The organism is Paraburkholderia sp. J76 (genome assembly GCF_905220295.1).
Taxonomy (GTDB): domain Bacteria; phylum Pseudomonadota; class Gammaproteobacteria; order Burkholderiales; family Burkholderiaceae; genus Paraburkholderia.
Window position 1 is genome coordinate 1 of record NZ_CAJMZJ010000019.1, and the last position, 55,230, is coordinate 55,230.

The 55,230-nt window shown below is 66.5% G+C and carries 56 protein-coding genes and 2 tRNA genes (1 of these 58 only partly in view); 24 read left to right on the top strand and 34 right to left on the bottom strand.

Annotated elements, in window-relative coordinates:
• A partial coding sequence (locus U5768_RS28345; RefSeq protein WP_322033641.1) for an electron transfer flavoprotein subunit alpha/FixB family protein occupies positions 1-613 on the top strand: 613 nt, incomplete at its 5' end.
• A gap of 115 nt (positions 614-728) precedes the next feature.
• Complete coding sequence (locus U5768_RS28350) at positions 729-2,516, top strand: acyl-CoA dehydrogenase (RefSeq protein WP_322033642.1); 1,788 nt, start codon at positions 729-731, stop codon at positions 2,514-2,516.
• A gap of 84 nt (positions 2,517-2,600) precedes the next feature.
• On the opposite strand, the gene U5768_RS28355 is transcribed toward U5768_RS28350, so the two are convergent.
• On the bottom strand, positions 2,601-3,887 hold the full coding sequence (locus U5768_RS28355) for a D-amino acid dehydrogenase (RefSeq protein ID WP_322033643.1): 1,287 nt from the start codon (positions 3,885-3,887) through the stop codon (positions 2,601-2,603).
• Positions 3,888-4,064: 177 nt separating this feature from the next.
• On the opposite strand from U5768_RS28355, the gene U5768_RS28360 reads away from it, so the two are divergent.
• Both U5768_RS28360 and U5768_RS28365 read left to right on the top strand, forming a co-directional pair.
• Complete coding sequence (locus U5768_RS28360; protein ID WP_042261052.1) at positions 4,065-4,553, top strand: Lrp/AsnC ligand binding domain-containing protein; 489 nt, start codon at positions 4,065-4,067, stop codon at positions 4,551-4,553.
• A gap of 103 nt (positions 4,554-4,656) precedes the next feature.
• Positions 4,657-5,808: a PA0069 family radical SAM protein gene (locus U5768_RS28365; RefSeq protein WP_322033644.1), complete on the top strand. Its 1,152-nt coding sequence runs from the start codon at positions 4,657-4,659 to the stop codon at positions 5,806-5,808.
• A gap of 4 nt (positions 5,809-5,812) precedes the next feature.
• On the opposite strand, the gene U5768_RS28370 is transcribed toward U5768_RS28365, so the two are convergent.
• The gene (locus tag U5768_RS28370) at positions 5,813-6,286 is read right to left on the bottom strand and encodes a TM2 domain-containing protein (RefSeq protein WP_322033645.1); all 474 of its coding nucleotides are present in this window, start codon (positions 6,284-6,286) and stop codon (positions 5,813-5,815) included.
• Positions 6,287-6,425: 139 nt separating this feature from the next.
• On the bottom strand, positions 6,426-7,523 hold the full coding sequence (locus U5768_RS28375) for a PQQ-dependent sugar dehydrogenase (RefSeq protein ID WP_322033742.1): 1,098 nt from the start codon (positions 7,521-7,523) through the stop codon (positions 6,426-6,428).
• A 297-nt stretch (positions 7,524-7,820) separates the two neighbouring features.
• Between U5768_RS28375 and rpsP the strand changes: the two genes are divergently transcribed.
• The 6 genes from rpsP to U5768_RS28405 all read left to right on the top strand — a co-directional run bounded on the left by rpsP (position 7,821) and on the right by U5768_RS28405 (position 12,186).
• Positions 7,821-8,084 carry a 30S ribosomal protein S16 gene (gene rpsP, locus U5768_RS28380; RefSeq protein ID WP_028206744.1) on the top strand — a complete coding sequence of 88 codons (264 nt, stop codon included), beginning with the start codon at positions 7,821-7,823 and terminating at the stop codon, positions 8,082-8,084.
• A 96-nt stretch (positions 8,085-8,180) separates the two neighbouring features.
• Positions 8,181-8,933, top strand: coding sequence for a ribosome maturation factor RimM (gene rimM, locus U5768_RS28385; RefSeq protein ID WP_322033646.1), 753 nt, complete (start codon positions 8,181-8,183; stop codon positions 8,931-8,933).
• 40 nt (positions 8,934-8,973) lie between these two features.
• Positions 8,974-9,741 carry a tRNA (guanosine(37)-N1)-methyltransferase TrmD gene (trmD, locus tag U5768_RS28390; RefSeq protein ID WP_322033647.1) on the top strand — a complete coding sequence of 256 codons (768 nt, stop codon included), beginning with the start codon at positions 8,974-8,976 and terminating at the stop codon, positions 9,739-9,741.
• Positions 9,742-9,894: 153 nt separating this feature from the next.
• Positions 9,895-10,290, top strand: coding sequence for a 50S ribosomal protein L19 (gene rplS, locus U5768_RS28395; RefSeq protein WP_028206741.1), 396 nt, complete (start codon positions 9,895-9,897; stop codon positions 10,288-10,290).
• Positions 10,291-10,376: 86 nt separating this feature from the next.
• Positions 10,377-11,099 carry a CoA pyrophosphatase gene (locus U5768_RS28400; RefSeq protein WP_322033648.1) on the top strand — a complete coding sequence of 241 codons (723 nt, stop codon included), beginning with the start codon at positions 10,377-10,379 and terminating at the stop codon, positions 11,097-11,099.
• A gap of 148 nt (positions 11,100-11,247) precedes the next feature.
• Positions 11,248-12,186, top strand: coding sequence for a CobD/CbiB family protein (locus tag U5768_RS28405; protein ID WP_322033649.1), 939 nt, complete (start codon positions 11,248-11,250; stop codon positions 12,184-12,186).
• An 85-nt stretch (positions 12,187-12,271) separates the two neighbouring features.
• Here the strand turns inward: U5768_RS28405 and U5768_RS28410 are convergent, their stop codons facing one another.
• Genes U5768_RS28410 through U5768_RS28420 form a run of 3 tightly spaced genes read right to left on the bottom strand, consistent with a single transcriptional unit; the run spans position 12,272 to position 14,844 of the window.
• Positions 12,272-12,595, bottom strand: coding sequence for a DUF2007 domain-containing protein (locus tag U5768_RS28410; protein ID WP_322033650.1), 324 nt, complete (start codon positions 12,593-12,595; stop codon positions 12,272-12,274).
• A gap of 24 nt (positions 12,596-12,619) precedes the next feature.
• A complete protein-coding gene (gene rsgA, locus U5768_RS28415; protein ID WP_322033651.1) occupies positions 12,620-13,570 on the bottom strand; it encodes a ribosome small subunit-dependent GTPase A in 951 nt (316 codons plus the stop codon).
• Entirely contained in the window at positions 13,567-14,844 is a 1,278-nt protein-coding gene (locus U5768_RS28420) for a M48 family metallopeptidase (RefSeq protein WP_322033652.1), read from the bottom strand. Before U5768_RS28420 ends, rsgA begins: the two co-directional genes overlap by 4 nt.
• 112 nt (positions 14,845-14,956) lie before the next feature.
• Between U5768_RS28420 and orn the strand changes: the two genes are divergently transcribed.
• On the top strand, positions 14,957-15,586 hold the full coding sequence (gene orn, locus U5768_RS28425; RefSeq protein ID WP_322033653.1) for an oligoribonuclease: 630 nt from the start codon (positions 14,957-14,959) through the stop codon (positions 15,584-15,586).
• A 56-nt stretch (positions 15,587-15,642) separates the two neighbouring features.
• On the opposite strand, the gene mog is transcribed toward orn, so the two are convergent.
• Positions 15,643-16,278 (bottom strand): molybdopterin adenylyltransferase, encoded by a 636-nt coding sequence (gene mog / locus U5768_RS28430; protein WP_322033654.1) that lies wholly within the window; start codon positions 16,276-16,278, stop codon positions 15,643-15,645.
• Complete coding sequence (yjgA, locus tag U5768_RS28435; protein ID WP_322033655.1) at positions 16,265-16,885, bottom strand: ribosome biogenesis factor YjgA; 621 nt, start codon at positions 16,883-16,885, stop codon at positions 16,265-16,267. Before yjgA ends, mog begins: the two co-directional genes overlap by 14 nt.
• Before the next feature lie 283 nt (positions 16,886-17,168).
• On the opposite strand from yjgA, the gene pmbA reads away from it, so the two are divergent.
• The gene (gene pmbA, locus U5768_RS28440; RefSeq protein WP_322033656.1) at positions 17,169-18,539 is read left to right on the top strand and encodes a metalloprotease PmbA; all 1,371 of its coding nucleotides are present in this window, start codon (positions 17,169-17,171) and stop codon (positions 18,537-18,539) included.
• 79 nt (positions 18,540-18,618) lie between these two features.
• On the opposite strand, the gene U5768_RS28445 is transcribed toward pmbA, so the two are convergent.
• The 9 genes from U5768_RS28445 to U5768_RS28485 all read right to left on the bottom strand — a co-directional run bounded on the left by U5768_RS28445 (position 18,619) and on the right by U5768_RS28485 (position 27,617).
• Positions 18,619-19,116 (bottom strand): dihydrofolate reductase, encoded by a 498-nt coding sequence (locus U5768_RS28445; protein ID WP_322033657.1) that lies wholly within the window; start codon positions 19,114-19,116, stop codon positions 18,619-18,621.
• A 109-nt stretch (positions 19,117-19,225) separates the two neighbouring features.
• The gene (locus tag U5768_RS28450; RefSeq protein WP_415913990.1) at positions 19,226-20,605 is read right to left on the bottom strand and encodes a sigma 54-interacting transcriptional regulator; all 1,380 of its coding nucleotides are present in this window, start codon (positions 20,603-20,605) and stop codon (positions 19,226-19,228) included.
• A gap of 166 nt (positions 20,606-20,771) precedes the next feature.
• Complete coding sequence (locus tag U5768_RS28455) at positions 20,772-22,271, bottom strand: hypothetical protein (RefSeq protein WP_322033659.1); 1,500 nt, start codon at positions 22,269-22,271, stop codon at positions 20,772-20,774.
• Positions 22,272-22,424: 153 nt separating this feature from the next.
• Positions 22,425-23,267: a peptidase C39 gene (locus U5768_RS28460; RefSeq protein ID WP_322033660.1), complete on the bottom strand. Its 843-nt coding sequence runs from the start codon at positions 23,265-23,267 to the stop codon at positions 22,425-22,427.
• A 13-nt stretch (positions 23,268-23,280) separates the two neighbouring features.
• Positions 23,281-23,967 (bottom strand): C39 family peptidase, encoded by a 687-nt coding sequence (locus tag U5768_RS28465; RefSeq protein WP_322033743.1) that lies wholly within the window; start codon positions 23,965-23,967, stop codon positions 23,281-23,283.
• 158 nt (positions 23,968-24,125) lie between these two features.
• Positions 24,126-25,709: a cell wall anchor protein gene (locus U5768_RS28470; protein ID WP_322033661.1), complete on the bottom strand. Its 1,584-nt coding sequence runs from the start codon at positions 25,707-25,709 to the stop codon at positions 24,126-24,128.
• A 27-nt stretch (positions 25,710-25,736) separates the two neighbouring features.
• Entirely contained in the window at positions 25,737-26,411 is a 675-nt protein-coding gene (locus tag U5768_RS28475; protein ID WP_322033662.1) for a hypothetical protein, read from the bottom strand.
• Entirely contained in the window at positions 26,408-26,908 is a 501-nt protein-coding gene (locus U5768_RS28480; RefSeq protein ID WP_322033663.1) for a hypothetical protein, read from the bottom strand. The genes U5768_RS28475 and U5768_RS28480 overlap by 4 nt, the downstream gene beginning before the upstream one ends.
• Positions 26,909-27,029: 121 nt before the next feature.
• Positions 27,030-27,617: a hypothetical protein gene (locus U5768_RS28485; RefSeq protein ID WP_322033664.1), complete on the bottom strand. Its 588-nt coding sequence runs from the start codon at positions 27,615-27,617 to the stop codon at positions 27,030-27,032.
• Positions 27,618-28,162: 545 nt separating this feature from the next.
• Here U5768_RS28485 and U5768_RS28490 point away from each other — a divergent pair.
• Both U5768_RS28490 and U5768_RS28495 read left to right on the top strand, forming a co-directional pair.
• On the top strand, positions 28,163-29,548 hold the full coding sequence (locus U5768_RS28490) for a sigma-54 dependent transcriptional regulator (protein WP_322033665.1): 1,386 nt from the start codon (positions 28,163-28,165) through the stop codon (positions 29,546-29,548).
• Positions 29,549-29,770: 222 nt separating this feature from the next.
• Positions 29,771-30,742 carry a thymidylate synthase gene (locus U5768_RS28495; RefSeq protein WP_322033666.1) on the top strand — a complete coding sequence of 324 codons (972 nt, stop codon included), beginning with the start codon at positions 29,771-29,773 and terminating at the stop codon, positions 30,740-30,742.
• 94 nt (positions 30,743-30,836) lie between these two features.
• Here U5768_RS28495 and U5768_RS28500 read toward each other — a convergent pair whose 3' ends face one another.
• Positions 30,837-33,305 (bottom strand): DUF6600 domain-containing protein, encoded by a 2,469-nt coding sequence (locus U5768_RS28500; RefSeq protein WP_322033667.1) that lies wholly within the window; start codon positions 33,303-33,305, stop codon positions 30,837-30,839.
• 164 nt (positions 33,306-33,469) lie between these two features.
• Positions 33,470-34,192 carry a helix-turn-helix transcriptional regulator gene (locus tag U5768_RS28505; protein ID WP_322033668.1) on the bottom strand — a complete coding sequence of 241 codons (723 nt, stop codon included), beginning with the start codon at positions 34,190-34,192 and terminating at the stop codon, positions 33,470-33,472.
• A 177-nt stretch (positions 34,193-34,369) separates the two neighbouring features.
• Here U5768_RS28505 and U5768_RS28510 point away from each other — a divergent pair, with 177 nt between their 5' ends.
• The 3 genes from U5768_RS28510 (at position 34,370) to U5768_RS28520 (ending at position 36,272) form a co-directional block, all read left to right on the top strand.
• On the top strand, positions 34,370-34,516 hold the full coding sequence (locus U5768_RS28510) for a hypothetical protein (RefSeq protein ID WP_322033669.1): 147 nt from the start codon (positions 34,370-34,372) through the stop codon (positions 34,514-34,516).
• A 101-nt stretch (positions 34,517-34,617) separates the two neighbouring features.
• A complete protein-coding gene (locus U5768_RS28515; protein ID WP_322033670.1) occupies positions 34,618-35,643 on the top strand; it encodes a GlxA family transcriptional regulator in 1,026 nt (341 codons plus the stop codon).
• Positions 35,644-35,753: 110 nt separating this feature from the next.
• Complete coding sequence (locus U5768_RS28520; protein WP_415913987.1) at positions 35,754-36,272, top strand: acyl-CoA thioesterase; 519 nt, start codon at positions 35,754-35,756, stop codon at positions 36,270-36,272.
• 93 nt (positions 36,273-36,365) lie between these two features.
• Here U5768_RS28520 and fumC read toward each other — a convergent pair whose 3' ends face one another.
• Together fumC and U5768_RS28530 are read right to left on the bottom strand one after the other, a co-directional pair.
• Positions 36,366-37,754: a class II fumarate hydratase gene (fumC, locus tag U5768_RS28525; RefSeq protein ID WP_322033745.1), complete on the bottom strand. Its 1,389-nt coding sequence runs from the start codon at positions 37,752-37,754 to the stop codon at positions 36,366-36,368.
• Between the two features lie 68 nt (positions 37,755-37,822).
• Positions 37,823-39,505: a phospholipase D family protein gene (locus U5768_RS28530; RefSeq protein ID WP_415913988.1), complete on the bottom strand. Its 1,683-nt coding sequence runs from the start codon at positions 39,503-39,505 to the stop codon at positions 37,823-37,825.
• Between the two features lie 213 nt (positions 39,506-39,718).
• Between U5768_RS28530 and U5768_RS28535 the strand changes: the two genes are divergently transcribed.
• Positions 39,719-40,138: a DUF2917 domain-containing protein gene (locus U5768_RS28535; RefSeq protein ID WP_322033671.1), complete on the top strand. Its 420-nt coding sequence runs from the start codon at positions 39,719-39,721 to the stop codon at positions 40,136-40,138.
• A 58-nt stretch (positions 40,139-40,196) separates the two neighbouring features.
• Here the strand turns inward: U5768_RS28535 and panS are convergent, their stop codons facing one another.
• The 3 genes from panS to U5768_RS28550 form a co-directional block, all read right to left on the bottom strand.
• A complete protein-coding gene (gene panS, locus U5768_RS28540) occupies positions 40,197-41,159 on the bottom strand; it encodes a ketopantoate/pantoate/pantothenate transporter PanS (protein WP_322033672.1) in 963 nt (320 codons plus the stop codon).
• Positions 41,160-41,371: 212 nt separating this feature from the next.
• Positions 41,372-42,784, bottom strand: a complete 1,413-nt coding sequence (locus U5768_RS28545; RefSeq protein WP_322033673.1) for an MATE family efflux transporter — start codon at positions 42,782-42,784, stop codon at positions 41,372-41,374.
• A gap of 157 nt (positions 42,785-42,941) precedes the next feature.
• A complete protein-coding gene (locus U5768_RS28550; RefSeq protein ID WP_158758289.1) occupies positions 42,942-43,163 on the bottom strand; it encodes an RNA-binding S4 domain-containing protein in 222 nt (73 codons plus the stop codon).
• Between the two features lie 295 nt (positions 43,164-43,458).
• On the opposite strand from U5768_RS28550, the gene U5768_RS28555 reads away from it, so the two are divergent.
• Both U5768_RS28555 and U5768_RS28560 read left to right on the top strand, forming a co-directional pair.
• Positions 43,459-43,932, top strand: coding sequence for a hypothetical protein (locus U5768_RS28555; protein WP_322033674.1), 474 nt, complete (start codon positions 43,459-43,461; stop codon positions 43,930-43,932).
• A 132-nt stretch (positions 43,933-44,064) separates the two neighbouring features.
• On the top strand, positions 44,065-46,323 hold the full coding sequence (locus U5768_RS28560) for an ATP-dependent helicase (RefSeq protein ID WP_322033675.1): 2,259 nt from the start codon (positions 44,065-44,067) through the stop codon (positions 46,321-46,323).
• Positions 46,324-46,341: 18 nt separating this feature from the next.
• Here the strand turns inward: U5768_RS28560 and U5768_RS28565 are convergent, their stop codons facing one another.
• The 10 genes from U5768_RS28565 to fdxA form a co-directional block, all read right to left on the bottom strand.
• Positions 46,342-47,103 (bottom strand): DUF4088 family protein, encoded by a 762-nt coding sequence (locus U5768_RS28565; RefSeq protein ID WP_322033676.1) that lies wholly within the window; start codon positions 47,101-47,103, stop codon positions 46,342-46,344.
• A gap of 134 nt (positions 47,104-47,237) precedes the next feature.
• Positions 47,238-47,561 carry an AzlD domain-containing protein gene (locus U5768_RS28570; RefSeq protein ID WP_322033677.1) on the bottom strand — a complete coding sequence of 108 codons (324 nt, stop codon included), beginning with the start codon at positions 47,559-47,561 and terminating at the stop codon, positions 47,238-47,240.
• Positions 47,558-48,367 (bottom strand): AzlC family ABC transporter permease, encoded by an 810-nt coding sequence (locus tag U5768_RS28575; protein WP_415913989.1) that lies wholly within the window; start codon positions 48,365-48,367, stop codon positions 47,558-47,560. Before U5768_RS28575 ends, U5768_RS28570 begins: the two co-directional genes overlap by 4 nt.
• 68 nt (positions 48,368-48,435) lie before the next feature.
• Positions 48,436-49,365, bottom strand: a complete 930-nt coding sequence (locus tag U5768_RS28580) for an AraC family transcriptional regulator (RefSeq protein ID WP_322033678.1) — start codon at positions 49,363-49,365, stop codon at positions 48,436-48,438.
• Between the two features lie 28 nt (positions 49,366-49,393).
• On the bottom strand, positions 49,394-49,885 hold the full coding sequence (locus U5768_RS28585; RefSeq protein ID WP_322033679.1) for a CreA family protein: 492 nt from the start codon (positions 49,883-49,885) through the stop codon (positions 49,394-49,396).
• Positions 49,882-50,301 (bottom strand): type II toxin-antitoxin system RelE/ParE family toxin, encoded by a 420-nt coding sequence (locus U5768_RS28590; RefSeq protein WP_322033680.1) that lies wholly within the window; start codon positions 50,299-50,301, stop codon positions 49,882-49,884. Before U5768_RS28590 ends, U5768_RS28585 begins: the two co-directional genes overlap by 4 nt.
• Complete coding sequence (locus U5768_RS28595; RefSeq protein ID WP_322033681.1) at positions 50,298-50,600, bottom strand: type II toxin-antitoxin system ParD family antitoxin; 303 nt, start codon at positions 50,598-50,600, stop codon at positions 50,298-50,300. The genes U5768_RS28590 and U5768_RS28595 overlap by 4 nt, the downstream gene beginning before the upstream one ends.
• Before the next feature lie 131 nt (positions 50,601-50,731).
• A tRNA-Asn gene (locus U5768_RS28600) sits at positions 50,732-50,807 on the bottom strand.
• A 69-nt stretch (positions 50,808-50,876) separates the two neighbouring features.
• Positions 50,877-50,952, bottom strand: a tRNA-Asn gene (locus U5768_RS28605).
• Between the two features lie 107 nt (positions 50,953-51,059).
• The gene (fdxA, locus tag U5768_RS28610) at positions 51,060-51,383 is read right to left on the bottom strand and encodes a ferredoxin FdxA (RefSeq protein WP_028206706.1); all 324 of its coding nucleotides are present in this window, start codon (positions 51,381-51,383) and stop codon (positions 51,060-51,062) included.
• Positions 51,384-51,708: 325 nt separating this feature from the next.
• Between fdxA and pncB the strand changes: the two genes are divergently transcribed.
• From pncB to U5768_RS28630, 4 genes are all read left to right on the top strand, one after another.
• Entirely contained in the window at positions 51,709-52,911 is a 1,203-nt protein-coding gene (pncB, locus tag U5768_RS28615; protein ID WP_322033682.1) for a nicotinate phosphoribosyltransferase, read from the top strand.
• Between the two features lie 81 nt (positions 52,912-52,992).
• Positions 52,993-53,655, top strand: a complete 663-nt coding sequence (locus U5768_RS28620; RefSeq protein WP_322033683.1) for a lactate utilization protein C — start codon at positions 52,993-52,995, stop codon at positions 53,653-53,655.
• Positions 53,645-55,066, top strand: a complete 1,422-nt coding sequence (locus U5768_RS28625) for a sodium:proton antiporter (protein WP_322033684.1) — start codon at positions 53,645-53,647, stop codon at positions 55,064-55,066. The genes U5768_RS28620 and U5768_RS28625 overlap by 11 nt, the downstream gene beginning before the upstream one ends.
• Before the next feature lie 80 nt (positions 55,067-55,146).
• A protein-coding gene (locus U5768_RS28630; RefSeq protein ID WP_322033685.1) for a D-glycerate dehydrogenase crosses the window boundary here: on the top strand, positions 55,147-55,230 show its start. The gene runs 906 nt beyond the window's last position; the window shows 84 of its 990 coding nt (coding positions 1-84); it begins with the start codon at positions 55,147-55,149; its stop codon lies off the right edge, out of view.

Here is a 55,230-nt window from a genome sequence, read left to right on the forward strand (position 1 = left end):
GGCGCAGATCAGCGACATCACCGCCGTGGATTCGCCCGACACGTTCGAGCGTCCGATCTACGCGGGCAACGCCATCGCGACGGTGCAGTCGGTCGATCCGGTCAAGGTCATCACCGTGCGTACGACGGCATTCGATGCAGTCGCGGCAGAAGGCGGCAGCGCAGCGGTCGAAAAGCTCGACGCCGCAGCCGACAGCGGTCTTTCGCAATTCGTCGGCCGTGAAGTCACGAAGCTCGACCGTCCGGAACTCACGAGCGCGAAGATCATCGTCTCGGGTGGCCGGGGTCTGGGCAGCGGCGAGAACTACACGAAGGTTCTGGAGCCGCTGGCGGACAAGCTCAACGCCGCGCTCGGCGCCTCGCGCGCAGCGGTCGATGCGGGTTACGTGCCGAACGATTATCAGGTCGGCCAGACGGGCAAGATCGTCGCGCCGCAACTGTACGTTGCCGTGGGCATCTCGGGCGCGATCCAGCATCTGGCTGGCATGAAGGACTCGAAGGTCATCGTCGCGATCAACAAGGACGAAGAAGCACCGATCTTCAGCGTGGCCGATTACGGCCTCGTGGGCGACCTGTTCACGGTCGTGCCGGAACTCGTGAAGGAACTCGGCTGAAGCTGGCCGGTTTATCTCACGACAAGCGCCGCGATCATGATTGAAAGCGCGGCGTGAGACGAAGCAACAAAGGGGCGCTGTGGCGCCCCTTTGTCATTTTGGGGAGGAGACTGACATGTACCAGGCGCCAACGAGCGACATGCTGTTCGTCATGAAGGAACTGGCCGGCCTCGAAGATATCGCGAAGTTGCCGGGCGGCGAAGACGCCACGCCCGAAACCGTCGAAGCGGTGCTGCATGGGGCGGCGAAGCTATGCGGCGAAGTGCTCGAGCCGCTCAACGCGGAAGGCGACCGCAATCCGAGCCGCTGGGAAAGCGGCGACGTCCACGCCGCGCCCGGTTTCAAGACGGCATTCCGGCAGTACGTGGAAGGCGGCTGGCAAGGCGTGCAACATCCTCAGGAATACGAAGGACAAGGCTTGCCGAAGCTCGTCGGCACGCCGTGCGTGGAAATGCTCAACGCGGCGAATCTTTCGTTCGCGCTGTGCCCGCTGCTCACCGACGGCGCCATCGAAGCGCTCCTCACCGCGGGCAGCGAAGCGCAAAAGCAGCGCTTCGTGCCGAAGCTCATCTCGGGCGAATGGACCGGCACGATGAACCTCACCGAGCCGCAGGCGGGCTCGGACCTCGCGGCTGTGCGCACGCGCGCCGAGCCGCAAGGCGACGGCACGTACAAACTGTTCGGCACGAAGATCTTCATTACGTGGGGCGAGCACGACATGGCGGAGAACATCGTCCATCTCGTGCTGGCGCGCACGCCCACTGCGCCCGAAGGCGTGAAGGGCATCTCGCTCTTCATCGTGCCGAAGTTTCTCGTGGGCGAAGACGGGACGCTCGGCGCGCGCAACGACGTGCATTGCGTGTCGATCGAACACAAGCTCGGCATCAAGGCGAGTCCGACCGCCGTGCTGCAGTTCGGCGATCACGGCGGGGCAATCGGCCAGTTGATCGGCGAAGAAAATCGCGGCCTCGAATACATGTTCATCATGATGAACGCGGCGCGTTTCGCCGTGGGCATGCAGGGCGTGGCCGTCTCCGATCGCGCTTACCAGAAGGCGCTCGCCTACGCGAAGGAGCGCGTGCAGAGTCGTCCCGTGGACGGTTCAGCGAAAGCGGCGGTGAGCATCATCCATCACCCCGACGTGCGCCGCATGCTCGCGACAATGCGTGCGCTCACCGAAGCCGCGCGTGCGCTCGCCTATGTGGCGGCGGGCGAGAGCGACCGCGCCCATGGCGACCCGGACGAAGCGGCGCGTGCCCGGCATCAGGCGCGCTATGAATATCTCGTGCCGATCGTGAAGGGCTGGAGCACCGAACTTGCGCTGGAAGTGACGAGCCTCGGCGTGCAGGTGCATGGCGGCATGGGCTTCATCGAGGAGACGGGCGCGGCGCAGTTCTACCGCGACGCGCGCATTCTGCCGATCTACGAGGGGACGACCGCGATCCAGGCGAACGATCTCATCGGACGCAAGACGCTGCGCGACGGCGGCGCGGCGGCGAAGGCGCTGCTCGCCGAGATCGCGCAGACCATCGACGAACTCGGTGCGCAACAAGGCGCGGCGTTCGAGTCGATGCGCAAGCATCTCGCGCCCGGACGCGAGGCGCTGGCCTCGGTCGTGGACTTCGTGCTCGCGAAGGCGAAGAGCGATCCGAACGCGGTGTTCGCGGGCAGCGTGCCGTATCTGAAGCTGGCGGGCATCGTGCTGGGCGGCTGGCAAATGGCGCGCGCCATGCTCGCCTCGCAGCGCCTCATGCAGGACGATCCGAAGTTTCATGGCGCGAAGATCGCCACGGCGCAGTTCTTCGCGCAACACGTCTTGCCGCAGGCGGTGGCGCTCGAAGCGGCGATCGTCAGCGCGAACGGCAGCGAAGGCGTGCTGGCGCTGGCGGAGGATCAGTTCTGACGCCGCGCGCCTCGTGCCACGCGAGAAATGAAACACGGCGCCCTTGAGGCGCCGTGTTCGTTCAAGCCGTGAGGCGTGCGTTTATCACGCGTATGCCGGGCGATGCGAGCCTTGCGTGTCGCCGAGATAGCGGTGCACCGAAAGATCGTCGGCGCGAATGGCCGGTTGCTTGCCTGAGATCAGGTCGGCGAGCAGTTGCCCCGAACCGCACGACATCGTCCAGCCGAGCGTGCCGTGACCCGTGTTCAGGAACAGGTTCGGGATGGGCGTGCGGCCGACCACGGGCGTGCCGTCCGGCGTCATCGGGCGCAGGCCGGTCCAGAAGGTGGCCTTCGTCGTGTCGCCGCCGCCCGGGAACAGATCGTTCACGCACATCTCGAGCGTTTCGCGGCGCGCTTGCTTGAGCGTCTTGTCGAAGCCGACGATCTCGGCCATGCCGCCCACGCGGATGCGGTCGTCGAAACGCGTGATCGCGATCTTGTAGGTTTCGTCGAGCACGGTCGAAACCGGCGCGGCGCTCGCATTGACGATAGGCGCGGTGATCGAATAGCCCTTGAGCGGATAGACCGGAATCTTCACGATGCCGGCGAGCATCTTCGTCGAGAAGGAGCCGAGCGCGACCACGAACGAATCGGCGCGCACCAGTTCGCTGCCGCACTGCACACCCGCGATACGGTCGCCCTGCATGGCGAGGCCGTCGATCGGCGTGTTGTAGCGGAACTTCACGCCCAGTTGTTCGGCCATCGCGGCGAGGCGCGTGGTGAACATCTGGCAGTCGCCGGTTTCGTCGCCGGGCAGACGCAGGCCGCCCGTGAGCTTGCCCGACACCGCGGCGAGCGCCGGTTCGGCGCGGCCGAGTTCGGCGGCGGTGAGGAGTTCATACGGGACGTTCGCGTCTTTCAGCACGGCGATGTCCTTCGCCGCGCCCTCGAACTGCTGCTGCGTGCGGAACACCTGGAGCGTGCCGCCCGTGCGGCCTTCGTATTGAATGCCCGTATCGGCACGAAGCGCCTGCAGGCAGTCGCGGCTGTATTCGGCGAGGCGCACCATGCGGCCTTTGTTGAGCGCGTAGCGCTCGGGCGTGCAGTTCTGCAGCATTTGCCACATCCATTGCAACTGGAATCGGGTGCCGTCCAGACGAATGGCGAGCGGCGCGTGCTTCTCGAACATCCACTTGATCGCCTTGAGCGGCACGCCCGGCGCGGCCCACGGCGCGGCGTAGCCCGGCGAGATCTGGCCGGCGTTGGCGAAGCTGGTTTCGAGCGCGGGACCGGCCTCGCGGTCGATCACCGTGACTTCGTGGCCCGCGCGGGCAAGATACCAGGCGCTGGCCACACCGACCACACCACTGCCCAACACGACGACTCGCATAGCTGCTCCATATAGATTTGTTTGGGGCTACGCCGCGTTGCCAGGAGTGGGCGCCGATGTTATGGCACCGATAGGCGGGAAGGCATGAAAATTCGGGTGTAGCCAGTATTTGTAGCTATGCTATTGTTGTACGTCCAGGTTTTGTTATCGTATTTTTCAGATTTTCGGGAAGAAATCATGAGAACGCAGCGCCAACCGGTCCGCGCACTCGATCGGCTCGATCACCGCATCCTGAAACTGCTCCAGGAAGACGGCCGCATGGCCATGAAAGACCTCGCGGAGCAGGTCGGGCTTTCGGTTACGCCGTGCATCGAGCGGGTCAAGCGCATGGAGCGCGACGGCGTCATCACGGGCTATTTCGCGCGCGTGAATCCTTCGGTGCTGGGCGCGGCGCTGCTGGTGTTCGTGGAAATCACGCTCGACCACAAAAGCGGCAACATGTTCGACCAGTTCCGCCGCGAGGTGCAGAAGATTCCCGAAGTACTGGAGTGCCATCTCGTCTCGGGCGACTTCGACTATCTGATCAAGGCGCGCATCGGCGAAATGGCCGACTATCGCAAGCTGCTCGGCGACATCCTGCTGCAACTGCCGGGGGCGGTGCAGTCGAAGAGCTACGTGGTGATGGAGGAAATCAAGGAGACGCTGACCATCGCCGTGGGGGAGTGAGCGGCTGACAGCGCCCCGTTTTTAGGACTCGACAACGCGGCTGAGTACTGTATATTCGTACAGTATTGAGCCGCGTTTATTCTTGTCCATCTTGCCTTTAGCCGTGACCGATTCCCGTCATCCCGATCCCGACACCTGGTATCCCGTCGCGCCGCCTGCGGCGCGCAAGGGGCGCGGTGCGGTCACGAATCTGCAAGGGCGCTATGAAGTCGATCAGCGCGAAGCGTTCGACGACGGTTGGCAACAGCCGGGCGAAGGCGAAGCGGGGCACGGCGACGAAACCGGCGAGCCCAGCAGGCTGCGCACCGAAGTCTTCGAAGAGCGGGCGAAAAGCATCCTCACGCGCAACCAGTCGCCGGACATTCCGTTCAATGTTTCGCTCAATCCTTATCGCGGTTGCGAGCATGGCTGCATCTATTGCTTCGCGCGGCCCACGCACAGCTATCTCGGCCTCTCGCCGGGGCTCGATTTCGAAAGCCGTATCTACGCGAAAGTGAATGCGGCGGAGCTTCTAATGCGGGAAATCGCGAAGCCCTCATACGAGCCCGAGCCGATCGCGCTGGGCGTGAACACGGACGCGTGGCAGCCGGTCGAGCGCGAGATGCGCATCACGCGGCGTGTGGTCGAGGTGCTGGCCGAACGGCAGCATCCGTTCGCGGCCATCACGAAGTCCTCGCTGATCGAGCGCGATCTCGACCTGCTCGCGCCCATGGCCGCGCGCCAGCAGTTCATGGCGGCCGTCACGATCACCACGCTCGACGCCGATATCGCCCGCTCGCTCGAACCGCGCGCGGCGGCGCCGGCGCGGCGGCTGCGCACGATCCGCACGCTGGTCGAGGCGGGCGTACCGGTGGGCGTGAGCATCGCGCCGGTCATTCCGTTCGTGACCGAGCCCGACATGGAGCGCGTGCTGGAGGCCTGCGCCGAGGCCGGCGCGACGAGTGCGAGCTATATCGTGCTGCGCCTGCCGTGGGAGGTCGCGCCGCTCTTCCAGGATTGGCTCACCGCGCACTTCCCGCAGCGCACGGAGCGGGTCATGAGCCGCGTGCGCGACATGCGCGGCGGCAAGGACTACGAATCGGCGTTTTCGCAGCGTATGAAGGGCACGGGGCTTTGGGCCGACCTGCTCAAGCAGCGCTTTCACAATGCCGTGCGTCGCCTCGGGCTCAACGAGCGGCGGCACGGCATTCTGGACATGTCGGCGTTCGTCCAGTCGAAGACCGTGCGCGAGAAGCCGCAACTCGACTTGTTCTGAGCCGTTATTGCGAGAGCGCTTTGGCGGCCTCGACCTGCGACTCGAAATACGTCTGGAACGACAGCGCGAGTCCCGTCATCAGCAGGAACGCGCCAATCAGCAGCGAGAAGATCACGACGAAGATCACCGTCCAGCCCGAACGGCTCGTGCGGCCCTGCTCCACGAACGCGGCGTTGAACTGCGCGTCCCATTTGGCGTCGGGGCGCAGCCCGTAGACGATCGCCGCGAGAAACGCCGAGAGGACCGACACCGCGCCGATCACGGCGAGCACCCAGCCGGGTATCGAGGCGCGTTCGGTCGCGACGAGCAGCATCACGCCCGGGATGCCGATGAGCGTGCCGAACAGATGCGCCCAGCCCCACACGTCGCGCGGGCCGTACAGATAGAAGCGGTGTGCGCCCAGGCTGCCGAACAGGAAGGCGAGGGCGGCGGTGAGCGTCTTGGAGCGAAAGCGTGCGGGATTCTTGTCGTTGGGCATGGGCTCGGGCGAAACGGGGTCGTCGGCCGTCGTGGGCGCATCACGTCATCGCACACGGGCTGCGGGGCATTGTATGCCGCGCGCCGGGCTTGCAGCACAAGTGCACGCTTATGGCCGGGACCACACACTCGCGTCGTGCTTACTTGCCGTAAGTCACGCGATAAATCGCGCCCGCGTAGTCGTCGCTGATCAGGAGCGAGCCGTCGGGCAAGGGCAGCACGTCGGCGGGGCGGCCCCACTGGGTTTCGTCGGCGTTGAGCCAGCCCTGCGCGAACACGTCCTGGCGGACGTTCGTGCCGTCCGGGTTGGCGCTCACGCGCACCACGCGATAGCCGGCCTTCCTGCTGCGGTTCCACGAGCCATGCTCGGCGATGAAGATGCTGTTCCTGTACCCGGCCGGGAACATCGAGCCCGTGTAGAACCGCATGCCGAGCGCCGCCACGTGCGCGCCGAGTCCGGCGACCGGCGGCGTGAAGCCGCTGCACGGATGCCCCGCGCCGAACTCGGGGTCCGCCACATTGCCGCCGTGACAATACGGAAAGCCGAAATCCTCGCCCGCGTGCGCGAGGCGGTTGAGCTTGTCGTCGGGGATGTCGTCGCCGAGCATGTCGCGGCCGTTGTCAGTGAACCAGAGTTCGTGCGTTTGCGGATGCCACGCGAAGCCGACCGTGTTGCGCACGCCTCGCGCGATGGTTTCGTAGTGCGAGCCGTCGGGGTCCATGCGGCCGATCATCGCGAAATGCACGCGCTGCGGATCGCTTGCCGGAAGGCAGACGTTGCACGGCGCGCCTTGCGGCACGTAGAGCTTGCCGTCAGGGCCGAAGGCAATAAACTTCCAGCCGTGGTGCCGTTCGCCGGGCAGCGAATCGGTGACGACGACGGCTTTGGGCGGATCGTCGAGATGACGATCGATGTCGTCGAGCCGCACGATCGACGAAACCGCCGAAACGTACAGTGCGCCGCTGCGCCAGGCCACGCCCACCGGCATCGTTAGTCCGGAGGCCACAATGTGCCGCTTGATTGCCTGGCCGTCCCTGAGTTCGAGCGCGTAGACGTCGCCGCTCATGCTCCCCACATATAAGGTGCCGTTGTCCGAGAGCGTCATCTCACGCGCGCCCGGCACGTTGGCGGAAAGCACTTCGATGCGAAAGCCCGGCGGCAGCTTGATGCGCTCGATGGGAAGCGCCGCATGCGCGAACGGCGCTGCGAGCAGGGCGGCGAGGAGGGCGGCGGCCAGGGCGAGCCGCGCCGCCGCGATACGTCCGGCCGATGCGCGAGACGCCGGAAAACGTAAGCTGTCGCCGGCGTTGCCGCCCCAGCCGCGCCGCAGCCATTGCACGAGTCGTCTGAAAGTCGCCACAATTCGCTCCAGGGCCCGTCCACCGTGGGTACGAGCCGCAGTTTGAGCGCCGTCCCCCGTCGCTTTCCCGGCGCCAGTGCGCAATTTCCCGTTAAGTGTTTGTTATGCCTTTGGTTTCGGGCTATAATCGCATGTTTCAGTAGTCCCGAACCCCCGGTTTTCAAGGATTTTAGTATGGTCATCATCCGTCTGGCACGCGGCGGCTCGAAGAAGCGCCCGTTCTACAACATCGTCGCAACCGATTCGCGCAACCGTCGCGACGGCCGTTTCATCGAGCGCGTGGGCTTCTACAACCCGGTCGCCACCAAGGGTGAAACGCTGCGTATCGCTCAAGATCGCGTGACGTACTGGAAGGAAAACGGCGCGCAAATGTCGCCGGCCGTCGAGCGTCTCGTGAAGGAAGCGCAAAAGACCGCCGCCGCTGCGCCGGCTGCTTAAGTCTTTAAGCGTCTTTCAGTCTGTTGTCCGTGTTTTACCCGCGTACGCGCCGCATGAGCTGCGTGTGCGATATCAAGCTGGCCGCAAGGGGTGCCGATGTCCGCGCATGACGCTAAATCTGCCGTAAAGGCGAACAAGGCGTCGGAAAGCGGGGCGCCCGCAGTTGCAGCCGGCAAGGCTGCGGCCCGCGGCGCGCCGTCCGCGCCGTCGTTTGGTGCGTTCGTGCGCAAGCCTGCGCGCGAGAGCGCGGCGAAAGCCGCGAGCGTCAGCGAGGGCCTGCGCGCCGAAACCGAAGCGAGCTGGCCGGTTGACGCCGTCGAAGTCGGCGCCGTGATCGACGCCTATGGCCTCAAGGGCTGGCTGAAGATCGCGCCGCATGCGCAGGACGGCCGCGCGCTGCTTTCCGCCAAACGCTGGTGGCTCGTCAAGGGCCGCGAGGGTCAGGGGCATCGCGAGCGTCATTCCGCGGTGCGCGTGAGCGCCAAGGTTCATGGTGACAGCGTCGTAGGCCAGCTTTCGGGCCTGGACGACCGCGATGCCGCGCTGCTGTTGCGCGGCGCACGCGTGTACGTGAGCCGGGCCGAATTCCCGGCACCCGCAGCCGATGAATATTACTGGGTCGACCTGATCGGCCTCGACGTCGCCAACGAGGCCGGCGTCGAGCTAGGCAAGGTCGCCGACCTGATCGACAATGGCGCGCAATCGGTGTTGCGCGTCACGTACCCGTCCACGGACAAGGATGGCAAGCCGGCCACCGGCGAGCGCCTGATCCCGTTTGTGGGCGTGTTCGTGAAGACGGTGGACCTGGCGGCGAAGCGTATCGTCGTCGACTGGGAAGCCGATTATTAAGCGCTACGCCTTGATTCAATTTCGCTGAACGGAGAGAGCGATGCAGTTCGATGTCGTCACGCTCTTTCCCGAGATGTTCCGCGCGCTGACCGACTGGGGCATTACCAGCCGGGCGGCGAAGCAGCAGCGTTACACGTTGCGCACGTGGAATCCGCGTGATTTCACGACCGACAACTACCGCACCATCGACGACCGTCCCTACGGCGGCGGCCCCGGCATGGTCATGCTGGCGAGGCCGCTCGAAGCGGCGATCGGCGCGGCGAAGGCCGCGCAGGCGGAGCGAGGCGTGAGCGCCCCGCGCGTGCTGCTGATGTCGCCGCAAGGCAAGCCGCTCACGCACGAACGCGTCATGCAGTTCGCGCAGGAGCCGGGCCTCGTGATGTTGTGCGGCCGCTATGAAGCGATCGACCAGCGTCTCGTCGACCGCTATGTGGACGAAGAGGTGAGCCTCGGCGACTTCGTGCTCTCGGGAGGCGAATTGCCCGCGATGGCATTGATGGACGCCGTGGTGCGCAACCTGCCGGGCGTGCTCGGCGACGCGCTTTCGGCGGTGCAGGACAGCTTCGTCGACGGTTTGCTCGACTGTCCGCATTACACGCGCCCCGAGGAATACGACGGCGTGCGTGTGCCCGATGTGCTGCTTGGCGGCCATCACGCGGAAATCGAGTTGTGGCGGCGCCGCGAGGCGCTGCGCAACACGTGGAACAAGCGGCCCGATCTGATCGAGCGGGCCAGAAAGAACAAGATGCTAAGCCGCGCCGACGAGGCGTGGCTCGCTAGTCTCGCGAAGGGCGCGAACGAAGCGTAAGGCTTCGGGCGTGCGCGACAAGGGGCGCAAAAGGCGGTGCCGGCTCATGCGTGAACGGCGCCAGTTGTGAATCCATCCTCTATCGGGGCCGTAGTTGCAGAGGTCATCCTGCACAGGTACGAACGCCGACAAGATGGCATACGGAGTCAATCCATGAATCTGATTGAAAAACTCGAGCAGGAAGAAATCCAGCGCGTGCTGGGCGAGAAGACCATCCCCGAATTCGCCCCCGGCGATACGGTGATCGTCAACGTGAACGTGGTTGAAGGTAACCGCAAGCGCGTTCAGGCATACGAAGGCGTCGTGATCGCGAAGCGTAACCGCGGCCTGAACTCGTCGTTCATCGTGCGCAAGATCTCGTCGGGCGAAGGCGTCGAGCGTACGTTCCAGACGTACTCGCCGCTGCTGGCCAGCATCGTGGTGAAGCGCCGCGGCGACGTGCGTCGCGCGAAGCTCTACTACCTGCGGAACCTGTCGGGCAAGAAGGCGCGTATCAAGGAAAAGCTCGTGTCGAAAGACCGCGCGGCTGCTCCGGCCGACCAGGCGTAAAAGCTGTAAGAAAGAAGCACCCTCCGGGGTGCTTTTTTCTTTTTAGCCTCAAAATAATCTCGTGTACGTGTAATTCGAGACGCCCGTTGATCCGCCCAGTATTTGAACCCGAAAGCCTGCCGATCGAATCGACGGGCGCAAGCCTTCCGCAGGTCGCCGCGGAGCGCCTGACCGCCGCCGGCTTGCGCGCGCGCTTCGAGCAGCGCCTGCCGTGGGACCCCGAGCCGCAGGAAGCGCGACTCGCCGAGATGCGCGATCCGCGCGAAGCGGCAGTGCTCATGCCCATCGCCATGCGCCCGGGCGGCCTGACCGTGCTGCTCACGCAGCGCGCCGACAATCTCAGCAATCACGCGGGGCAGGTAAGCTTCCCCGGCGGCAGCCGCGAGCCTTCGGACCCCACGCCCATCGCCGCCGCGTTGCGCGAGGCGCACGAGGAAGTGAGTCTCGACCCGGCGCGCGTCGAGGTGCTCGGCGCGTTGCCCGAGTACCTCACCGGCACCGGCTTCAAGGTCACGCCGGTGGTCGGCCTCGTGCACGAGCCGTTCAGTCTTACCGCGGATTCGCTCGAAGTGGCGAGCATCTTCGAGGTGCCGCTCAGCTTTCTGATGAACCCCGTGCATCATCAGGTGCGCGTGTTTCGTTGGGAGGGCGGCGAGCGGCGCTTTTATGCGATGCCTTATCCTGATCGCCATTCGCCAGACCGCCATTCGCCAGAATCCGCGGCGGCTTCGGGCGTCGGCTCCTCGCACTTCATCTGGGGGGCGACGGCGGGCATGCTGCGCAACTTCTACCGCTTCCTGCTTGCGTAACACGTCTAGCGGCGCGTGCAAGCGCCGCCGCCCACTGTTGCGAGATTGCCGCCGAAATGCCTGCGATGGTCAGGCACATCTGGCCCTGTGATATCGTTGCAACACTTTCTAAAACCCCTTTCGCAACTCGATCTGCACGGCGCGTCGCATGACCTTCTTTTCCGTATTGCTGGCTCTCGTCATCGAACAGGTGCGGGCGCTGTCGCCCAATAATCCGGTCATGGCGCTCGTGCGCCTCAATGCGGAATGGGCCGCTCACGGCTTCGACGCCGGCAAGCAGAAGCATGGCCTCATCGCCTGGCTCGTGGTCGTGCTGCCGTGGACGCTCGCCACGGCGCTCGTCTACTACGTGCTGTACCACATCAGCTTCGTGCTGGCCTTCCTGTGGAATGTGGTGGTCGTGTACTTCACGCTCGGCTTTCGCCAGTTCAGCCACTATTTCACCGACATCCATCTCGCGCTGAACAACGACGACGTGCCGCGCGCGCGCGAAATCCTCCACGAATGGACCGGCATCGAGGCCGTGGACATGCCCGTGAGCGAGATCGTGCGCCACACGCTCATTCACGCGGTGATCGCCTCGCATCGGCATGTGTTCGGCGTGTTCTTCTGGTTTCTCGTGCCGATCGGGCCCGCGGGCGCGGTGCTGTACCGCATCGCCGAATATCTCGCGCGCGAATGGGCGCGCCCGGCGCAGGACCGCACCGAGGCGTTCTCGAACTTCGCGCAGCATGTGTTCTTCGTGATCGACTGGGTGCCGGCGCGGCTCACGTCGCTGGGCTTTGCGATCGTCGGCAATTTCGAGGACGCGATCTACGCCTGGCGCAACCACACGAACCAGTGGCCCGACACCAACGAAGGCGTGCTGCTCGCGACCGGCAGCGGCGCGCTGGGCGCTCGTCTTTCGGGCCCGCTGGCGGAGCAATCCAGCGTCGATGCGCTCGCGCAGCCGGGCGAGGGCGGCCCGTACACGGTGGGCGACGACTGCACGCCGCGCACGTTGCAATCGGCCGTGGGCCTCGTGTGGCGCGCCGTGATCCTGTGGATGATCCTGCTTCTCATGCTGACGATCGCCGTCTGGCTCTGAGCGCCGAACCGCCGGATCGCCAAAGCCGCAAAAAATGCAAATGGGCCGCGAAAAGCGGCCCATTTGCATTTGGCGAGCGCTTGCGTCACTCGTCGCGGATGTCGCGATCGCGTCCGCAATTCCAGCACACGGTGAACTGCGCTTCGAGCACCTCGCCGCAGCGCGCGCAGCGCCACGTGGGCGAGCCCGGTGGCGGCCCGTTCACAGCCTCGTCGATCAAACGCCGCGCGAGCTTTTCGTCGCGCTCGTCCACGAGCCATAGTTCGGGCGCGCATTGCTCGGCCGGAATCTCGCCCATCGCGCCGCTCAAGTAGCGGTTGTGCAGCTCGCAGGGCACGCCCGCCGTGGCGAGGATGTTCATCCAGTGCTGGGCAATCAGCAGATTCGGCGCGCGCACGAGCTTGAGCATAGGGCGAGTTGGGTACGTGGCGCCTCAGCGCACGACCTGGCTGATCTCGTGCATTAACTGCGCGTAGAGCGCCTGGCGCTCGGGCGCGATGCGGCCGTCGTCGACTGCTTCGAGAATCGCGCAGCCCGGCTCGTGCAGGTGGTGGCAGTTGTAGAAGCGGCAATGGGCGAGCAGCGGCCGGAACTCGGGGAACGCGCGCTCCAGCTTGCCTTCGGTGAGGTGATAAAGACCGAATTCCTGGAAGCCCGGCGAGTCGATCAGCGCGCCGCCCTCGGGCAGCGTGTAGAGCCGCGTGAACGTCGTCGTGTGGCGGCCGCTGTTGAGCGCTGTCGAGATCTCGCGCGTGGCCGCTTCGGCGTCGGGAATCAGCAGATTCACGAGCGTCGATTTGCCCATGCCCGACTGGCCGAGCAGGATCGTCTGATGGCCATGCAGGTGCTCGGCGAGCACCGCGTGCGCCTCCTCGGGCCGGCCCTTCACCGACACTTCCAGCACCGTATAGCCCAGCGCGCGATACCGTTCGAGCCGCTGGCGCGCGAGCGGCAGCGCGGCCTCCACGTCGATCTTGTTGAGCACGATGAGCGGCTTGAGGTCGTTGGCCTCGGCGGCCACGAGCGCGCGCCCGAGCAGGTCTTCGCTGAAGTGGGGCTCGGTGGCCAGCACGATCAGCAACTGGTCGAGGTTCGCCGCGAAGAGCTTTGACTTGAACTGGTCGGAGCGATAAAGCAGGTTGCGCCGCTCGCCGATCGCGACGATCACGCCCTGATCGGCCGATGTCGATTGATACTCGACGCGGTCGCCCACCGCCACCTCGCTCTTCTTGCCGCGCGGGAAGCATTGCAGATGCGCGCCGCCGCCGTCGGGCGCGACGAGATAGTGGCGCCCGTGGGCGGCGATCACCACGCCGTGCAGCGTGCCGGCGTTACCCGACGCGGCTTTCGCACTGCCGCCGGCCTTCGTTGCGCGCCGGTTCATGCGTGCGCGAGCAGTCGGTCGATCCGCTGCGAAGCCGGCGGATGCGAGTAGTAGAACGCGGTATAGAGCGGGTCGGGCGTGAGCGTCGACGCGTTGTCCTCGTAAAGCTTCACGAGCGCGTTGACGAGATGCTGCGCGTCGGTCTGCGTGGCGGCGAAGGCGTCGGCCTCGAACTCGTGCTTGCGCGACGAGAGGCTGCCAAGCGGCGTGACGAAGAACAGGAACACGGGCGCGGCGAGGAAGAACAGCACGAGCGCGAGCCCTTCGTTGCCGCCGAGCAGCGACGGCTGCACGCCCAGGCCCTCGAAGAACCATACGCGCTGCGAGAGCCAGCCGAGCAGGGCGAGCAGCGCGAGGCTGATCGCGAACGTGACGACCATGCGCTTGATCACGTGACGGCGCTTGAAGTGGCCGAGTTCGTGCGCGAGCACGGCTTCGATCTCGCTGCCCGAGAGGCGCGCGAGCAGCGTGTCGAAGAACACGATGCGCTTGGCCGCGCCAAAGCCCGTGAAATAGGCGTTGCCGTGCGCGGAGCGGCGGCTGCCGTCCATCACGAAGAGGCCCTTGGCGGCGAAGCCGCAGCGCTGCATGAGCGCTTCGATGCGCGAGCGCAGCGCCTCATCGCGCAGCGGTTCGAACTTGTTGAAGAGCGGCGCGATGAAGGTGGGGTAGAGCACCAGCACGAGCATCTGAAAAGCGACCCAGACCGCCCACGTCCAGAGCCACCAGAAGCTGCCCGCCTGCTTCATGAGCCAGAGCACGACGAAGAGAAGCGGAATGCCGAACGCGGCGCCGACCAGCAGCCCCTTGATGCGGTCCATGATGAAAATGCGCTTCGTCATGCGATTGAAGCCGAAACGCTCCTCGACCACGAACTGACGGTAGTAGTCGAGCGGCAGCTCGACCACGCCGGAAATGGCGAGCACGGCGCCGATCAGCGCGATCTGGCCCACGTAGTCGCGCCCGATTGCGTCCGAGATGCCGAGGTCCAGCGCCTGCACGCCGCCGAGCAGCGTGAGCGCGATCAGCACGACGGCGTTGAGCACGATTTCGATCATGCCGAGGCGCGTGCGCGCGACCGTGTAGTCGGCGGCGCGCTGGTGCGCGGCGAGCGCAATGGTCGCGGTGAACTGCGCGGGTACCGCGCCGCGGTGGGCGGCCACGAAGCGGATCTGGCGCGACGCGAGCCACAGCTTGGTCGCTACCATGGCGAGCACGGCCACGACGAACAGCACGCTGAAATACAATGCAGGGGAAGGGGACAGATTAGGCATCCAGGAAGTCCGTGGTATCTATGCGACAATTATATGTTCTCGCCGGCCGGGCATCGCATCCAGTCGATGCCGCGCAAGCGCCGCGCCTCCAACGCTCTCCGGGTTGCCCTTCATGACTGACATTACCGCCGCCGGCGCGCCGCGCATCGAGCGCACCGACATGAACCTGATCTGGCTCGATATGGAAATGACGGGCCTCGATCCCGACAACGACCGCATCATCGAGATCGCCGTGGTGGTGACGAACTCGACGCTCGACAAGCTCGTGGAAGGCCCGGTGCTGGCCATCCATCAGCCGGAGTCGGTGCTCGACCGCATGGACGAATGGAACCGCAACACCCACGGCCGCTCGGGCCTCACCGAGCGCGTGCGCGCCTCGACGGTCACGGAAGAAAGCGCGACCGAACAGATCATGGCGTTTCTTTCGCAATACGTGCCGCCGGGCAAGTCGCCGATGTGCGGCAACTCGATCTGCCAGGACCGCCGCTTCATGGCGCGCTGGATGCCTACGCTCGAGCGCTTCTTCCACTATCGCAACCTCGACGTGAGCACGCTCAAGGAACTGTGCCGCCGCTGGCAGCCGGCCATTTACAAGGGTTTCCAGAAGCGCGCGATGCACACGGCGCTTGCCGACATCCACGAGTCGATCGACGAACTCAAGTACTACCGCGAGCACTTCCTCGTTCCGGCGCCGGGCATCGTGCCCGACGTGGCGGCAGGCGAGGCCGGTCCGGCGCTGTGACTGTCGTCCACGCGCAGCGGCGCTGCCGCCGTTGCGCGATCGCACCTGTGTGAGTCTTACGCGCGCGGCGCTCGCTGCGCGCTCTTCGGCCGGAACGCCGCCACGACGTTCGGATCGGTTTCGATATACGGGCCGCCGATCAGATCGATGCAATACGGCACCGCAGCAAAAATTCCAGGCACCTTCACCGCGCCCTGCTCGTCGCGCAGGCCTTCGAGCGTTTCCTTGATCGACTTCGGCTGCCCCGGCAGGTTGATGATGAGCGCCGCGTGGCCGTCGGTTTCACGAATCACGGCGACCTGACGCGACAGAATGGCCGTCGGCACGAAATTCAGGCTGATCTGGCGCATCTGTTCGCCAAAGCCCGGCATCTCTTTCGTCGCGACCGCGAGTGTCGCCTCGGGCGTCACGTCGCGGCGCGCGGGGCCGGTGCCGCCCGTGGTCAGCACGAGGTCGCAGCCCAGACCATCGACGAGCGCCGTGAGCGTGGCGGAGATCGTCGCCGCGTCGTCGTGGATCAGGCGCGTTTCGGCGCGCCACGGCGTTTTCAGCACGCTGCCGAGCCATTCCATCAGCGACGGAATGCCCTTGTCCTCGTAGACGCCGCTCGTCGCACGGTCGCTGACCGACACGAGGCCGATCACGAGTTCGTCCCGCTTCTGCTCCAATTCGCTGCGCTCAGGCTTCGTCATCTTCGCGGTCCTGGTCCTCGTCGGCGCGCTCTTCGTCGTGGTCGTCAGCTTCGCCCGCGCCTTGCGCGCTTACGTCCTTGATCCACTGGAACAGCTCGCGGAAGGACTTGGGCGGCTTGCCTTGCTCCTGCTCCCGGCGCGCGTTGCGGATCAGCGTGCGGGCTGCCTGCGGGTCGGCAGCGGGGTACTGGCGGATGAATTCGGTGAGCGCGCCGTCGTCCGCGAGCAGCTTGTCGCGCGTGCGCTCGATCCAGTGCAGGCGCGCCGTGGCGGCCTTGTTCACGCCCCGATGCTCGTCGAGCTTCGTGCGCAGCGCGGCGACTTCGGCCTCGGTCAGGCCGCGCATCATGCGGCCTACGTACTGGAGCTGGCGGCGCTTACCTTCGTGGTCGGTGATGCGGCGGCACTCGTGGACGGCGTCCGCGAGGTCTTCGGTCATCGGCATGCGCTTGAGCGCGTCTTTGGGCAGTTCCACGAGGGCCTGGCCGAGTTCCTGGAGCGCTTCCATGTCGCGCTTGAGCTGCGATTTGCTCGGGCGATCGTAGCCGTTGTCGTCCTGGTCGGCGACAGCGTCGTTCATCGGTTGAATGCGGGTTTTGCGTTTCATGGGGCGTATTGTAGCGTGCGCGGGCGCGCGGCTCGGGCTGCAAGGCGGCGCGCGCCCGCGCTGGCGGCCGGATGGCGATGCAAGCGCCGGGCGGGAAAGCGCCTGTGATGCGTGTTCACATACCTTGCTATGATCGCGGGATGCGCTTCGCGAACGCCGCCTGTTCCGAAGCACCTGAATCGCCCCCGAAGTCGCGACCGAACTCGCAACCGAAGCGACACCAGCGAAACACGACACCAGCGGGCCGCGGCAACGCGTGGCCCAGAACCGGACCGTAACGACAATGGCAGCAGACATCGAAGCCCGGCAGCGCTTTTTCCCGCACACCCAGGACGAGCTGAAGGAGATCGCCTCAGACATCCTGCGGCACGCCAACGCGCTCGGCGCGAGCGACGCCGCGACCGAGATTTCCGAAGGCGACGGCTTGTCCGTCTCGGTGCGGCGCGGCGAGGTCGAGACGATCGAGCACAACCGCGACAAGATGGTCGGCGTGACCGTCTATATCGGCAACAAGCGCGGCAACGCGAGCACCTCCGACTTTTCGCCGCAGGCGCTCAAGGACACCGTGGCGGCCGCGTACAACATCGCGCGCTTCACCGCCGACGACGACTGCGCGGGCCTCGCCGAGCGCGAGCTGCTCGAAACGGCGCCGCGCGACCTCGACCTCTATCACCCGTGGAATCTCTCGGCCGACGAGGCCGTGGAAATCGCGCGCCGCGCCGAAGACGCCGCGTTCGCCGTCGATCCGCGCGTGAAGAACTCGGAAGGCGCGAGCGTTTCGGCGCAGCATTCGCAGTTCGTGCTGGCCACCAGCGGCGGCTTTATCGGCGGTTATCCGTATTCGCGCCACTACGTTTCGTGCGCGCCTATCGCGGGCACGGGCCGCAACATGCAGCGCGACGACTGGTACACCTCGCGGCGCAGCGCGGCCGAGCTGGCGTCGCCCGAAGCCGTCGGGCGCTATGCGGCCGAGCGCGCGCTCTCGCGCCTGAACGCGCGCAGTCTCGACACGCGCAAGGTGCCGGTGCTGTTCGAGGCCCCGCTCGCGGCGGGACTGCTCGGCGCGTTCGTGCAGGCCGTGAGCGGCGGCGCGCTGTATCGCAAGACCTCGTTCCTCGTGGACAGCCTCGGCAAGCCGGTGTTCGCGCCGCATATCCAGATCGTCGAGGACCCGCACGTGCCGCGCGCGGCCGGCAGCGCGCCGTTCGACGAAGAGGGCGTGCGCACGCAGCGGCGCGAGGTCGTGAAGGACGGCGTCGTGCAGGGCTATTTCCTGTCGTCGTATTCGGCGCGCAAGCTCGGCATGCAGACGACGGGCAATGCCGGCGGCTCGCACAACCTGCAGTTCCAAAGCTCGCTCACGAAGCCGGAAGACGACTTCGAGGAGATGCTCAGGAAGCTCGGCACGGGCCTGTTGCTGACCGAACTGATGGGGCAGGGCGTGAACTTCGTGACGGGCGACTATTCGCGCGGGGCATCGGGTTTCTGGGTGGAGAACGGCAAGATCCAGTATCCCGTGGAGGAAATCACGGTGGCTTCGACGCTGCAGGAGATGTTCCACCATATCGTCGCCGTGGGCGCGGATACGCTCGCGCGCGGCACGCGTCAAACCGGCTCGGTGCTGATCGAGCGGATGACGGTGGCGGGGCAGTAAGCGGGTTTTCCGCGGGTTCAAAGCACAACGGCACGCCAAGGCGTGCCGTTGTGCTTTTGTGCGCTTGCCGCTTCGCGGCTCAATCCCGCCGCACGTACCGCACGAACGCAAAGTCGAAATCGTTCGGCGCATTCGCATGCAGCGTTTCGCGCGACGTTTCCTGCCATACGTCCGGGTTCGGCGCGGGGAACGTGGCGTCGCCCTCGAAGTCCGCGGAGATTTCCGTCACCACGAGTTCGTGCGCAAGCGCGAGTCCTTCGCCGTAGAGCTGCGCGCCGCCGATCAAAAACGCCGTGGGCGCCTGGTCCCGCGCCGCGAGCGCGAGCGCCTCGGCGAGGCTCGTGGCCGTGTCGCAGCCGGAGAAGCGCCGGCTCGCGTCGCGCGTCACGACGATGTTGCGGCGGCCCGGCAGCGCGCGGCCGATCGATTCGTGCGTTTTACGGCCCATGATGATGGGCGCGCCCATGGTGGTGCGCTTGAAGAACGCGAGGTCTTCGGGAAGCCGCCAGGGCAGTGCATTGTCGCGTCCGATCACGCCGTTGCGGGCGCGGGCGACGATGAGGGTGAGCGTCGTCATCGAAAGGGTAGAGGTGCGAGGTTGTAAGCTGTTCGCAGCGATTCTACCTGAGCGCGCCGGGCGCCCCGGCGCGCTTGTCCCGCGCGCTTCTGCGATTCCGTCGCGCGTTTCAGTCCGGCGCGTCGGGCGGCAATTCCGCCTGGTTCTCCGCCTCGCCGCCGAACAGTGTTTTTTCGTCGCGCAGGCCGTGCGTGCCCATCAGCCGGTAGAGCGTCACGCGCGAGATGCCAAGGTCGGCGGCGGCTTCCGTGAGCCGGTGGCGGTGCCGCAGCAGCGCCGCCTCGATCGCGCGCCGCTCCGCGGCTTCGCGCGCCTGCGCGAGCGTGACCGTCTGCTGCGCGGTGAAGTGCGCGAGATCGAGATCCTCCGCCGAAATCAGCTTGCTTTCGGCCATGACGATCGCGCGGCGCACGCGGTTGATGAGTTCGCGCACGTTGCCGGGCCAGTTGTAGTTGTACAGGGCCTCGATGGCGTCGGGCGTGAAGCCGCGGATGCGCCGCGAACTATCCTGCTTGAACTTGTGCAGCACGTGGTGCGCGAGAATTTCGATGTCCTTGCCGCGCGCGCGCAGCGGCGGCTCATCCACGCGCAGCACGCACAGGCGGTGGAAAAGGTCGGCGCGAAAGCGGCCTTCGCGCATCGCCGTCTCGAGATCGACGTGCGTGGCTGAGATGATGCGCACATCGACGGGAATCTGCTCGTGGCCGCCCAGGCGCTCGATCTTGCCTTCCTGCAAAAAGCGCAGCAGGCTTGCCTGGCTTTCCAGCGGCAAGTCGCCGATTTCGTCGAGAAAGAGCGTGCCGCCGTTGGCCGATTCCACGCGCCCGATCTTGCGCTGGTTCGCGCCCGTGAACGCGCCGCGCTCGTAGCCGAATAGTTCGGATTGCAGAAGATGATGCGGGATCGCGCCGCAGTTGATCGGCACGAACGTCGCCTTGCGCCGCGCCGAGCGCTCGTGGATCGCGAGCGCCGTGAGTTCCTTGCCGGTGCCCGATTCGCCCGAGATGAACACGGTGGCGTCGGTGTTGGCGACCTTGCGGATCGTGCGAAAGAGCTGCTGCATCGCCTCGCAGGTGCCGACCATCTCGTCTTCGTCAGGACTCCCGACTGCGGCGCCCGGCGCGTCGAGATCGCACAGCGACACCATGCCGAACGCGTGGCCCACGAGGTAGTCGAGCGTCGCGTGCGCGACGGGCACGTGCACGTAGTCGAAGCAGTAGTGGCGGATCAAGCGCCGCACTTCGGCGTCGGTCAGGCGCGAGTCGTCGGTGAGCGCGATCCATCCCACCTGCTGCAGGCGCAGGATCGTCTCGAGGCCCGCGAACTCGCGCGGCGCGAAGCCCGTGAGATCGACGATGCCGGCATAGGCCGCCTCCGGCTTCAGGAGGCGCGTGGCCTCGTGCACCGTGCGCGCGCTCGCGATGTCCCAGCCGCGGCTTTTCAGGTACGCGCCGAGCAGCGGGTCGGGCGTACGCGCGACATACAGCAAGGTGCGATCGAGACCGGCCGCGGGCTTCCCGTCGCGCGTGCGGCCGGCGTCGGAGGTTTCGCCGGCACGCGGCGCTCCGGTCGCGGCGAGACGCTGACCGGCTCCCGCGAGCGGTGTCACAGTGGCGCCCAGATGTGAGGATTCGCGCACGATCCGCCTCATGTCGTCAGAAGGTGTAAGGGAAACGCACGCCGACGACGAAGTTCGGTGCATCGGGCGTGAGCCCGACGGACACCGCGCCGTTGATCGTCAAGTGCTTGTTGACCACGTGATTCAGGCCGAAGTTGAGCACCGAGGCGGTGGTCTGGCTGCCCGGCACGCCGGTCCAGGTGCCGCCCGGCGATTTGGTCTTCGACTGCGGTTCGATGGCCATGGTGTACGAAATGCTCGCCGAGTCCTTGTCCGAGAAGGCGAGCGCGACGCCGCCGCCGAACTGGATGATGTCGCCGAGCTTGACTTCGGCAGGCTCGGTTTGCCCGATCACCGAGGAGATGTCGGAGAACGAGCGCGAGATGTTGTACGTGTACGAGAAGCTGCCGAACAGCACCACGGGGTCGTAGGTCTTCAGGACGGAGAGGCCGGCCGTCACGTTCCAGAAGCCCGTGCCCGTGGGCAGCTTGCTGGGGGCGACGAGATTGGTGTTGTCGGGCGTGATCTGCTGCACCTTGATGCCGAACGGCGAGGTGCCGGTCGCCGTCTTCACGCGCAGGCTGCCCACCACGTCGGGAATGTTGTTGGTCTCCTTCAGGAACTGGTAGTAGATCCCGAAGTTCACGTCGCCGATGGCGTTCGAATTGACCGATGCGTCCGTGAGCGTGCTGGCCGAGCCGCCCGCGCCGCCCACGATGAAAGTGCTGTGGCGGTAGACGTACGGCACGTCCACGTCCACGCTCATGCGGTCGGTGAGGCCGTAGCGCGTGTCCAGGTCGGCGGTGATCTGATGCGACTTGGTCTGCCCCAGATTGATGTTGCCGAGGAAGATCGCGTCGAGCGCGAGAAAGCCCGAGAGCTGGAGCTGGCGGCGATCGTAGTAGCTGTCGCTGATGCCCCAGTCCAGCGTCAGCTTGTGGTCGAAGAGCGGCGCGTGCTCGCGCTGCACGACGGCTTCTTCGGCTTGCGTGCGCGAGGGCTCGGCGCTCTTTTGCGTTTCGCCCACGGTCGTGCCGCCGCCAGGATTCGCGCCCGCGTTGACGCCGACCGGCGCGCCCTGCTGCGGGCCGCTCGAAGCGGCGGTGCCGGTCGCGCCGTTGGTCGTCCCGGCGTCCGGCGAAGGCGGATTCACGGGCACGCCCGTGGCCGTGCCCGTGAGCGCGCCGGGCGCGGTCGCGCCCGGCAGCGCCTGGGCGAGCGGCGGCAGGGGCACGGGCAGGCCGTCGGCGCCCGGCTGTTCCGCGACCGCGGCGTCCGGGCCGGCGTCCGGCGCGCCCGCGCCCGGCATGCCGCGACCGCGTTGCGCCATTTCCAGGTTCGTCACCTGGCGCTCGAGCGACTGGATCTGCCGCTGCTGCTCGTCCACCACCCGCATGAGCGTATTCAGGCGGTCTTCGACCGACTGGCTTTGTAGCGCCTGCGCGTGGGCGGATTGCGAGAGCGCGAATAGCAAGACGGCTGCTGGTATGGCGGCCAGCGTCACGTGTGGCGCGGCCGTCCTTGACATCATCTTCATTGTTCTTCCCCCGGGATCGAATGCGGGCGCCAACTGGAACCCCCTGGTTCCACGCCCGCGCACGTCGATGCTCCTCCTTCAAAGTTCTGCTTCTCGCGCGGGCCCCCGCCCGCGTGGTGATCTCCTGGTGTGGTGTCTCGTCACGAGTCCTGGTTAATGGAGATTTCGCAGTGCCTGTAATACGCCGGTCTGCCGGATCATTTGCGACGTCATCTGCTGCGTCTGCAGACTCAGTTGCAACTGGTTGGCGACCTGCTGGTTATTGCCTGCGACCTGGACCAACTGGGCGATCGCGCCGGCCTGTTGCGCGTTGCCCGGCAGGATGTTTTGCGTGGCGATGCCGGCCGGCGTCTGCAGCGACACGTTCACGCCGTTACTGCCGAACGACACGCCCGCCTTGATGCTGCCGCTCGCGTTCGAAGCCGACGCGCTCGACTGGCTGGCGCCTGGCAGGTTGGCGATCTGCGGCGCGTTGTTGTCGTAGGAGAGGGTGGCGGCATTGGCGCCCATATTGCCGTTGCCGGCCACCTGGGTGATCTGCGAGACGCCGTTGACCGAGACGTTCTGGCCGCCGGTGGCCGTCGCGTTCGGATTGGCGCCGCTGTTCGCGCTCGTGCTCCCGCCCTGCGTCGGGTCGATCACCGTTGCGTACGTTTTCACCTGCGCGCTCACCTGATTGGCGGCGTTCTGTGCGACCGCGAGCGCGCCTTGCGCGACGGCGGTCGCACCGTTGGGCAAATGCCATTGGGAAACCAGGTTCAGGACGAACCCGGAGATCATGTCGCTGCCGGCGTATTTGCCGGTCTGGTGCGCGAGCACGTCGTCGCCGACGGCCTCGCAGCGGATGCCTGGCGCCTCGCCGTCGGCGTTCGAAAGAAACGCCGGCACCGGCTGCGGCAAGCCGATGCCTCCGGCCGCTAGCGCACCGCTCGAAAAAGCGCCGGCGAGCGCGGAGACGACTGCCGCGATGCCACACTGTGAGAGGTTGCGTTTCATGATTCGCGGGACTTCAGAACATGACGGCCTTATCGAGGCCGTATTCGAAGAAGGGTGTCGCGGCCGTGCCGTTGAGCAGCGCGTTTTCACGCAGCTTGAGCGCGAGCGACTCGTTGTTCTGCAACAGCGGAGAGTCCTCCAGGAACGGTTTGCCGAGCACCGCGAAGACGAGGCCGTTCCATGTTCTGGCGAAGTCGTCTTCGGCGACGATACGGTTGCCGAGCGCGGGGTCCGCGATGAAGATGCGGCCGTTCTCGGCGTGCTTGACGATCACGAAGTGCTCATAGCCATCGATATTCATGAGCACCAGCACGGGAACCTGCAGGTGATAGAGCGCGTCGGTGTTGACGCGAAAACCGCGGCCGCGCAAACCGATCGTCTCGACGAACTTCTTCATGTCGAGCATGGAGAAGCCGTTCTTGACGACCACCTCGGGCGTGGAGAACACCATCATCTGGCGGATCAACTCGGGTTCGGGGATGTCGATGCCGTAGCCGTACTTGAGCAGGGTGGCGAGTGCGGCCGCGCCGCAACTGTAGTCGTACTGCTGGCTGACGATGCTGCGATAGCGCAGGTCCCGCATCGAGTGGACCGGAAGCTTCACCGGCACGCCCACGAGATGGGTGACGTCGATCGTCGACTGCGCTTGTACAGGCACAAGGGCCGCGCCGGCAGTGAGCGTGAGCGCGAGCACAAACATCCTTGACGCCGGGGTCGAAACGGGCCCGGACATGATGGTCTCCTACTTTTCTGATATGCGCGCCGGCTGCAGTGGGACAACCGGCGCGCGTGCTGCCTGGTTTGCTGACTACGCTTTCTGTCTGGGCGAGCCCAGTCCTGCAGTGCTGCCTGCCGTGCCTAGTGGCCGTTGTTCATCGCGGCAATGGCCATGCCGTTGTGCTGCAGGTTGCCGATGCCGCCGGCAATGTTCACGCCGATGTTGCCTTGCGCGCCGGTGAGCGTATTCGCGCCGAGGCTGGCCGTGCCCTGGAACTGGCCGGTGGCGCTCATGCCCGCGTTCTGCACGTTGTTATCCGACGCGACCATCGCAACCGTCGAGTAGGCGCCCGGGGTTGCCGTCGTCACGGAGCCGGCAAGGCTGTTGTTCTGCGCGTTGCCGACGCCCGACGCGACGTTCACCCCGACGTTGCCCGAGACGCCCGCGAGCGAGCCGTCGCCGACCGACGCGTTCAGATTGAAGTTCTTCACCGTGGCGGAACCGCTGGACGCCTGGTTGTTGAAGATCTGCGCGTTGCCGAAGACGTTGCCCATGTCGACGGAAGCGAGCGCGACATCGTTGCTCTGCGCGTTGTTGATGCCTTCCGCGATGTTCACGCCGAGGTTGCCCGTCACGTTCGTCGCGGCGCCGCTGCCGGTGGTGGCGTTGAGCGTGCCCGCCGCCTGCGTGTTGTAGTGCTGCGTGACCGAGCCCGTGGTGCGCTCGTCGACCGTGTTGAGCGTGTCGCTCACGTTGTAGCCCCAGCCGCTGTTCGAACTCGAGCTTCTCGACGACGAATGCTCGTGCGAATCCGCGCTCGTGCTCGACGTGCTGTACGTGTGCGCGTAGGTGTCCGAAGAATTCTTCGTCTTCGAGCTGGTGCCGTTCACGCTGGCCGTGAGTGCTGCGCTGCCCGTGCCGTCGGCATACGCCGTATTGGCCGTGGTCGAGCTGTTGCTCGTGTTCCTGTTGTTGTTCAGGGCCCACGATGCGCCGGCGTTCGTCGTGTCGCTGTTGTTATGCGAGTTGGTCGTCGTATGCGACGTGCTTTCCGAGCCGCTGAGATCCACGCCGGCCGAGCCGTTCCTGCGGTTGCCGCTGTGCGACCACGATGCATTGGCCTGCAGGTCGCCGTTGCCGCTTTGCGACTTCGTCGACGTGTTGTTGCCCACGCTGCTGTAGCTCGTGCCGAGCGCCGCGTTGCCTGTGTCGCTATACGTGCTCGCGGTCGTATGGTCGTGCGTGCCGCCGTTGTCGGTGGACACGTGATAGTTCGCGTTCACGCTGGCGTTGAGCGTCTTGCCATAGGTCGAGCTGCTCGACGAAGCTTTCGTCGTCGACGCATTGACATCGTGCGTATGCGACGAGCTGCTCGACGAGGACGACATGCCCGTATTGCTCGCGTTCGAATACTTGTAGGACGAGTTGGTGCCGGTGCCCGTCACGCTTGCGTTCGTGTTGTTGAACGTCGTCGTGACGTTGCCGCTCACGTAGCTCTGCGCCTGCGGAAGAAGCGTGCCGCCGCCCGTGGTCTGGCTGTTGTTGATGACGGCGCCGGCGGTGCTCGAAACGGAGACGCAGCCGAACAGGGTGACATAACCTTCGATGCCGACGCCTTCCGATACGCCCGTGGCGTTGAACAGATACGCCATATTCGATGGAACTGCGTAAGCGGAGCCGGCCGCCGACGCGAGAACTGCCGCTGCTATGAGGGTGCGCTTCATGATTTCGCTCCGATACTGAGTGGTCAGTTAGAAAAGAGTGCCCGCCGGGGGACGGAGCACAAAACTGTTTGCCGTAGCGTTACCGGCGCCGGCTGTCTGGTTCACCTGCACGAGGCCCGTCGCATTCCTGAATGCCGCATTGTCGATGCGTACCTCACGAATGCCCCCTGCCTGGGCCATTTGCCCCGGACTGCCGTTTTGAGCAGCCGCTGCGGACAATTCGCCGTCCGAGACCGCCACTACACCAATCGCACCACTGCCGATGAGAGCACTGTTGCGCTGGACATTGCCCACGCCCGCCGACTGATTCACCATCATTGCGCCGTTCGTGTTTGCAAAAGCTCCTGCACCTATCGTCGCGCTCGCGCCTTTGAGCCGCGCCGTGACGCTCGCGAGCTGGTCGTCGCTGTTCACGTTGACCGCCACGTTGCCGTTCGTGATCGTCAACTGGTTGGCCTGCGCGTTGTCGAGACCCGCGGTTTCGTTCACCGTGAGCGCGCCCGTCGTCGAAGTCGCGGCGCCCGGGGCGATGCTGGCCGTCGCGCCGACGCTCACCTGGGCCTGCGCGGCGCCCGTGAAGGCGAGAGCGGCCGCGCACGCGAGCGCGCCCTGAAGCGCCGCGCGTAACGTGCGTAACGTGCATAGCGTGCGCGGGGTGCGCGGGGTGCGCGGGGTGCGCGGCGTCTGGATCGAACGGCTCATTTCATGCCTCCCATGGCGCCCGTGAGCGGGGCGAGCGCGCCGGTGATCGTCGAGGAAATCGTGCCGCCCAGGCCCGCGCCGACGCCGGCGCTCGCGCCCGGTCCGGCCGCCACGTTCGCGCCGGTCGCGCTGCCCGTGAGAATGCGGTTGAGCGCCTGGACGCCGGCGGTTTGCGCGCTCAAGGCGCCGTTCGCGTTCACGCCGCTCGAGCCGTGCGCGTTGGTGAGATCCGTGTCGTTGACGAGCGTCGCCATCGCCGGATCGAAGCTGTTCTTGGGGAAGGTCGTGGCGCGCACGAGCACCGGGTCCTGGCTCTTCGGCACGTTGTCGAAGGCGCTGCGCGGCGTGATGTCACGTTCGACGATGATGTCGCCGGGGTTCGTGACCTGCTGGGCGGCGGCGCCTGCCGCGACGCCCGCGGCCAGCGCGCCGCACAGGGCGGCCATGAGCCGGGCCGAACGGCGGCGTGCGCCGCGCGTCGAGTTGCGTACTGTCATGCTGGTCTCCTCCTGGCCGGAGTCGGCGCCGTGGCGCCCGTCCGGTCCTTTCGTCCTGGCTGCGCGATGCGCGCCGCTAGCCGGACACCGCGCCGCAAGCGGCGCGGGTGCTATCTCATCGTTACTTTCTCGTGTAGCTCGCGAGGTTGCCCTGCGCGTTCTGCGTGGCGTCGACGGGGATCGGCAGCGGGGTGGGCGGCGCGATTTCGTCCCAGAGCGTCACGCTGTTGTTGCCGCGCATCAGTTGCTGCGTGGCGGCCACCATCACCATTCCGACAGCGCCCCCGCGCTGGCGCGAAAGCGTCTGGTCGTCGAGCGAGCCGATGCCCGCGAACACGCCGTCGTTGCCGGCGACGACAGGGTCGGCCGGCGCCTGCGCGCTGGCGGCCGCGGCGACGGTGCCGCTCGCGTCCGTGCCGGTTGCGCTGGCGTCATCGGCCGGCGTATTCACGGCGAACGTGGCGGGAACGATGGCGGAAGCGATGGTGGAAAGGGGGGCTTCAGGTGTTGCAGGAACGACATCCGGCGCGACTTGTGCGGCGCTCACTGTGGCGCTGACAACGGCGTTGGGGGCGGCAGGCGCATCGTCCAGTGCCTGTGCGCGTGCAGCGGGCGAGAGGACGAAGAGGGCGGCGGGAACGAGCATGACGGCGAATGCGCTGCCGTAGCCGATGACACTGCGCCGGACCTGCTGGATGTTGAATCGCATGGCGTATCTCCTGATGCGAGACATTTAGCGAAACGTGTGCCATCGCCCGCAATCCATTGATACGCTTCGAACCGCACTATTTTCTGCACAGTTTGAATGGCGGATATTCGCCAAAATGTTTCAGCGCTGAAACGTGAGCCCGTTTAAACCGGTTTGGAATGCCATACGGTTTCAAACGAGAACGTTTGCGCGTGACACGCTTAAGTATTCAGAGAATGAAAACATCCGTAATTATTTCTGCACTGACAAAATAAGCGGAAAAATAGTGGAAACATTTCCATCAGTCCCTTATCCATTCCTATTGCATAAATTCTATCCAAGTGCCACGAGGCTATAGTAAGCTTCAGAAAAAGCCGTAACGCCTAAAAGAAAAAGCCTGCAACCGGGCAAGTTGACACACACGCCACAACTCGGGGATTCACTGTCAGCAAAGCAGCGCGTTCACTGTTTTTCAGGTACGCGGAAGTGGCTTTTTGCTGCGTGTCTGTACATTCAGGTGCGTGCCGTCATTCCCAAACGATGGTGTTGGCAAGAGGATCTGAATAATGGAACCTGCAACGCGGCAATTGGTGTACGTGACGCGAAAACCGGTCGAAGCGTTGAACGAGCGGTTCCACGAGCGTGGCTGGCAGGTGGAGATCGTCGGCAATGCCCGGGACGCGCGGCGAGCGCTTCGCGCGGGTATGCCGGCTGGGGGCCTGCTCGATCTGTCGAGTGAATTTCATCTGCATGAGATCGGCTCGTTCGAGCCTTGCCTCACGCTGCCCAATGTCGGCTGGGTCGCCGCCACCACGACCGGCCAACTGCAGGATGCAACGCTGCGCCGTCTGGTGCGCGATTACTGTTTCGATTACGTAACGGTGCCCTGGAACGGCGACCGCATCGTCGATTCCGTCGGCCACGCGTACGGCATGGTTTCGCTCGGCGAAGTCGCCTCGAACGACACCACGGGCGGCACCGAAGGCGAGATGGTCGGTTCCTGCGAGGCGATGCTTGCGCTGTTCCGCTCGATCCGCAAGGTCGCGCTGACCGACGCGCCGGTGTTCATTTCGGGCGAGTCGGGTACGGGCAAGGAACTCACGGCTGTCGCGATCCACGAGCGCTCGTCGCGCCGCAGCGCCCCGTTCGTGCCGATCAACTGCGGCGCCATTCCTCCGCATCTGTTGCAGTCCGAACTGTTCGGCTATGAGCGCGGCGCGTTCACGGGCGCGAGCCAGCGCAAGATCGGACGCGTGGAATCGGCCAACGGCGGCACGCTCTTTCTCGACGAAATCGGCGACCTGCCGATGGAAAGCCAGGCGAGCCTGCTGCGCTTTCTGCAGGAAGGCAAGATCGAGCGTCTGGGCGGCCATCAGTCGATTCCCGTCGACGTGCGCATCATCTCGGCCACGCACGTCGATATGCGCGCGGCGATGGTGGAGGGGCGCTTCCGTCAGGACTTGTATCACCGGCTGTGCGTGCTGCAGATCGACGAGCCGCCGCTGCGCGCACGCGGCAAGGACATCGAGTTGCTCGCGCGCCACATGCTAGAGCGTTTCAAAAAGGACGGCAGCCGCCGCTTGCGCGGCTTCTCGCCGGACGCCATTGCGGCCCTGCATAACTACAGTTGGCCCGGCAACGTGCGCGAGCTGATCAACCGCGTGCGGCGCGCCATCGTGATGTCGGAGGGCCGTGCGATCACGGCGCGCGATCTCGAACTCGGCGATTACGTCGAGGTGGTGCCGGTCTCGCTCGCCCAGGCGCGCGAAGCCGCCGAGCGCCAGGCGATCGAACTCGCGCTGCTGCGCCATCGCGGCCGTCTTGGCGATGCCGCGCAGGAACTCGGCATCTCGCGCGTGACGCTGTACCGGCTGCTGTGCGCGCATGGCATGCGCCACATGGAAAGCGAGCCGCTCGCGCCGCATCCGGGCGGTCTCGCGTCGGGCGGTTGAGGCTTGCGGCGGCGGGCCTCGCCTGAACGGGATCGGGGTTGCGCCGCGAGCATTCGCGCGGGCTCGTCGTAGCCCGCCCTGCGGGCGTTTCGCCCTCGTCCCCGTTTCCTCATGGGCTCGCGCTTTCTGCGCGGCCGGCTGCGGACGCGCGCGCCGGGTAAAATCCTTCTTTTCCATCCTGAATCCGAACCGGGCGCTCCGTGCCCGACGAGGGAACCGCGCATGAAACAGTATCTCGAGCTCGTCCGCTCGATTCTCGACACCGGCACCTGGCAGGAGAACCGCACCGGCATTCGCACGATCAGCCAGCCGGGCGCCATGCTGCGCTTCGACCTGCAGGAGGGCTTCCCCGCCGTGACGACGAAGAAGCTCGCGTTCAAGTCGGCGGTGGGCGAGCTGATCGGATTCCTGCGCGCCTCGCGCAGCGCAGCCGACTTCCGGGCGCTTGGCTGCAAGGTGTGGGACGCCAACGCGAACGAGAACGCCCAGTGGCTCGCCAATCCGTACCGCCAGGGCACGGACGACCTGGGCGACGTGTACGGCGTGCAATGGCGTCGCTGGCCGGCCTACAAGGTGCTCGACGCACACGCGGGCGCGCAGCTCGCCGACGCGCAGTCGCGCGGCTACGCGCGCGTGGCGGAATTTACCGAAGATGGTCGCGCCAGGGTGCTGCTCTACAAGGCGGTCGACCAGTTGCGCCAGTGCCTCGACACGATCATGAGCAACCCGACCGACCGGCGGATTTTGTTTCACGGCTGGAATCCGGCGGTGCTTGAAGAGATCGCGCTGCCGGCGTGCCATCTGCTGTACCAGTTCCTGCCGAACCCGACGAAGCGCGAAATCTCGCTGTGCCTGTATATCCGCAGCAACGATGTGGGTCTCGGCACGCCGTTCAATCTGACAGAAGGCGCGGTGCTGCTGCACCTGGTTGGCCGGCTGACGGGTTATACGCCGCGCTGGTTCACGTACTTCATCGGCGACGCGCACATCTACGAGAACCAGCTCGACATGCTGGGCGAGCAATTGCGCCGGGAGCCGTATGCGAGCCCGCGTCTGGCCATCTCGGAGCGCGTGCCCGAGTATGCGAAGACTGGCGTCTACGAGCCGGAGTGGCTCGAAAAGGTCGAGCCGTCCGACTTCTCGCTCGTGGACTACCGCCATCACGAACCGCTCACCGCGCCGATGGCGGTGTGAGGCGCCTGCATTCGCGTTAGCGGCGCTTGCCGCGCGATGAAAAAAAGCCTGCGAACGTCGACGTTCGCAGGCTTTGTCGTTAATGGAGCGGCGATCAGCCGTGGTGGTGATCGTCGTGGTTGTTGCCGCTTGCGCGCTCTTGCGGATGAGGCGCCGGTTGCGGCTGCGGACGCGGTTGGGGCTGCGGGCGGGCCTCCGCGTGCTGCTGCGGCTGAGGTTGCGGATGGAACTCCGGGTGCGGCTGCGGTTGGGGTTGCGAATGGACTTCGGCGTGCTGCGGCTGAGGTTGCGGATGGAATTCCGGACGCGGCTGCGCCTGCGCGTGAATCTCCGCACGCGGTTGCGGCTGGGCTTGCGTCTGCGGATGAAACTCCGGCCGCGCCTCGGGTTGCCGCGCCTCTGCTTGCGGCGGCATCTGCGGACCGTGTTGCGCCGCTGCCGGCTCGGGCATGCGTGGCTGCGGTTGCGCCTGGGGCTGGCCGCGCGCCGGGTCGCGCTGCTCCTGCATCGCCACGGCAGGCGGTCTGCCTGCCTCGTTGCCGCCCGGCTGGCCACGCGTAGCCATCGGCGCGTGCGGCTGCGTCCATGCCGGTTGGTGCGCTTCGCCGCGCGCCGCGTTCGCCGCATTCATCGCGCCGGGACCCGGCTGGCCGGCCGCGGGGGCGCCGCCTTCCGGACGACCGGCAAACTGGGGCGGGCGCGGCACGCCATGTTCCTGCGCGACGTTGGCCGGCACGCCCGGCTGGCCATGTTCGGGGCCGTGCTGCATACCGCTGGCGGCCGCGGCGCCGGGCTGGGGCGCGCCGCCAGGCACGCCCGGACGGCTGGCTTGCGCCTGCGGGCCACCCGGCCTGCCGCCCGCGCCCAGCACCGGCGAATGCGGCGGCACGACGCGCACGTTCTGCGCGGGCCACGCGCCATGCGCAGCCGGAGAAAACAGCGAGGAGGGCGCATGCGCGGGCGCCGAAACGCGCACCACCGGCGCGCCCGCGCCCGGCACCGTGCCGCCCGCATGGGCGAAGCGCTGCGCGAGGTTGTCGTGGAACGCGGGCGGCGCGACGGGCGCGCGCGTGGCGACGATCTGGCGCTGGTTGAGCGTCGCGGGCGGCCGGTAGTCGGCGCGGCGCATGCTGGGCCCGAAGCTGCCCTTCACCGGCGCGATGCCAGGCGTGCCCGGATCGATGCGCGCGTTGCGCCACTGCTGCGGATCGACATGCTGCGCGAAACGCGACACCGGCTGACCGTGCACGAACGCCGTGGCCGGCACGGCCGTGACGGCGCCCGGCGCGCGATAGTTCACATAGGTGTTGCGAACGTTGATATTCGTGACGTTGACGTCGCGCCGGTAATTGTTGACGACGACAGTCTGGTTCACGCGCTCGTAGTAGTGCGGGCTCCAGCCGCCCCAGTGCGGATGCCACGGCTCGCCCGGCCCGAGCGCGAACCACGCGACGCCCGCGGCCGCGATGCCGCCCACGGCGAGGTTGACGCCCCAGTCCGCGCCCCCGCCTCCGCTGCCGTCGCCGACGAACGCCACGAGCGCGGGCGCATAAACGGGCGGCGCGCTTTCGACCATCTGCCCGGGCACCCAGGCCCACGAATTGTCGACGTACGCCCAGCGGCCGTAGTGGTACGGCGCGAAGCCCCAAGGGGCGTCGTCGACCCATGTCCAGCCCCACGGCGCCTGCCACACCCAGTGGCCGTCGTGATACGGCGCCCAGCCCGCGGGCACGGAGTTCGGCGTCCAGACTTCGCCGTACTGCGGATCGCTGCGCCACGTGCCGTTGTTGTCGAGGTCCTGGTAGCCGGGGATGTCGCGCGAGACGTAGCGCGCCGAGACCGAGCGGTCTTCGGCGGCGTCGCGTGCGAGCGCCCACTGGTCGAAGGCGTCGGGCGGCGGCGCCGGCTCGCTTGCCGCCTGCTGAAGGTCGGTGCCGGCGAAGCGGATCTGCTGGCCGGCCGTCATCGGCGTCTGACCGTTTTCGCCGTATACGGTCACGCTGCCGCTGCGCACGGTGACGGTCGTGGTGCTGCCGTCGGGCGCCACGTCCACGCGATAGTCGCCGGGGCTCGTTACGCCGAGGGCGAGGTTCGGCGTGTCGATTTCATACGAGGTGCCGGGCGGGACTTCGCGCACACGCGTGGAGAGCGTGCCCTGCGCCACCTTGAGCTGCGCCGTCTGGTCGTCGAGATTGAGGACGTCGAGGCTTGTCTGCGCGCCGAGGCGCACCGCCGTCGAGCCGATGTGTAATTCCGAGCGGCCGTTGGCGTCGTTCCAGAGCTGATCGCCGGTCGTGAGCGGACGGTTGAGCTGCGCGTACGACCAGTCGCTCGCGCCGGCCGGCTCGGTGGTCACGGCGCCGGCCGTGTAGTCGAGGCGAGCGACGCGGCTCGGCGGATCGCCGCCTGTGGCCGCAGGCGCCGTCGCGGCAGCGGGCGGCGCTTCCTGCGCGAAGATCGCGGGAGCCGCGGCGAGGTTCAGCGCCGCGAGCGCGGCCAGCGCGAACAGCGTGCGGCGCGGCGTGCGGCGAAAACCGGTGATCGTAGGTGTGCGCGTTGTCATCCTTGTTCTCCTGTCGACGGGATCGGGTGCTCGCGCGCTGAAGTGCGGAGCGCCGTCCCATGCAGGGCACTGTATCCGGCAGGCTTGTTTCCATGCGCACGGATTTGTTAAGGCTTATGCACCAGATGTAACAGAACGTGTGGGCGCGGGTGCGGCGCGCGCTTTTACGCGCCGACCAGCGTCTCGAACTCGTGCTGTCCCTTTGGCGTGATGCGCAGCACGCGCGGGCGGCTCGTGCGTTCGATCCAGCCGCTGTGCGTCCACGAATCGAGCAGCGCCGCGCCAAGGGCGCCGCCCAGGTGCGGCCTGCGCTCGCTCCAGTCCAGACAGGTGCAGGCGAAGCGCCGCCGCCGCGCGCGCAGCGCCGCGACGTCCACGCCCCAGGCCGCGAGGCGCGCGGCGCCCTCGGGCGTGGCTTCGAGCGCATCGCCGTCGCGCACCAGCAGGCCGCCTTGCACGAGACGCTCGAACACCTGCACGGCCACTTCCCCGGCCATGTGGTCGTAACAGGTGCGCGCGTGGCGCATCTCCAGCGGCACCGTCCGCGCTGGGCGGGGCGCCGGGCGCTGCGCGGTGACGGCATTGGACACCTGCGCGACGTTCATGAGCGCCTCGATCGCCGCCGCGATTTCAGGCGTGGCGATACGGTAGTAGCGGTGACGCCCGCGCACGTCGAGCGCGAGCAGGCCCCCGTCGGTCAGGCGCGCGAGATGGCCGCTCGCCGCCGAAGGCGAGAGGCCCGCGATCATCGTCAGTTCGCCCGCGGGCCGCGCGCTGCCGTCCATGAGCGCCCAGAGCATGGCGGCGCGGCCGGGATCGGCGAGCAGCGCGGCGACGCGCGCGAGACCGGGAAAGTGGGTCGATTCGTCGTTGGCGGGGAGATTCATGGCGGCTCCTTCATGGCTTGCGAAGGCGGCGGCGCCGCCCACATCGTCACTTTAGCGAACTGGCAGATTCGACGTTTCAGTCTACGATGAAATATGGATTGCAGACGACCCATGCGCGTTCGATGCGGTTAGCGCGGCGCGCTAGAATCGCTCATTCACGCCAATGGTTTGCCCCTCATGAAACGCTTTCTGGCCCTTTTTGCCGCCGCTGCGATCGCATGCCTGTGCGCCGCCTGTGCAGGCGGCTCCACGCCGTCATCGAACAGCGCTAGCGGCATCACGATGTACGGCACCCTCGACGAGGGCGTCGTAGTTCGCAAGTGAGCAGCCGCAAGAGTCTGGCAGAATTTGACGCAACTTTGACCTGACTGCCAGCGTCGCGCGTGCGATGATGCGGCGATATCGTCAGCATCGAGTTCGCCGTCATGCCGCCTCAACCGTCGTCCCATGCCGCCGCACGCCATGTCGTGTTCGCCGTCGCGCCCGATCTCGTGCTGCTCGACGCCTGCGGTCCCGTCGAGGCATTCTGGCGCGCCGAGCTGGCGATGCGCGCCCTACGCTCCATGCCGGGCGCCGAGCCTTGCGCCTACCGCACCACGCTTGCCTCTGTCGCCGGCGGCGTGCTGCCCACCTTCGCGGGTATGCCCATCGTCACCGGGCGGCTCGACTCGCTCGACCCCGCCACCATCGACACGCTGATCGTCCCCGGCGTCCCCATCGACGACACCACCGCGCTGCAACCCGAACTCGTCGCGTGGATCGAGGCGGCTGCGCCGCACGCCCGCCGTGTGGCGTCGGTCTGCACAGGCGCGTTCTATCTCGCCGCGGCGGGCCTGCTCGACGGCCGCCGCGCCGCCACGCACTGGCGCAACGCGGCCCAGCTTGCGCGGCGCTTCCCTCGCGTCGAAGTCGATCCCGAGCCGATCTTCATCCGCGACGAGCGCGACGGCCGCGTGGTCTGGACCTCGGCTGGCGTGACGGCGGGCATCGACCTCGCGCTCGCGCTGATCGAGGAGGACTGCGGTCATGCGGTCGCGATGCAGGCCGCGCGCCGTCTCGTCGTGTTCATGAAGCGGCCCGGCGGCCAGGCGCAGTTCAGCGAGGCGCTCGCGGCGCAGGCCACGGCGGGCGGCGAGTTCGACGCGCTGCACGGCTGGATGGCCGCCAATCTGCACGGCGAGTTGAGCGTCGAGCGCCTGGCCGAGGAAGCGCGCATGAGCCCGCGCACCTTTGCGCGCCGTTATGTCGATGCGGTCGGGCGCACGCCGGCGCGCACGGTCGCGGCGATGCGCGTGGAGGCCGCCGCGCACGCGCTCGCGCAGTCGCGCCGGCCGCTCAAGCGCATTGCGGCCGACTGCGGCTTCGGCACCGAACAGAATCTGCGGCGCGCGTTCGAGCGCTGCTACGGCGTGCTGCCGCTCGATTACCGGGCGCGATTCGCGGCGAGCTGACGCAAGCGCAGATGGCGTTCGAGAGCGGCGGCGGCTGTCCGCCTTATTGCGCTCGTATAATCGACGCCTCTCAATCCCACAATACGAGCCGCCGTAAGCGGCTTTTCGCCATGAGCCAAGCCGAAAAGAAGATGCCTACCCAGCCGCTGGACCGTTCGGAAACGACGTTCCGGTTCCTCGCCGAGCCGACTTCGGTGAACTTCGGCGGCAAAGTGCACGGCGGTGCGCTGATGAAATGGATCGACGAGACGGCGTATGCGTGCGCCGCGGTCTGGTCCGGCCGCTATTGCGTGACGGTGAGCGTGGGCAACATCCGCTTTCGCCGGCCGATTCTCGTCGGCAACATGGTCGAGCTGCGCGCGCGCGTGGTCGCCACCGGACGCACCTCGATGCACATTCACATCACCGTGCATGCCGGCGACCCGAAGAGCGGGCAGTTGCGCCTCACCACGGACTGCCTGATCGTGTTCGTGGCCGTCGACGAAAACGGCAACCCGATTCCCGTGCCGACCTACGTGCCGGAAACGGACGAACAGAAGCGCCTCGCGAAGTACGCGCTCGACGTGAAGGAAGCGCTCGACGCGATCGTCGAACTCAAGCCCGAGGAAGTGGCGAAAGGGCAGATTTGACACGCACGCGCGACGATATCGCGGCAGCATGAAAAAGGGCGGCGAAGGTGTAAACCTCGCCGCCCTTTTGCGTTTTAGCCCTTCAAACAAGGCCTATTTCTTCTCGCTCGTGTTGCCCACCATCTCGCCGGGCTTCACCCATTCGTCGAATTGCTGCTCCGTCACGTGGCCGAGCGCGAGCGCGGCGGCCTTGAGCGTGGTGCCTTCCTTGTGCGCCTTCTTGGCAATCTGCGCGGCCTTGTCGTAGCCGATGTGCGGATTGAGCGCTGTCACGAGCATGAGCGATTCATTGAGCAGCGTGTCGATACGCGAGCCGTTCGGCTCGATCCCCACGGCGCAATGATCGTTGAAGCTGAGCGCGCCGTCGGCGAGCATGCGGATGGATTGCAGCACGTTGTGCGCGATCATCGGGCGGAACACGTTCAGCTCGAAGTTGCCGCTCGCGCCGCCCATGTTCACGGCCACGTCGTTGCCGAACACCTGGCAGCAGAGCATGGTCACCGCTTCGGACTGCGTAGGATTCACCTTGCCCGGCATGATCGAGCTGCCCGGCTCGTTCTCGGGAATCGACAGTTCACCCAGACCGCAGCGCGGGCCGCTTGCCAGCCAGCGAATGTCATTGGCGATCTTCATGAGGCTCGCGGCCACGGTCTTGAGCGCGCCGTGCGCGAATACGAGGGCGTCGGCGGCGGCCATCACTTCGAACTTGTTGGGCGCGGTGACGAATGGCACGCCCGTGAGTTTCGCAATGCTCTGCGCCACCTTGTGCGCGAATTGCGGATGCGCGTTCAGGCCCGTGCCCACGGCCGTGCCGCCCTGCGCGAGTTCGTAGAGATGCGGCAACGACGATTCCACGTGCTTGATGCCGTGATCGAGCTGCGCGACATAGCCCGAGAACTCCTGGCCGAGCGTGAGCGGCGTGGCGTCCTGCAGGTGCGTGCGGCCGATCTTCACGATGCCGGCGAAGGCTTTTGCCTTGGCGTCGAGCGTATCGCGCAGCGTCTTCAGCGCCGGCAGCAGATGCTTGACGATTCCCACGGCGGCGGCCACGTGCATGGCCGTGGGGAACACGTCGTTCGAGGACTGGCCGCGATTGACGTCGTCGTTCGGATGCACCTTGCGCGCCTCGCCGCGCTCGCCGCCCAGAATCTCGCTCGCGCGGTTCGCAATCACCTCGTTGAGATTCATGTTGGTCTGCGTGCCGGAGCCCGTTTGCCACACGGCAAGCGGAAACTCGCCGGCATGCTTGCCCGCGATGATCTCGTCGGCGGCCTGCATGATGGCGTGCGCTTTGGTCTCGTCGAGCACGCCCAGCGAGAGATTCACTTCGGCCGCCGCGCGCTTGATCGTCGCGAGCGCGGTGATCAGTTCCGGCGACTGCTTTTCGGTCGAGATGCGAAAGTTTTGCAGCGATCGCTGCGTTTGCGCGCCCCAAAGCTGCTGGGCGGGCACGGCGATCTCGCCGAACGTGTCGCGCTCCATGCGGACGTTTTCGTTACTTGCGGTCATTGGATACTCCGGTGAATGCACAGCCGCGCTTCGTAGCCGGTTCAAAGCTGGCTATCGACCGGCAACAGCAAGAATAGCCCGGTTAGGACATTTCTGTAGAAACCCGCACCGGGATCGAGGTTGTAGGTGCGGATCATGCCGTCCTCCTCGCCGGTCCAGACGAGCGGCGAGTTGACCGCCGTGCCGCGAAGTTGCGCCAGTTGCGCGGGCGTCGCGAGTGTCACGCGGTAGCTCACCCGCGGCGAGGTCGCGCGCTCGAACAGATCGGCGACCTGGTGCGCGATCTGCGGACTCTCCACGGTGAGCGCAAGCTCGGTGTTTAGCCGCGCCGAGCGGGGATCGAGATTGAGCGAGCCGATCACGAGCGTGCTCTCGTCGATCACGTAGGCCTTGGCGTGCAGGCTCGCGCGCGAGCGCGAACCGACCACCCCGAAATTCCGCTGAGCCGTGTGTTCGGGCTGCAACGGCTTGAACTCGTAGAGTTCGGCGCCGGCTTCGAGCAGCGGCTGGCGGTAGGGGCTGTAGCCGGCCTGCACCGCGACGGCGTCGGTGGCGGCGAGCGAGTTGGTAAGGATCGCCACGCGTACGCCGCGCGAGGTGAGTGCGCGTATGGTCTGCACGCCGGTGTCGTGCGGCACGAAGTACGGCGAGAACACCAGCACGCTGCTTTGCGCCTGCCGAATGCGATCGAGCAGCGCGCGCATGGCGTCGCCCAGCTCGCCTTGCTCGCTGCCCGCGATCTTGCCGGGCGAGTCGGCCACGAACGCCCATTTCGCCCAGACGAGCCCAAGCGTGTTGTCCGCGATCTGCTGCGCGAGCGGCGTGGCGTTGAGCGGCTTGGCGTCGTAGGAGTCGGCGCTTTCGCGCCAATGGTTGCGCAGGTCGTCGCGCGCGGCGTCCAGGTCGTGCGCGTCGAACTTCTGCCGATTGAGCACGCTCAAGGGGTACGAAATCGAACTGTTCCAGTACTCGTCGAAGCTTGCCGAGACGCTTTGCGCGACCGGGCCGGCCGTGAGCACGTCGAGGTCGCGGAAGTCGAGCGTCGGGCTGGCGTTGAAGTATTCGTCGCCGAGGTTGCGGCCGCCGACGATCGCGAGTTCGTTATCGACGATCGTCGCCTTGTTGTGCATGCGCCGCGTGAACTGGTCGACGTTCGTGAAGAAGTTGCGCGTGCGCAGGTACATCGAATCGCTCGTACTGCCGTACGGATTGAACACGCGGATCTGGATGTTCGGATGGCTGTTGAGCGCGGCCATCAGGCGATCGATGTCGTGAAAATTCAGGTCGTCGACGAGCATGCGCACGCGCACGCCGCGATCGGCCGCGTAGAGCGCCGAGCCGAGCAGCAGCTTGCCGGTGGCGTCCTCGTTGGCGATGTAGTACTGCATGTCGAGCGTTTTCGTCGCCGCGCGCGCGAGCGCGATACGCATTTGCAGCGAGTCCGGGCCGGTGGCGAGCAGGCGGAAGCCCGATTCGCCGGAATGCGCGGCAACGGGAGCGGCGAGCGCGGCGCCGAGCGGTGTGGCGCTCGCCTGCGAGGCGGGGAGCGCCGCGCTCGTCTCGCGCGGGTAGTCGTTGGCGGGCGGCCGCGTGGCACAGCCCGCGAGCAGCGCGAGGCACACGAGCGCGAGTGGAGCGAAGAGGGCGAAGGGCGCGCGCGGCGAGGCGTGGGGCCTGGTCGTGCGTCGCGTAAAGGCGGTGGGTCGGGCGGGATGCGCGGGCAAGCGGGTTCTCCAGTGCGGCACGCCGCGTGCCGGTTCGTTTTCAATGCACGGCTTGACGAAGATTCTACGGGAAGCAGGCCGGCCGCCCTGTGGGGCGAGCCTGCTGCCCTTGCAATTTTCGGGCCGCATGCCGTTGACGTTTCAGCGCGGCCGGAAACTTCCGTGGCGCTCTCGGGGCGACACTGCGCGCATCTTGAACGACGGGAGAGCGCCATGGGAGCAGGAAACCGCGCGGATATCGGTGCCGAATCCGCGGGCGCGTTGGCGCTGTGGGTGGCGTGTGACGCCTGCCGCACGATTCGCCTCGCGCAAGGCGGCGTGGTGGCGGCGCTCGAAGGCCGCGTGTGGATGACGGTCGAAGGCGACGCCGGGGATTACTGGCTCGAACCGGGCGAAGCAATACCGCTCGCGCCCGGCGAGCGCGCGCGCATCGGCGGCTGGCGCGAGGCGGTGCGCTTCGAAGTGCGCAGCGAGGTCGAGCCTGCGGCGCAGCCGCACGAATGGTGCTTCGGGCGGCTGCGGACGTGGCTGTCGGCGAGATTGCGTGTGAGGTTTCCCGCGAGATTGCCTGCGAGATTGCCTGCGAGGGCGGCGCAGGCGCGAAACCGCGCAGTGCCGGAGCGGGTGGCATAAGCGCGGGAACCACGGCGGCGGCCCCGCGCGCCGCCGCCGCGTTGTTCAGTCGCGTTGTTCAGCCGCGTTCGGGCGTCGCGTTCGGGGCACGTTGCGCATCGTGCGTGCTGCCGCGCGCGGGCTTTCCGGCCCAGTAGCCCGCGAGCACCGAGCCCGAGAGGTTGTGCCACACCGAGAAGAGCGCGCCCGGAAGGGCGGCAAGCGGCGAGAAGTACAGCTTGCCGAGCGTGGCGGCGAGCCCCGAGTTCTGCATGCCCACTTCGATGGCGAGCGTGCGGCACACCGATTCGTCGAAGCCGAGCAGGCGGCCGCCCCAGTAGCCGCCGAGCAGGCCGATGCCGTTGTGCAGCACCACGCCGAGCGCGACGAGCGGACCGACCGTGGCGATGCTCGCGTGCGTGCCGCCCACCACGGCGGCGATGATCGCGAGGATCGACACCATGGAGACGAGCGGCAGCACCGGCTCGACGCGGCGCACGAGGCCGCCCGCGAGCCGGTTGACGACGAGGCCGATGGCGATCGGCAGGCCGACGATCTGCAGGATGCTCATGAGCATGCCGCGCACGTCCACGACGATCGACGCATCGACATAAAGGCGCGTGAGCAGCGGCGTCGCGAATACGCCGACGAGCGTCGAGAGCGCGCTGATCGTCACCGAAAGCGCGACGTCGCCGCGCGCGAGATAGATCATCACATTGGATGCCGTGCCGCTCGCCACGCTGCCCACAAGCACCATGCCGGCCGTGAGATCGGGCGGCATATGCAGCACCTTGGCGATGGCCCACGCGGCGAGCGGCATGACGAGGTAGTGCAGGAAGATGCCGGCCGCGACCGGCGCGGGGCGCGTGAAGACGCGCTGGAAGTCGGCGAACGAGAGCGTCACGCCCATCGCCAGCATGATGATCATCAGGAGCGTCGTGACGTGCGGCGCGATCGGCGCGACAAGGCCCGGATCGAAGTAGGCCAGCAAAGAAACGAGGACGGCCCAGAGCGGGAAAAGTCGGGTAATCGGGGCAAGCATGAAAGGGTGGTCCGTGAGTGGGTTCGTTATAAGTCGCGGCGCGGCGAGCGGCGCCGGGGTGGCCGGCTGCGCTCGCGGGGCGCGCTGTCTCCAAAGTGTTCTTGCCCTCGTGGGACGGACGCCGCTCGCGGCGCCAGGCGCGTATTTTAACCGCTCGCGCCGGCACGGGCCGGCCCCGGGTCGGCCCCGGGTCGTCCCGTTAAGCGAACGCTTTAACTCACGCGGCTCGTCGTGCTCGCTGCGACGGCCTGCGCGCGCAGGCTCATCCGGTGAAAGCGCCACGTCATGAGCACGGCGACGGTGGTGAGCCCCGCCGCGAGGCCGCACCAGAGGCCGAGCGCGCCAAGGCCGAAATGGAACGCTAGCGTGTAGCCCAGCGGAAAACCGATGCCCCAGTAGCCGAGCGTGGCGGCGAGCATCGGCACGCGCGTGTCTTTCAGGCCGCGCAGACAGCCCGAACCCACGGTCTGCGCGCCGTCGACGATCTGGAAGATTGCCGCGACGCCGAGCAGCGTGGCCGCGAGCGAAACCGTCGGCGCGTTGGCCGGGTCGTCGAGATGCAGATAGAGCCCGACGATCCAGTGCGGCGCGAGCACCATGACGAGCGCCGACAGCGTCATGAAGCCGACGCCGAGCCCGAGCGCGACGAAGCCCGCGTGGCGCGCCGCGCGCGGGACGCCCGCGCCCGACCAGTAGCCCACGCGCACGTTCGCCGCCTGCCCGATCGCGAGCGGCACCATGAAGGTAACGGAGGCGACGTTCAGCGCGATCTGGTGCGCCGCAAGCGGCGTTGCGCCGAGCAGGCCCGCGAGCAGGCCGGTGGCGAGAAAGAGCGTCGCTTCCACCGCATAGGTGATCGCCACCGGCCAGCCGATCGTGAAGAGTTCGCCCATGAGCGGCGCCGTGGGCCGGCGCGCGACGACGAAATGCTGGTGCGAAGGCCGCAGATGCAGCAGCGCCATCAGCACGAACGCGGTGAGCCAAACGGTGATCGTGGTGGCCACCGCCGAGCCGAGAAAGCCCAGACGCGGCAGGCTCCATGCCCCATGGATCAGCCCGTAATTGAGAAAGCCGTTGATGAACACGCACGCAATCGACACCCACAGGAGGCGCCGCGCCGCGCCGATGGCGGGCAGGAACGAGCGCATCAGCCCCACGCCGATGAGGCTCGCGGGCGCGCCCCAGCGCAGCACCGCCGTGTATTCGCCGATGTGATGCGCGAGCAGCGTCGGCTCGCCGAGCGCGCGCAGGATCGGCTCCGCGAAGGAGAGCAGCGCGAACGCCGGCACCGAGAGCAGCAGGGACAGCGCGAAACCGGTCCAGTAGATGTGGGGCACGTGGCTTTCGTTATCGGCGCCGCGCGCCTGCGCGACGCTCACGCTCACCGAAGTCAGCACGCCTTGCAGCACGGTCACCACCACGAAGAACATGTTCGCGCCAAGGCCGCCCGCTGCGAGGGCGTCGGCGCCGAGCGAGCCTAGCAGCACGGTATCGGTCACGCTCATCGCCATCTGCGAGAGCTGGGCGATTGCGAGCGGGCCGGCGAGGCGTGCGGTGTCGGCGGCGTGGCCGCGCAGCGTGGGCGGCGCGGCGTAGGCGCGGCGGGAAAGGGTGGTTCGAGTCATGAAAAACAAGCGGCGCGAGAAAGCGCGCCGCGCGGCAGGGATCGTCTGTCGAAACTGAAAGCTTATTGCGAGACAGCGACCTTGTCGATCCGCACGCTCAAATATGGTGCATAGCGGGCGCCTGTTAGCCTTCTTGCTGGCCTTCCTCCGGGCGAGTTCACTCGTGCGCCTTGATGGCGATACGCGTATCGCCGAGCAGCACGGCCTGACCCGCGCGAATCTTGCACGTCTTGCGCAACTCCACTTCGCCGTCCACCTTCACCGCGCCCGAAGCGACGATCTGCTTGGCCGAGCCGCCGCTGTCGGCGAGTCCAGTGATTTTTAGGAGATTGTGCAGTTCGACGTAGTCGCCGGTCAGCGTGAAATCGAGGTTGGGCATGGCGGATGGAAATTCGGAAGGCGTGCGGGGCGCGCGCGAAGGGTGAGCATCATAAGCGATGGCGGCCCGGCGCGGCGTCTGTCACATCTCGGGGTCAGATGTTATGAATTCGTCAGCAAATGAAACGGTGAGTAACGTTGCGGGACGGCACGGCGATCTTCATACCAGAATGGTCTCACCCGGATCGACAGCGCCGCTCGCGTTTCCTGACGCGGCCGTCGAGCGGGGGCGCGGCTCCAGCGGGCTTTGCCCGCTGCAAAAGCGCCTTCGGAACCACTGCAAGGAGGATAACGCCATGACCCAGATTCGCAAGCTGCTCACCGCTACCGCCGCTTTTGCCACCGTGACCACTGCTGCCGTATTCGCGCAGGGCGCTTATGCGCAAAACGCGGCGCAAAACGCGGCGCCGGGCGCGGCACAGGCCGGCGGCGAAGCCCCGACGATGACGCCCCCGGGCGCGCCGGCCCCGGCGGCGGCTGGAATTGCGCAACCCACGCCTGCGCCGCAAAACCTGACCGCGCCGCAGTCGCCTGACCCGCTGGTGCAAAAGCGCAACGCCAACGCCGAGGCGAATGCCGAATACCGCAGCGCGAAGAAGTCGGCAAACGCCGAGTACAGCGACGCGAAGAAGCAGGCGAAGTCGCAGTACAAGGCTCAGGTCAAGGACGCCAAGATCAACCACAAGGCCGACCGTCAGGCCAATGATTCGGAAATGAAGGACCAGATGAACGGCATGTCGGCTCAGCAGCAGGGCGGCCAGTCGCAGTAACAATCGCTGTAACCAACGGTAGGCGCTGCCTTCGACAGCGCTTTCTCGCGGCGGCCTCCGGCAACGGAGGCCGCCGCTTCGTTTGGGCGAGATGCAGCGAGGCCGGGTGGCGTTAAATCCCGCCAGATCGCCATGGAATCAGGCGCTTGCGGACGCAGGGTGTATGGATATACAGTGTGCGTCGCTCCTTCCCGATTCGCCACGTTCATCGTCCCAGCGCCCGCCGTGTCCACTGTCTCCGTTGCCGATTCCTCCGTCTCCGACGCCAGCCAGGCGCACGCCGAAGCGGCGAGTGCCGTATCCGCGTGGCTCGCGAAGCTCAACGACGCGCAGCGCGAGGCCGTCGAGCACGGCGGCGAGGCGGGCTATGCGCCGGGCTCGGCGCTGCCGGGCCCGTTGCTCGTGATCGCGGGCGCCGGCTCGGGCAAGACGAATACGCTCGCTCACCGCGTCGCGCATCTGATCGCGGGGGGCGCCGATCCGCACCGCATCTTGCTGCTCACGTTCTCGCGGCGCGCCGCGCAGGAAATGACCCGGCGCGTGGCGCGCATCGCCGCCGGTGCGCCGGGCGCGGCCGCCGTGCTCGCGCAGGGGCTCACGTGGGCGGGCACTTTTCACGGCGTGGGCGCGCGGTTGTTGCGCGAGTACGCCGACCACATCGGCCTTTCGCCTGCGTTCACGATCAACGACCGCGAGGATTCCGCCGATCTCATGAACCTCGTGCGCCACGAACTGGGCTTCTCGGCGAAAGAAAAGCGTTTCCCCTCGAAATCGACCTGCCTTGCGATCTACTCGCGCGCGGTCAACACGGGCGATTCGCTCGCCAACGTGCTCAACCGCTCGTTTTCGTGGTGCCTCGAATGGGAGCCGCAGTTGCGCGCGCTGTTCGCGGCCTACGTGGACGCCAAGCAGAAGCAGAATGTCCTCGACTACGACGACCTGCTGCTCTACTGGGCGCACATGGCCGCCGAGCCGGCCATCGCCGCCGATCTCGCGGGCCGCTTCGACCACATCCTCGTCGACGAATACCAGGACACCAACCGCCTGCAGGCCTCGATCCTGCTCGCACTCAAGCCCGACGGCCGCGGCCTGACCGTGGTCGGCGACGATGCGCAGGCGATCTACTCGTTTCGCGGCGCGACCGTGCGCAACATTCTCGACTTCCCGGCGCAGTTCGACCCGCCCGCGCGTCAGGTGACGCTGGAGCGCAACTACCGTTCGACGGCGCCGATCCTCGCGGCCTCGAACGCCGTGATCGACGCCGCCGCCGAGCGTTTCACCAAGAACCTGTGGACCGATCGCCCCTCGCAGCAGCGCCCGCGCCTCGTCACCGTGGCCGACGAGGCGACCCAGGCGCGCTACGTCGTCGAGCAGATTCTCGAAGCGCGCGAGGCGGGCATGAAACTCAAGCAGCAGGCCGTGCTGTTTCGCGCGGCGCACCACAGCGCGACGCTCGAAATCGAACTGGCGCGGCGCAATATCCCGTTCGTGAAGTTCGGCGGCCTGCGTTTTCTCGACGCCGCGCACGTGAAGGACGTGCTGGCGGTGCTGCGCTGGGCCGAGAATCCGCTCGACCGCGTGGCGGGGTTTCGCGTGACGCAGTTGCTGCCGGGCGTCGGGCCCGCCAACGCCGCGCGTCTGCTCGACCAGGTGGCCGCGTGCACGGGCGCGTATCGCGCCGCCGAGGCGCTGGCGGCCTTTGCGCCGCCGCCGCGCGCGGCCGGGGACTGGCCCGCGTTCGCGGCGCTCATCGACAGCCTCGCCATGCGCGCGACGCCGTGGCCCGCCGAATTCGAGCGCGTGCGGCGCTGGTACGAACCGCATCTGGAGCGCAACCACGAAGACGCGCCGGTGCGGCTCGCGGACCTGCTGCAAATGGAAAGCATCGCGAGCACCTACGCCTCGCGCGAGCGCTTTCTCACCGAACTCACGCTCGATCCGCCCGACGCCACGAGCGCCGAATCCGCCGATCCGCTGCTCGACGAAGACTACCTGATCCTCTCGACGATCCATTCGGCGAAAGGGCAGGAGTGGCGCAACGTGTTCGTGCTCAATGGCGTGGACGGCTGCATTCCGTCCGATCTGGGTGCGGGCAGCGACGACGAACTGGAGGAGGAGCGGCGGCTGCTCTACGTGGCGATGACGCGCGCAAAAGAGGATCTGCACATCGTCGTGCCGCAGCGTTTTTACGTGCACAACCAGGCGGCGTCGGGCGACCGGCACGTATGGGCTTCGCGCACGCGCTTCATCGCCGCGCCCATGTTGCCGCTGTTCGAATCGCGCGCGTGGCCGCCTGCGCCCGTGGCGGGCGCGCCGAGCGCGGCGGGACTCGCCGCCGCCGCGCAGGCGAAGGTCGAGATCGCCGCGAAGCTCAGGAAGATGTGGGACTGAAGAGGCCCGGCGAGGCGCTCAACGCCGCTGCTCGCGCGCCGTAGCGCGCTGCGGCGGCATGAAGAAGTTGCGCAGCCACGCGGCGAGGCGCGTGAAGACGTCGTCGGGCTCCTCGACGAAAATCTCGGGCTTGAGCAGCCGCAGATACTCCATGATCTGTTGCGCTTCCTGCTTCTGGAACACGCCGTGCGTGACGCCCAGCCTCAGAAGCCCGCGCAGTTCGCCGAGGCGCTCGCGCGCCAGGCTGCCGCTGGCCTGCTCGCAGCCGATCTTCGCTTCGTACACGCGTTGACGCAGCGATTCGGTGAGCCGCCACGCGGGCGTCTGCATCGACTCTTCCAGCGCCTGGATGTCCTGCACGCCCGATTTGATCTGGGCCGCGAGCGGATCGACCAGCGTGTCGTCGCCCTGGGCCTCGCTCACGATAGCCGCCGCCCAATCGCGGCACTGCTTCGAGAGTTCGTCTGGCGTCCATTCGGGCCGCGACGCGAAGCCGAAACCGAATTCGCCCGCCTGCCGCATGAGGATCGAGACGACCTCGGGGAACTCCTTGTCGAGCGTGCGCTTGGCCCACGCGTACTGGCCGCCTTGCAGGAGCCGCTGCACGGCGTGTTCCGTGAGCGGCGTCATGTTGTCGAGCAGCTTCGCGCGCAGGTAATCCTCGAATTCCGGCGTGGCGAACTGCGGGTCGAGTTTGAGCGAGACGCGCAGGAACGCGTCGAAATCCTTGCGCAGCGACGCAAGCGTTTCATCCTTCAGCTTGAGGGTGATATGCCCCATTGTGGTTGCCCCGGTGTAATCCTTAGCGCTTCTCGCGTGCTCTCGCCGTTCGAGCAGTGGCCTGCCAGAGCAGGCCTTGACGGGTTTAACGGCGGCCCGGGGCGAAACTTGAGCGCAAGGGGCGAGGGGCTGCCCTAGCGCAGGACCACGCCTTGCCAGAGGAAGAACACGCCGAGCCCGACCGCGATGGTGAGCAGCGGCCGCTTCGTGAGCGCGCTGACGACGACTGCCGCGAGCGCGCCGACGAGTTGCGGATTGTGCCAGGTCAGTTCGGCGCCCTGGCCGTGGGGCGAGACCGCCATCGGCACGATGATGGCCGTGAGCACGGTGACAGGCACGAAGCCGAGCGCGGTGCGCACGAGCGGCGGGAACACGAGCCGCTCGCCGAGCACGAACACCGCGGTGCGGATGACCAGGGTGATGAGGGCCATGCCGAGAATCAGGATGACGTAGCTCATTGCCCGGCTCCTGCGGTGCGTTGGACGTTGGGGGACTTGTGCGGGGACTCGCTGCCGGCGCGGGCGCCGCGCGACGAACCCGGACGCGAGAGAACGACACCCACGACCACGCCCGCGAGCACGGCGCCGAGCAACCCGAGCTTGTACGGCCAGCCCTGCCAGAAAAAGGCGAGCGCGCCCGCAGTCGCGGCGGCGGCGAGGTAACGCACGGCGACTAACTGCGGCACGACGATGGCGATGAAGGTCGCGACCATCGCGAAGTCGAGGCCGAGCGACTGGAGGCCGGGGAACGCCGCGCCGAACAGCAGGCCGGCGGCGGTCCAGAGCTGCCAGTTCAGGTACATCGAGACGCCCGAACCGAGGAAATGCCACGGCGAGACATCGTCGCCGGGCGGATGACGGCGGAAGTGCGCCCACGCGACGGCGAAGACCTCATCGGTGAGCAGGCCGCCGAGCACGAGACGCCAGCGCAGCGGCAAATGCGAGACATAAGGCGCGAGCGTCGCACTGTAGAGCACGTGCCGCAGGTTCACGATAAACGTGGTAGCCCAGATCACCGCGAAGCTCGCGTGCGAGGCGATCAGCCCGAGCGCGATGAACTGCGCAGAGCCCGCGAATACGGCGAGCGACATGAACTGGCCGTGCCAGAGCGAAAGCGGCCCCGACGTGACGAGCGTGCCGAAGATCACGCCGAAGGGCGCGGCGCCGATCATCATGGGGATCGTGTCGCGCGCGCCTGCCATGAATTCGGCGGTGCGGTGAGGGTGCGGCGTGGGATGCGTGGTCAAACTGTCCTCCTGATACATGGGGACAGCATAGCGGGCGGCGATGCGCGTGGCTTGTACGTTCTTGCGGCGTGGGGCGGTCGGCGCGCTCAGGACGATTGCCAGCGCCCCGGCGGCACGCCGAACATGCGCCGGAAGTGCCGCGTGAAATGGCTCTGGTCGGTGAAGCCGCTCGCCACGGCGACGTCGGCGACCGTGGCGCCTTCGCGCAGCGGGCCGAGGGCGCGTTGCAGGCGCAACTGCGTGCGCCAGGCGTGCGGCGGCAGGCCGGTCGCCTGCGTGAATAGCCGCGTGGCGTGAAACGGCGAAAGGCCGACCGCCTGGGCAAGATCGGCCACGCGCAGCGGCGCGGCGAGATCGGCGGCGAGGAGGGCCTTCATCGTTTCCACGCGCGGGTCGTTCGGACCGTGCCTGAACGCCGCCTCGCGCGTGCGGCCGTAGCGCGTGAGCAGCGTCGATAGCGCGTCGAGCAGCGCGCCTTCCACGGCGAGCAGATCGGAACATGACGCGGTAGACGGCGCGCCGGGAAGTGGGGGAATGGGGGCCACGCCAGCCGGGCCGGCGCCGGGTTCCGGCCCGGCCGTGGCGCGCCGCCAGTCGGCGTCGGCCTCCAGCAGACGGTGAGCGCGCGAGAGCCGATGCGCGAGATCCAGATCGTGGATCACCTGGACGTCGAACCACGGCAGCGGCTGCGCGCGTCCGGCGATTTCGCCGGCCAGTTCGTGCAGGAAGTCGATCGGCACGTACATCACCCGATAGCTCCAGCCTTCTTCGACGGCGCGCGAGCCCGTGTGCAATTCGCCCGGATTGATGACCGGAACGCTGCCCGTTTCGGCGACATGCTGCGCGCCGCGATAGCGAAAGCATTCCGCGCCACCCTCGATCACCGGGATCGTGTACGCATCGTGCCAGTGGGGCGCGAACGCGTGCTCGTGATATTCGGCCGTGACGAGATCCGCGCCGGGCAGAAGCGGCGTGCGCCAGTAGCGGGCGGAATCTCGAAAGCGGGAGTCGGTCATGGTGAAGGATCCTGCGCGGATCCCCAGTTTAGCGCAGCGGAATCGTCGTGCCCGCCGGCACCGGCACGGCCGTGACGCTATTCTTGGCGCTGCCGCTCACCACGCGGTCGCTGTAGGTCAGGTAGACGAGCGCGTTGCGCTTCGCATCGACCACGCGCACGACGTGCAGCGTCTTGAAGAGGAGCGACATGCGCTCGTTGAAGACATCGGCCTGCTGTTTGAGCGGCCCGGCGAACGAGATCGGCCCGACCTGCCGGCACGCGATGGACGCCTCGGTCGGATCTTCCGCAATTCCGAGCGTGCCCTTCACGCCGCCCGTGCGGGCGCGGGAGACGTAGCAGGTGACGCCTTGCACCTGCGGATCGTCGTAGGCCTCGACGACGACCTTGTCCGAGCCGGTTACGCGGAAATTGGTGTTCACGCTGCCGATCTGCTCGGCGTGGGCGGCGGCTAAAGCAGCGAGGCTCGCGCAGGCGAGAAGCGGGCGCGCGAGGATCAGGGCAAGGCGGGCGGATTTCATGCGGATTCCCGAAGATGACGAAGCGACATTATCGGGGAGGGCGGGGTGGTGCGGGCGGTGATGCGGAGCAACCGCCAGAAATGCCGAGGCAAATCCATCGCGTCATGAAGAATGCGCAGCACGTCGATACATTGCGCGTGGGTCGCGCTGACGCGGAACAGGACGAAATGGCGCCCCTTGCGGCGGTTGCGGGCGACGTGAAGCGATCTCAAGCCCGGAAGAATGTCATCGCGCACACGTGTACCGGGCACGGTCGGGCCGGCCATCAGTTCCTGCAGCGCATGAGAAAGTGTCTTTGCGTACGCAGTTGCCTGGCGCTGTCCGAACTGCCCGGCGCTCCAGCGCACGATATTGCGGAAATCGGTTTCGGCAGAGTCCGTGAGGCGGATCGTCCAGGCCGCCTGGCGGCCGCTCATCGTACGGGTTTTGCTGGCCTGCCGGACGCGAGTGCGCTACCGGTGAGGCTATCGAGATGGTCGCCGAGGGCTTGCGCAGACGTGAAACTCTGCAGGCGACCCGCATCGACATCGGAGAGACCGTTGCGCGCGGCGTCGCGCAACGCTTCGAGCCGGGCCTGCGTTTCGGCCTCTTCCCACTCGATCAGGCGCAGGCCAGCGCGCAGCACTTCGCTTGCATTCTGAAACCGGCCCGAACTAACGAGCGAATCGATCAGATGAGCCTGATGTTCGGAAATTACGATATTGCGGGTTGGCATGGCGACAGCTTGGGAGGAGGCGCAGTGATTGGCAGATTATGCCATAGCGAGCCCTGGCTGCTTTTGACGGAAAAGAACACGCGCCCCAAAAGAAAAAGGGGTTGCGTGCAAACACGCAACCCCTCGATATTTGGCTCCCCGACCTGGGCTCGAACCAGGGACCTACGGATTAACAGTCCGGCGCTCTACCGACTGAGCTATCGGGGAACAGCAGTACAGCTACAACGCTTTACGTCATAAAAAAGCCCGCTCTGATTAACGGGCTTTTGCGAATCTTGGCTCCCCGACCTGGGCTCGAACCAGGGACCTACGGATTAACAGTCCGGCGCTCTACCGACTGAGCTATCGGGGATCAACAAAAGCAGAGAACGAGATTCTATGGGGTACGGAAAAGCCTGTCAATACCCTGTCGCTATCTCTTTAAAGGCAATCCGCGATGACCGGGCGACGACCGCGCAATTAACGTGCGAGAAGCGCGAGCTTGTCCTTCACGTCCTTGAACTCGTCGGCTTCCGGCAGCGGGGCCTTGGTCTTGGTGATGCTCGGCCAGCCCTTCGCGAGATCGGCGTTCAGTTCGATGAACGATTGCTGGTCGCCAGGCACGTCTTCCTCGGCGTAGATGGCGTTCACCGGGCATTCGGCAACGCACACGGCGCAGTCGATGCACTCGTCCGGGTCGATCGCGAGGAAGTTGGGACCTTCGCGAAAGCAGTCCACCGGGCACACATCGACGCAGTCGGTATAGCGGCACTTGATGCAGCTTTCGGTCACAACGTGAGTCATTCAGGCAGCTCCTGCAAGCTTTTTGTATCGGGGGATGGCGGTTCGCCAAAAGCGGTATTGTAACTGATGAGGAATTACCCCAACCATGGGCCCGCAACCGTGCTTATATCGTTTCGTGATTAGTTTATAAGACCGGGCGTTCCGCAATGTTTTACCCCTCGCGCGCAAGGGGACGTGCCGACGGGCGCGCGGCGCGCGCGGGCATTCGGGTAACATGGGCGCACCGCTGGCGCCCGCCGCCCGGAGCGGCTGCGAGGCATCTGCCGTGCAGCGTGCCGGTTTCCGCTGCGCGGGCGCTATCCGATTGCAGTCCGGCTGGCCCATCATGATCATTACTTCGCTGCTCGATACCGATCTGTACAAATTCACGATGATGCAGGTGGTGCTGCATCATTTCCCCGCGGCCAATGTGGAATACCGTTTCCGCTGCCGCACGCCGAACGTCGATCTCGTGCCCTACGTCGACGAGATCCGCAGCGAGATCCAGAAGCTGTGCAGGCTGCGCTTTGCCGAGACCGAACTCGAATACCTGCGCAAGATGCGCTTTATCAAGAGCGACTTCATCGACTTTCTCGCGCTCTTTCATCTCAACGAAAAGTACATCTCCGTTACGCCGTCGCCCAAGGCCAATGGCGAGATCGACATTGAGATCAAGGGGCCGTGGCTGCACACGATCCTCTTCGAAATCCCGGTGCTCGCCATCGTGAACGAGGTGTATTTCCGCAATACGCAGCACCATCCGCAGTACGAGGAGGGGCGCGAGCGTCTGCGCCACAAGATCGAGCTGCTCGGCGCGAAGCCCGAATTCGCCGACTGCAAGATCGCCGACTACGGCACGCGCCGCCGCTTCTCGAAGCGCTGGCACGAGGAGGTGATCCTCACGCTCAAGGCCGATCTGGGCGAGCAGTTCACCGGCACGAGCAATGTCTACTACGCGATGAAGCACAACCTCACGCCGCTCGGCACGATGGCGCACGAGTATCTGCAGGCGTGCCAGGCGCTCGGGCCGCGGCTGCGCGACTCGCAGATCTTCGGCTTCGAAATGTGGGCGAAGGAGTACCGCGGCGACCTCGGCATCGCGCTCTCCGACGTCTACGGCATGCGGGCATTTCTGCGCGACTTCGACATGTACTTCTGCAAGCTCTTCGACGGCGCGCGCCACGACTCGGGCGATCCGTTCGAGTGGGGCGAGCGCCTGCTCAAGCATTACGAGGACAACCGTTGCGACCCGCGCACGAAGACGATGATCTTCTCGGACGCGCTCGACATTCCCAAGGTGCTGCGCCTGTACGAGCGTTTCGGCGAGCGCTGCCGCCTCGCGTTCGGCGTGGGCACGAACCTCACCAACGACCTCGGCTATCAGCCGCTGCAGATCGTCATGAAGATGGTGCGCTGCAACGGTCAGCCCGTCGCCAAGCTCTCAGATTCGCCGGGCAAGAACATGTGCGACGACAAGGCGTATCTCGCCTATCTGCGCCAGGTGTTCGGCATCGAGCAGCCCGTGGAAGAAGAGAACGCGGGTAAGTAAGCCCATCCGGGACCCGCAAATCGGAAGGCGGCGCGCCGGTATAATCGGCGCGTCGCCTTTCTTCATCTGACGAGGACGTTCATGGACACGACGGCCGCCCGCCGCAGCATACTCGCGCGCATTCGCGCCGCGCAGGGACGCGAGGCCACGCCCGCGGCGCACGAGCGGCAAGCCGTCGCCGACTACCTCGCGCTTCATCCCGAGGGCCCGCGCCCGCCGCTCGAAGGCGACCTCGTCGCGCGCTTCGTTGGCGAGGCGCGCAAGATGTCGAGCACCGTCGAAGAAGTCCAGCAGATGGCCGACGTTCCCGCCGCCGCGCAACGCTATCTCGCCGAGCGCAATTTGCCGATGCAGGCGGTCGCGTGGCAAACGCTCGAAACATTGGATTGGGCCGGCGCGGGCCTCGCCGTTCAGTTCCGCAAACCCGAAGATCGCGATCTCGTCGGCCTGACGGGATGCTTTTGCGCGACCGCCGAAACCGGCACGCTGGTGCTTCTCTCCAGCCCGCAAACGTGGGCCTCGGGCGCACTGCTGCCCGAAACGCACATCGCTGTCGTGCCCGCTTCGCGCATCGTCGCGGGTCACGAAGACGCCTTCGCGCTCATGCGCCGCGAACGGGGGGAGCTGCCGCGCGCGGTCAATTTCGTCTCGGGGCCTTCGCGCACCGGCGACATCGAGCAGACCATCATTCTGGGTGCGCACGGGCCGTATCGCGTGCATGTGATCGTCGTGCATGGCGCGTAAGCGCAACGCGGCGACGCTCCTCGTCACGCTCGCGCTGTCCGGCACGAACGCACACGCAGCGGCGTTCGACGGCACGTCGCTCGGCCCCGCCTGGGCGCTGCCTTTCGCGGGCATGCTCCTCTCGATCGCATTCTTCCCCATGTTCGCGGCCACGTTCTGGCATCGCCACTTCGGCAAGATATCGGCCGCGTGGGCGCTTGCCTTCCTGCTGCCATTCGCGGCCACGCATGGTGCTGGCGCGACGTATCCGCTCTTCGTGCACGCCGTCGTCGAGGAATATCTTCCGTTCATCGTGTTGCTCGGCGCGCTCTACACGATCGCGGGCGGCATCTGCGTGTACGGAAATCTGCGTGGCTCGCCGCGCATGAACACGTCGATCCTCGCCCTGGGCACCGTGCTCGCAAGCGTGATGGGCACGACGGGCGCGGCGATGCTGCTGATCCGCCCGCTCCTGCGCGCGAACGACAACCGCCGGCACAACGCGCACGTGGTCGTGTTCTTCATCTTTCTCGTCGCGAACGCGGGCGGTCTGCTCACGCCGCTCGGCGATCCGCCGCTTTTCCTCGGCTTTCTGAACGGCGTGGGATTCTTCTGGACTGCTCAGCATCTCGCGCTGCCGATGCTGTTCGTCTGCGGCGTGCTGCTTGCCGTGTTTTATGCGCTCGATAGCGGGTACTTCCGCCAGGCTGGCGAAGTCCATGCGACGACGCTCGACCCGACACCGGACACAGGCAAGCTCTCCATCGGCGGCAAGGCCAATTTCGTGCTGCTCGCGCTGCTCATCGCGCTCGTGCTGATGAGCGGCGTGTGGCGTCCGGGCGTCGCTTTCGAAGTCGCTGGCGCGCAACTGCAGTTGCAGAATTTCGTGCGCGATGCGGGACTCGTTGCGCTCGCACTCATTTCGCTCGCGTTCACATCGAGAGAGGCGCGCGCCGACAACGGGTTCGAATGGGCGCCGATCGTCGAAGTGGCCAAGCTCTTCGCAGGCATTTTCGTGACGATCGCGCCGGTCATCGCGATGCTGCGCGCCGGCGAGGCGGGCGCATTCGCCGCGCTGATCCGCTTCGTGAACGACGCGCCGGGCCGCCCTAACGAAGCGATGTACTTCTGGGCGACGGGTCTGCTCTCGTCGTTTCTCGACAACGCGCCCACGTACCTCGTGTTCTTCAATCTCGCGGGCGGCGATGCCAACGCGCTCATGTCCGGCGGCGCGAAAACGCTCGCCGCGATTTCGGCGGGCGCGGTGTGGATGGGCGCGCTCACCTATATCGGCAACGCGCCGAACTTCATGGTGAAGGCCATCGCGCAGTCGCGCGGCGTGCGCATGCCGGGCTTCTTCGGCTATCTTGGCTGGTCCGGCGCGTTGCTGGCGCCGGTCTTTCTCGCGGCCACCTGGCTCTTTTTCGTTTAGCCGCCAGCGCGCGCGAGACTTCCCGAGCGCCCCGTCACGCGCAACAATGGCGGACAACGACTGAAGTGTGGAGAGCAACGATGCAAAAGATTCTCGTGGCGCGCCCGATCTTTCCCGACGTGATCGATCGGCTCAAGCAATATTTCGACGTGGACTGGAACAAC

Bases quoted from the DNA above. Each gene is read 5' to 3' on its own strand.
- rplS (WP_028206741.1), top strand. From the start codon at position 9,895: ATGAATCTGATTGAAAAACTCGAGCAGGAAGAAATCCAGCGCGTGCTG.
- U5768_RS28560 (WP_322033675.1), top strand. From the start codon at position 44,065: ATGGAATCAGGCGCTTGCGGACGCAGGGTGTATGGATATACAGTGTGC.
- U5768_RS28550 (WP_158758289.1), bottom strand. From the start codon at position 43,163: ATGCCCAACCTCGATTTCACGCTGACCGGCGACTACGTCGAACTGCAC.
- U5768_RS28510 (WP_322033669.1), top strand. From the start codon at position 34,370: ATGAAACGCTTTCTGGCCCTTTTTGCCGCCGCTGCGATCGCATGCCTG.
- U5768_RS28490 (WP_322033665.1), top strand. From the start codon at position 28,163: ATGGAACCTGCAACGCGGCAATTGGTGTACGTGACGCGAAAACCGGTC.
- mog (WP_322033654.1), bottom strand. From the start codon at position 16,278: ATGACGAAGCCTGAGCGCAGCGAATTGGAGCAGAAGCGGGACGAACTC.
- U5768_RS28500 (WP_322033667.1), bottom strand. From the start codon at position 33,305: ATGACAACGCGCACACCTACGATCACCGGTTTTCGCCGCACGCCGCGC.
- U5768_RS28495 (WP_322033666.1), top strand. From the start codon at position 29,771: ATGAAACAGTATCTCGAGCTCGTCCGCTCGATTCTCGACACCGGCACC.
- U5768_RS28565 (WP_322033676.1), bottom strand. From the start codon at position 47,103: ATGGGGCATATCACCCTCAAGCTGAAGGATGAAACGCTTGCGTCGCTG.
- trmD (WP_322033647.1), top strand. From the start codon at position 8,974: ATGCAGTTCGATGTCGTCACGCTCTTTCCCGAGATGTTCCGCGCGCTG.
- U5768_RS28405 (WP_322033649.1), top strand. From the start codon at position 11,248: ATGACCTTCTTTTCCGTATTGCTGGCTCTCGTCATCGAACAGGTGCGG.
- U5768_RS28455 (WP_322033659.1), bottom strand. From the start codon at position 22,271: ATGAAGATGATGTCAAGGACGGCCGCGCCACACGTGACGCTGGCCGCC.
- U5768_RS28575 (WP_415913989.1), bottom strand. From the start codon at position 48,367: ATGTATCAGGAGGACAGTTTGACCACGCATCCCACGCCGCACCCTCAC.
- U5768_RS28465 (WP_322033743.1), bottom strand. From the start codon at position 23,967: ATGTTTGTGCTCGCGCTCACGCTCACTGCCGGCGCGGCCCTTGTGCCT.
- U5768_RS28480 (WP_322033663.1), bottom strand. From the start codon at position 26,908: ATGACAGTACGCAACTCGACGCGCGGCGCACGCCGCCGTTCGGCCCGG.
- rimM (WP_322033646.1), top strand. From the start codon at position 8,181: ATGTCCGCGCATGACGCTAAATCTGCCGTAAAGGCGAACAAGGCGTCG.
- U5768_RS28625 (WP_322033684.1), top strand. From the start codon at position 53,645: ATGGCGCGTAAGCGCAACGCGGCGACGCTCCTCGTCACGCTCGCGCTG.
- U5768_RS28350 (WP_322033642.1), top strand. From the start codon at position 729: ATGTACCAGGCGCCAACGAGCGACATGCTGTTCGTCATGAAGGAACTG.
- U5768_RS28445 (WP_322033657.1), bottom strand. From the start codon at position 19,116: ATGACGACGCTCACCCTCATCGTCGCCCGCGCCCGCAACGGCGTGATC.
- pncB (WP_322033682.1), top strand. From the start codon at position 51,709: ATGATCATTACTTCGCTGCTCGATACCGATCTGTACAAATTCACGATG.
- U5768_RS28470 (WP_322033661.1), bottom strand. From the start codon at position 25,709: ATGAAGCGCACCCTCATAGCAGCGGCAGTTCTCGCGTCGGCGGCCGGC.
- U5768_RS28360 (WP_042261052.1), top strand. From the start codon at position 4,065: ATGAGAACGCAGCGCCAACCGGTCCGCGCACTCGATCGGCTCGATCAC.
- yjgA (WP_322033655.1), bottom strand. From the start codon at position 16,885: ATGAAACGCAAAACCCGCATTCAACCGATGAACGACGCTGTCGCCGAC.
- U5768_RS28595 (WP_322033681.1), bottom strand. From the start codon at position 50,600: ATGCCAACCCGCAATATCGTAATTTCCGAACATCAGGCTCATCTGATC.
- pmbA (WP_322033656.1), top strand. From the start codon at position 17,169: ATGGCAGCAGACATCGAAGCCCGGCAGCGCTTTTTCCCGCACACCCAG.
- U5768_RS28515 (WP_322033670.1), top strand. From the start codon at position 34,618: ATGCCGCCTCAACCGTCGTCCCATGCCGCCGCACGCCATGTCGTGTTC.
- U5768_RS28420 (WP_322033652.1), bottom strand. From the start codon at position 14,844: ATGCCTAATCTGTCCCCTTCCCCTGCATTGTATTTCAGCGTGCTGTTC.
- U5768_RS28460 (WP_322033660.1), bottom strand. From the start codon at position 23,267: ATGAAACGCAACCTCTCACAGTGTGGCATCGCGGCAGTCGTCTCCGCG.
- U5768_RS28370 (WP_322033645.1), bottom strand. From the start codon at position 6,286: ATGCCCAACGACAAGAATCCCGCACGCTTTCGCTCCAAGACGCTCACC.
- U5768_RS28580 (WP_322033678.1), bottom strand. From the start codon at position 49,365: ATGACCGACTCCCGCTTTCGAGATTCCGCCCGCTACTGGCGCACGCCG.
- U5768_RS28535 (WP_322033671.1), top strand. From the start codon at position 39,719: ATGGGAGCAGGAAACCGCGCGGATATCGGTGCCGAATCCGCGGGCGCG.
- U5768_RS28475 (WP_322033662.1), bottom strand. From the start codon at position 26,411: ATGAGCCGTTCGATCCAGACGCCGCGCACCCCGCGCACCCCGCGCACC.
- rpsP (WP_028206744.1), top strand. From the start codon at position 7,821: ATGGTCATCATCCGTCTGGCACGCGGCGGCTCGAAGAAGCGCCCGTTC.
- U5768_RS28545 (WP_322033673.1), bottom strand. From the start codon at position 42,784: ATGACTCGAACCACCCTTTCCCGCCGCGCCTACGCCGCGCCGCCCACG.
- rsgA (WP_322033651.1), bottom strand. From the start codon at position 13,570: ATGAACCGGCGCGCAACGAAGGCCGGCGGCAGTGCGAAAGCCGCGTCG.
- U5768_RS28555 (WP_322033674.1), top strand. From the start codon at position 43,459: ATGACCCAGATTCGCAAGCTGCTCACCGCTACCGCCGCTTTTGCCACC.
- U5768_RS28485 (WP_322033664.1), bottom strand. From the start codon at position 27,617: ATGCGATTCAACATCCAGCAGGTCCGGCGCAGTGTCATCGGCTACGGC.
- U5768_RS28590 (WP_322033680.1), bottom strand. From the start codon at position 50,301: ATGAGCGGCCGCCAGGCGGCCTGGACGATCCGCCTCACGGACTCTGCC.
- U5768_RS28570 (WP_322033677.1), bottom strand. From the start codon at position 47,561: ATGAGCTACGTCATCCTGATTCTCGGCATGGCCCTCATCACCCTGGTC.
- U5768_RS28520 (WP_415913987.1), top strand. From the start codon at position 35,754: ATGAGCCAAGCCGAAAAGAAGATGCCTACCCAGCCGCTGGACCGTTCG.
- fumC (WP_322033745.1), bottom strand. From the start codon at position 37,754: ATGGAGCGCGACACGTTCGGCGAGATCGCCGTGCCCGCCCAGCAGCTT.
- U5768_RS28410 (WP_322033650.1), bottom strand. From the start codon at position 12,595: ATGCTCAAGCTCGTGCGCGCGCCGAATCTGCTGATTGCCCAGCACTGG.
- fdxA (WP_028206706.1), bottom strand. From the start codon at position 51,383: ATGACTCACGTTGTGACCGAAAGCTGCATCAAGTGCCGCTATACCGAC.
- orn (WP_322033653.1), top strand. From the start codon at position 14,957: ATGACTGACATTACCGCCGCCGGCGCGCCGCGCATCGAGCGCACCGAC.
- U5768_RS28355 (WP_322033643.1), bottom strand. From the start codon at position 3,887: ATGCGAGTCGTCGTGTTGGGCAGTGGTGTGGTCGGTGTGGCCAGCGCC.
- U5768_RS28585 (WP_322033679.1), bottom strand. From the start codon at position 49,885: ATGAAATCCGCCCGCCTTGCCCTGATCCTCGCGCGCCCGCTTCTCGCC.
- U5768_RS28505 (WP_322033668.1), bottom strand. From the start codon at position 34,192: ATGAATCTCCCCGCCAACGACGAATCGACCCACTTTCCCGGTCTCGCG.
- panS (WP_322033672.1), bottom strand. From the start codon at position 41,159: ATGCTTGCCCCGATTACCCGACTTTTCCCGCTCTGGGCCGTCCTCGTT.
- U5768_RS28620 (WP_322033683.1), top strand. From the start codon at position 52,993: ATGGACACGACGGCCGCCCGCCGCAGCATACTCGCGCGCATTCGCGCC.